The sequence below is a fragment of the Streptomyces sp. NPDC111520 genome, assembly GCF_055635295.1.
In genome coordinates this window covers 227,632-282,158 of sequence record NZ_JBVKBW010000001.1, presented here as the reverse complement: position 1 = coordinate 282,158, position 54,527 = coordinate 227,632, and the positions used below count along the sequence as shown (strand labels likewise).

The window sequence follows — 54,527 nt, the reverse complement described above, 5'->3', positions numbered from 1 at the left end:
AGGTCAGCCGGCCGTCGAGCACCCAGACGGCCACCCGCTGGAAGGCCAGGGACGCCGCCGGGTACGGCACACGGGCCCCCGGCGGCAGGCGGACCTCGGCGATGTCCGCGGGGAACCGCGGCCCGGTGATCTGGCGCCGGCGGTACCCGGTGGCCGGGTCGTGCCACTCCGTGGCGTCGGCCGTCCGGTGCACCCCGGTGGCCTCGGGCGGGGTGAGCAGGGCGGAGAGGTGCACCTGGAACGCGGCCGCCAGTTTGCCGAGGACGACGGCGGTGGGGCTGCTCTCGGCTCGCTCGATCCGGTTGATCATCGCGCGGGACACCCCTGAGGCGTCCGCGAGCTGCGCCAGGGTCCATCGGCGCTGTTCCCGTTCGCTGTGGATGCGTGCTGCGATCTGCGCGACCAGCGGATCTACTATATTGGACACAGGTTCTAGTATATAAGAAAGAGTGCCTGCCCGCGTCGCCCCCGTCGCCCGCCCGGCACGCCCGTACGCCGCGGCCCACCCGGCGGACGCCGTCCGCTGCGCGTCGTCACCGGCCGCGTCCCGGAACCGCGCACCGCACCTGTTGGAGGACCCATGGAGATCGGTCTCGCACTGCCCACCGCCGGGCCGCAGACCTCGCCGGACACGATCGTCAGGGTCGCAGTGGAGGCCGAACGCCTCGGCTACGCCGCCCTGTGGACGTTCGAGCGCCTGCTGCGCCCGATCGAGAAGGTCGTGCTGTGGACGGGGGGCGACCCCGACATGCTGCCGGAGTTCTACGGCTCGACGTACGAGCCGCTGGAGACGCTGAGCCATGTCGCCGCCGTGACCGAGCGGATCAAGCTGGGCACCGCGGTCCTGGTGGCGCCGCTGCACGTGCCCGTGATGCTCGCCCGCCGGCTCGCCACCCTGGACCGGTTCAGCGGGGGCCGGGTCATCGCCGGTCTGGGACAGGGCTGGCAGCACAACGAGTTCGAGACGGCGAACGTGCCGATCGGCCGCAAGGGCGCCCGCACGGAGGAATTCATCACGGCGCTGCGGACCTCGTGGGGCCCGGACCCGGTCCGGCACGACGGGGAGTTCTACAAGATCGCGCCCTCGGAGGTGAACCCCAAACCGGTCCAGGCCCACATCCCGGTGCTGCTGGCCGCGAACGCGCCGGCCGCCGTCAGGCGTGCCGCCCGGATCGCGGACGGCCTGATCCCGATCACGTCCTCGGCGCGGGAACTGCGCGGCATCGTCTCCGCGTTCCACGACGCCGCCCGGGAGGCGGGCCGCGACCCGGGGGACCTGACGGTGGTCAACCAGGTGCCCTGGCCGACCCCGCTCACCCGCGAACCGATCGGGGAGGGCCGGCCCTTCCTCGGCGGATCGCCCCGGCAGGTCGCCGAGGACCTCATGGCCGCCCGCGAGTGCGGCGCGACCCAGGTCTACCTGGCCGGCGGCCAGGGCCTCGGGCTCGATGTGGGCCTGCAGGCCGCCGACGTGGACGAATGGCTCGGGCTGCTCGGCGAGGTGATCGAGGAGGCCGACCGCCTCGGCGTCCGCGCGCCGTGACGAGCGGTGCGCCCGAGCGGTGGGGGTGACTCGGGAAGGGGGGCCGAGTCGGGGCCGGCGGGGTGCGAAAGAAGCGGAAGCCCGCAATCTATGACATCGGTCACAAGACCCTGCCAACCTACCGCCGCACTTAGTAGGTGCGTGTGGAAGGTATCGGCAAATTTGTCCAACTTCGCCGGAATGTGAATCCTGTCCCGCGTCCCGCGATTCCGCCCGGCCGACCCGTACGCCGACTGCACAGCGGCGTACGGGTCCTGACGTTGTGACAGTTCCTTCCTCCACCGCCGTGTGCGGACGGAGTCCCGATCACTTGCCGTGGCAAGGTCCCGGGACCTACGAGGCGACCTAGTGGCGGGGCCCGTTGCGCTCCCCGTCGGGCCGTTCTAAGAATGGCGACCCACAGGACGTCGCTGCAGGTCGGAACCGGTGTTCGCGGAGTCGGACGCGCACCGGACGCTCGGCGTCACCGAGTGAGTAGGAGACCTCCCATGAAGTCGTCCCGTACGTCCCCGAGACTCTTCGCCCTGGCTCTCGGCCTGGGTCTGGCCTCCAGCGCGCTGGGCGCGGCGGTGCCCGCGAGCGCCCACGCGCCCGCCGCCCCGTCCGCCTCCACCGGTACTTCCGCGGCGGCGCGGTACGACGGGTCGGGCGAGGAGGCCGCGAACAACCAGGCGTTCTTCAAGGCCGTCCTCACGTCGGTCGCCGCGAAGCGCGCCGCCCAGCCCAGCGCGCAGGCGGTGACCGTCCACTACGACGCCTCCCACGCACCGAGCTTCCGTTCGCAGATATCGAGCGCCGCCTCGATATGGAACAGCTCCGAGTCCAACGTCAAGCTTCAAGAGGCCTCGGGCAACGCGGACTTCTCCTACTACGAGGGCAACGACCAGCGCGGGTCCTACGCCTCCACCGACGGCCACGGAAGCGGCTACGTCTTCCTCGACTACACCCAGAACCAGCAGGACGACTCGATCCGCGTCGTCACCCACGAGACCGGGCACGTGCTGGGCCTGCCGGACAACTACAGCGGGCCGTGCAGCGAGCTGATGTCGGGCGGCGGCCCCGGCCCGTCCTGCACCAACCGCTACCCGGACGCCACCGAGCGCTCGCGTGTCGACCAGCTGTGGGCCGGCGGACTCGCACAGGCCCCGGGCACGGGAACGCAGCAGCCGGGCGGCCAGGTGAACCCCGCACCCCCGGCGCAGCAGCCCGGCGGCCAGGTCAACCCCGTACCCCCGGCGCAGCAGCCCGTGATGCCGGGCCACGGCCCGGGGCGTCCTATCCACGGTTCGCCCTGGAGGTGATCCCGTTCCCGCATGGGAAGCGGCCCGCTGTCGCGGATGGCGTCAGCCACACCCGGGCGGACCGCCCCATGCGGCACGGGTGGCTGCCCGGCTCGCTCGCCAAGCAGGGTGTGGCCGCGGGAGGATGCGCCTATGGCTCGCCCGTACGACGACCCGGAGCTGCGCGAACTCGCCCGCCGCCATGTCATGCCGGACCGGCGGTACATGAAGCTCGGTGGGGCGCTGCTTCGGCTCAACGACGCCGAACGCGCCCGCTTCGCGGAGGAGATCGGTCGAGTGGCCGCCGAGATCACGCCACAGGAGCTCTCCGTCCTGCTGGAGGGCGGCTGGCGTGAGCGCAAGACGGCGGCCTGGCTGATCGCGGTCTCCCGCCGGGAGGAATTCCGCAGCCGGATCGGCGAGCTCCTCGTCGCCAGCGAAGGGCCGTACGCCGGCGGTGCCTACTGCACCGTCCTCGCGTCCTTCTCCACCGCGGCCGACGCCGGACTCCTGGTCTCCTATCTGGACCGGTATCTGCGCAGGCCCGACCTGGACTACGACCAGGGCCTTGCGATGGGGGCGCTCTTCCACCTCGATCACGGCTCGGGCAGCGAGTACACGGGACGGTTCCTCGTGCCGGACGGCCTCTGGTGGCAGTGGCTCGCCGGCCCACCAGCCAGGACCTGCGAACCGGACGCCTACCGTCCCCTCATCGAGCAGTGGTGCGCCTTTGCCGCGGCCGCCGCGCAGGCAGGGATCCACCGCCGGTCCACCCGCCGACCGCCCGGCTGAGCTGCCGGCTGAGCAGCGTTGACGCCGCTACGACGTGGGCCCCGACCTTCGAGGCCTGCCCCGGCTCGGCGCGTGCGCTGGGTTTGCGACCCGCGGCCTAGAAGCGCGGGTCGTCGCTGCAGCCGGGCTGCTGGTCGCTGATGGAGACCGCATCACCCCACGGCGACCCCTCTTGTTCTGTCGGCCGGGGCGGACGGACGTCGGTGGGGCGCATGAGGTCTTCGTAGGGCTCGCCCCAGGCCTTGAGGCCGTCGATGGCGCTGTGCCGGTAGTACTGAGGCCGTTCGCAGGTCTCCAGGAGATCCCGTGCACGGATGGCCAGGTCAGGTCGGTGGCCTGCCAGCTCGGGGTGTTCGGAGAGGAAGACGGCCGTCATGAGGGCGGCGTGGCGCACGGCCGGCTCGGCGTCGTCCAGGAAGGGGGCGACTGCCCGGAAGAACAGCGGCCGCAGAGCCCGTACCGTCTCGATCTCCGACGAGACCTCGCCCCGCCTCCGTAGTCTGGCGTACAGCTCGTCGTCGGTGTCGTGGACCAGTGACGCCAGCCATTCGAGCAGTTCCACGCGGAGCAGGCCGTGTCGTTCCCCTCCGACTGGGCCGTTCCAGGAGTTGTAGGTCCCTTCGATCTCGGCGCTCGGCTCAGGAAGGATCGCGGCGATGACCAACGCCGCCGGCACGGTGGCTGAGTAGACGCTGCTTTGGTGACGCAGGGGCTCCAGGTCCGTGGCCATGACGCGCGCATGGGCGACGGGATCGGTACCACGTAGGGTCACCAGCGCGGCGGGCATGTCACCCGCGGGACCGCGCGCGTGTTCCAGACCGGCCCAATCGGTGCCGCGGAGGATCGTCTCCACATCGGGCAGAGACCGCATCTCCGCAGTTGTGGTGTGCTCCGACTCGCTTGTCACCAGGACAGGCTACGGAGGGCCATCAGTCGGCGTTCCGGCGACGGTTTCCAACCGCCGACATCTGCCTTGCGGCCCGGTGGTCCAGGGCGTCGAGGGTGCGCAGGTCAGAGCGGCCTTGGAGAGACCCGGGCTCCGCCCGAATGATCGCGACCGCGACGCCGCGTGCTTGGGCCAAATCGAGCCGACCCGGCCCGGAGCCGCCACGTAACGTCCGACCTGTGCGTCCGACCTGCGCCCGATGCGGCACGGCTGCGGCACGCCGGCGCGGAGGCGGTTGCGCTTCGCCGTGGGCAGCGTGAGTGACGCGGCCACGGCGGGGAGGGTTAGGGTTGCGGGCGTGATGCGTGACCTGATCGCGGCGTTCAATGCCGCCGCACGCGAGCGTATGACGGAGGCCGGCTGGCGTCGGCGCGGCCGCGGGGGCATCTTTACGCTGGACCTTGGCGACGGCTTCGAGGCCTCGGTCGGTCTCAACACAGCCACGAGGTATCACCCTCCCCAGATCAATCCGGTTGCCGGTCTCGCATACGTGCCGCTGGAGCGGCTCCTGGCTGAACTGCTGGGTGAGAAGCCCATCCCAGGAAGGGCCACCCTGAGCAGGCCGATCGGATACCTCACCCCGTACAACAGTTTCGTTCAGCTGGAGATCGCGACTCCCGAGGCCGCTGGACCCGCAGCCGAAGAGCTCGTGGACCTGGTCATCCGGTACGGGCTTCCGCACTCGCGCCGGTACGCAAGTCCGGACAGGCTGCTGGCTGCGTTGGAGGAAGGCGGCCACGTGGGCAATCCCGGGCGGGCGAGTCTTCTGATCCCGGCACTGCATCTCTTGCGGGGTGAGGCCGACCGGGCCACCTCCACTGCACAGCAGCACCTGCTTCGATACGGCAACGACCTCAGCAAGGCGAACGTCGAGGAGTACCACCGGTTCGCCCGCGCCCTCGTGGTGCGCTGCGGCCTGGATCTCGACGTGCTCGGCCACGTTTGGTAGCAGCGGTCAGGCCCTGCCCGCGGTGACGAGACTGATGGCCAGCAGTGGGAAGCCCGCGATGAGCAAAGCGACGTCAACGGCGAAGGTGCGCACCATGCGCAGCATGTAGGTCTGCCAGGGGCGGCTTCGTGACGGCGTGAGCCCCAGCCGCTCGGCCGCGCGGCGGGAGACGTCTATCCGGCCGGCTGGAGCCTGCGTGATCGCCGTTCGAATCTCCGCCTCGTGACCTTCGTCGAGGATGAGGCGGACACCGTGCGCATCCTTGATCGCGAGCTGGTCCACCGCCGGCGTATAGGGACCTTGGAGTTCAATCCGTCGCACCTTGACCAGACTGGTGAGATCGACCGTGCGTCGCCCATATTGAGTGCGTGCTGTCAACAGATGACCGTCACGCAGCTCCGGGGACCGCGCCTCAGCGGGACTCTGCCACACAGCGAAGCCCAGCAGGGGGGAGACGACGGCGAGGGCGCACCATGCGTCTCCGACCAGCCCGGACCTCACGAGCAGCGCAGGGATCACCACCAGCAGGAGAACTACCAGCAGCGCTCCCCAGCCCACCATCTGCTGATTGATGCGGCCCTGGCCCGCAGTGACGTCGTCGATGGGGGGATCAGAAGTCACCTCGCGACGATACCGGTGGCCGGTACGCGACGTACGTCGGGTGTCACGACGATTGTCCGGGCGAGGTTCGTGGGGCCCCCGCCGACGGTGTGCCGTTGCACGAGGTCGGTGGGTACGGCCCAGAGACGGCCCGGAGACGGTGCTCGACGCGTGGGCGACATCCGTTCCACGAGCGAGGTCGGCAATCACGCGCCGCGCCCGCGCGGACCTGTCCTGACCAGAGTCCGGAGGCCGTACCCTTGCGCACCCCTGATCACCGTGATGCCCCTCCTGGCTCCCCGCGTGATGCGGCACGGCTGTGGCACGCCCGCCGGCTGTTACCGTGCGCGCGTGGACGAGATATCCGGGTCGCCGCCGTGGCTTTTCCAGCGCATCCCGGCCGGGAGGCCGCTGATGAGGGACCACGGGGCGCGTATGTCGGCCGGGGCGCTGGCCGTTGCCGCGCTGCTCCTGACCGTTGCCTGTACCCCCAGTGCGCCCGCGCGAGCGCGAGAGGCGTCGGAGAACGGGAAACAGGCCGCAGGCTGCGAGTTGCGGGACACCACGCAGCAGATCACCGACCGGTTCTCAGAACTGGGCACGGTCGTCCGCACGCGGTGGTGCGCCGTCAACCTCTCCGGTGGTTCCGGTCGGGTCCCCGGGCCGACCGACTTCCGGCTCGTGGGCTACTTCGACACCACGGCGGCCGACATGAAGGCGCTCCTCGACCACCCGTACTGGACGTTCGAGCATTCACGGCCCAAGAGCATCCCCGGCCCCGTCGCCCAGGCCGCCGGGACGGCGTCGGTCTCGTCGTGGATGACGAGCACCGATCTGGAGACGACGGTCACGCGCGACCTCTACACCGCCACCTTCTACCTGGACGAGGAGTCCAACCGCATCGTCTTCGACACGGTGAACCCCATCAACCCCAAGGACAAGGCGGTCATCGTCAAAGGCTGACCCCTCCGGCACCCGCAGGGGTGGCGCTCGACGCCGTCCCCATCCTTCGTGGCGTGGCTGATGTCAGGGCTTGCAGCGCATGGGGTCGACCCTTCCCCCGGCTATCGCGGCTGGCGCGCGCAGATTGAGGAGCGGCCGAGTGCGGAGAGGCGCAGCGGTCGCCTCGTGATCGCCTGGTACCTGCGACGTGAGTCACGACCTGGGGATGCCGGCTTGTCAGTGCTCGGTCCTAGCATGCGGAGCATGAAGCGGTATGTTGACGAGGATCTGCACGGTGCCGAGTTCCGCGAGTGCGATCTGACCGGGGCACGCCTGATCGGCGTCGCCATGCAGGATGCCGTGATCGACGGGCTCGTCACCAACCTCGTGGTGAACGGTGTCGAGGTCACCGAGTACGTCGAGGCAGAGCTCGACAGGCGTCATCCGGTGCGGCTGCTGATCCGCTCCGAGGACCCGGCCGATCTGCGCGAGGCATCGCGTCAGCTCCATGCCGGCTGGGCCGCCACGATCGAGCGCATCCGCCGTAGGCCCGGCATCGAGCGCCGCAGCGTGAACGACGAGTGGTCGGCGGTGCAGACGATGCGCCATCTGGTCTTCGTCCACGACTCGTGGTTCCGCCGCTGCTGCCTGGGCTCGACGGAGCTGTTCACGCCGATGGGCATCGGGCCGACCGCCGAGCCCTACCGTGGAGCGCACGGGCTTGACCTCTCGCTCGACCCGGCCCTCGACGAGATCGTGAGCGTGCGTGACGCACAGGCCGCCGAGCTCGAGGCCTGGCTCGACGAGGTCACCGCTGTGCAGCTCGCAGCGCGGGAGCCGGTGCCCGACGACGATGTCTGGCCGCCGTACGCCCGGGGCCGCTCGGTGCGGCAGTGCCTCGGCACGGTGCTCAACGAGACCTTCGAGCACCACGGCTTCTGCGTACGCGACCTCGACCTGATCGAGGCACAGGACGCCGAGTAGGACCGGCTGCGGATTCGAGCCAACTGTGGTGTCTGCCACTGTCGGCAGTCGTCAAGCATGACCCAGCGCACGCCGCTACCGAGCTCCGGCGGGCCTCAGAGAGCGATGGGCTCGTACGCGATGTCTCGGTCGACGACCTTCTCCGCGTTCAGCGCGGGGTCGAGTTCCAAGGGGATGGTGGCTGCCGTACTCGCCATGACCGGCTGGGGGTCTCCTCAATGGCGGGCGTGGACGGTTTCGAACCGCCGACATCTGCCTCGCAAGTTCGTTCCGGGCCTGCTGCGGCGGCTTTCGTCGATTGGTGCGACGGTCGGGCAGAGGCGCTGGTGTACGCACCCGTCCAGCGTCGTTGATGTCAGCCGCTGATGTCGGCCCCCGCACGCGGTCTTTGCAGGCGTGGCGGCGCTGTTGAGCGATTGGGGCTGTCTCTGGCGTGGCGGAGAATGGTGCTCATGTGCGCTCTCATCGACCCCCCTGAGCCTCGCCGCGTCTCGCCGGGCGAGTACCCAGTGTGGGACCAGGCTCTCGCCCTTCTGAACCGGGACCTGGCGGTGACGCTTCCCCAGCTGGAACCCCTGCAGCTGGTGGCCCTTCCGTCCTACGAAGCGGATGAGCCGGAGAATGTCCACGTCGCCATGGCCAACGGCGAGTGGCACGGCAACCACTTGGACCCGAACTCACAGGACAGCCTTGCCTCTGCACTGGCGAGCGTCGCCGATGCCGCGCAGGAGACCGTCATGGAGCTTCTGCGGCAGGCGTGGCCCCTGTGTCCCGAGCATGGCCTGGGCCTGCATCCAAGGGAGGACATAGAAGAGCGACTGTCCTGGTGGTGCGCGGGAGAACGGTTGCGTCGCGGCCCGGCTCATATCCACGCGGCCGTGGGTGCACTCGACGCTTTGGGAGCGTCGATCCGTACACGGCCTTGAAAACCGTCGTGGCAGCGATGTCACCGTGGGTTCACATCCCACACTCTCCGCACAGGCCGGCGAAGGCGCTGGACAGAAGGGGTGCCCCAAGACACGGGGGCGCCCCTTCTTCGTGCTCGATGGCACCGTGGTTCCCCGCGGTTCCCGTGCGATCGGGCACGCCTGGAGCACGGGCTGGGATGGAGTGCACGTCGGCCGCGTAGGCTGTCGCCGGATGAGGTCGCCCGCACGGTAAAGGACGGGACCCGGGGTGCGGACAGGGTCGTCTGCCTCATCCATCTACGGTCGCGGTGGACAACCAGTTTGGAAGACTGAGGCTGCGGACCCTGCCTCACCTGGGCGGACGCTGACCTGCGGTAAAGCGAACCCGTCACTGCTGTGGCACGCCCGATCCCCTCGATGCGAACTATGGGCACGACGGTCGCTGAGGTCTGCCGGGGACGTCAGCCGGTCTCCTGGGGCCGGTGGCGGTCGGTTGTGGGCAGGGAGGTTGCTGTCGCTGCTGTACAGCAGCTGCCGGGCTACCCGTCAACCGGGTTGGCCTGGTGAGCGAGGCTCGCCACGGCGACGCGATGAGGGGCACCTCAGGGCTGTCATAGGGGTCTGGCACGATTCGCGAATGTGATCGATGTCGATGACCTCATTGTGAGAGTGACGGAACAGGCGAGGGTCGGCTCGGCAGCATTGCCGCCGCCCGTGCAGGTCGAACAATTGGCCGAGGCTGAGGCAGCTCTCGGCTTTCCGCTACCACCCCTGCTTGCGCGGCTGTACACGGAGATCGCGAATGGCGGCTTTGGTCCCGGCTGCCAACTGCTTCCACTCGTTGGGCAGCCGCATAGTGCGGTGGGTTCCTACCAGACCGAGCGGTCGGAATCAGAGGCGTCGGACTCGCCACACTGGCCGGCTGGCGTGCTGCCGATCCTTGACTGGGGCTGCGGGATGTACGGCGCCGTTGATTGTCAAAGCGATTCCGGCACCGTACTCATCTTCGAGCCGAACGCGGACGCTTGGGTTGAAGCCTGGTTTGTGGACGCCGAGAGCTTGACCGACTGGCTTGAGACCTGGCTCGCCGGCACTGGTTGGTACGAGCCCGATGCCCACGACGACGAAGAGGCTGTGGATCCGGAAATTTGGCAGGACGCCGCCTTGCGACTCACAAGCTGACGTCGACTTCAGAGGTCGACGTAGCGGCTTTGGGCGGGAGCTGCCATGGGGCGAGAGATCGGGGCCCGTAAGCTGCTGGCGACTCGGGCGATCTGTTGACCTGCCCGCAATGGCCCGATGTGGGCCCCGATCTTCGAGGCTCGCCCCATGGCGGCTGCCGGCGCGAACTGTGTTTGTCGAGGTCACGGTTCGAGGGGGCTCCGGACGCTCGTGCCGACTCGTGATCCGTGGAAGATCCTCCGCGACTGCCGACTGGAAGGCGACGGCGTCCACCACGCCGTTGCTGGCATCGCCCGCCTCTACAGTCAGACTCTGACCCGGTGACCCAGGGGGTCAGTCCAGTGCGGCAACGTTAGATCCAGGCGGTCTCGGGGGCCTCTGGTGACCGCACTCCAGCCGAGTTCCGTTGGCGTCAGTCACCGTGTACTCCAGGACGATCTTGGTCGGGTCGCCGTCCTCGTAGGGCCACACCGTGATGCCTCCCTCCCAGAGGATGGTGGAGAACCACACATCGATCCCCTCGGCTTCGGGCGCAACCGTGAAGACGTCCCCGGGCTTCAGATAGAAGTCCTCACCGTACGGCTCGATGAAGAGACACAGGTCCCTATCGCCCGCATTCTCCACAGGAAACCTGCTGCGTCCCACTTACCCCCCAGACTGCTACCCCGATGAACCACTCCACCGTATCCGCCCACACCCGCACCGCCGCCTTCAAGCGGCCCAGCCCTACCGGTTCTTTGTAGGACAGCCCATAGCCCCGAGTGGTGTGATGACGAAACCATTTGGTCACACTGGACCTAGAGGTGACTCTGGTGTGGGTCCTGGGGGGATCGTGGTTGAGCAGCCGGAAAGGCACGGCCATCCTGTCCCTTTCGGCGTGCGGGACATACCCGAAGAAGTGCGCACCATCGCGGGGGAATGTGAACGGCTCTGGGAGAGGGCACACAACCAAAAGGGATGTCTAGTTGACCACCTCGGCACTCAACTCAACCACGGATACCCCTGGAATGCCGAGTGCTCCAATTAGCCCTTCCGCCGCCTCCGCAGAGAAGAGTCCACTGCTCGCACTGAGGAGAAATCCGGGCGAAGGTGGAAATTGAGCCTCCCGCTGCAGGGCGAACTTTTCCCCGTTGGGCAACGAGAACGCGAAGCACAGCCATTCGGCCAGATCGTCCACTGCGACGTCGGGGCGGCCCCAATGGCGGTACAACGCTATGAGATCAACTTGTACCAGCGCCAAGTATCGGATTTCCTTTAGCACTAGCTGCTCTTCTGGAATTCTCTGGAGATCTGTAAAGCCGAGCCCCATCGGACGCCCTACCTCGCTTCCGCAATGATGATTGTATTCCTGTCATATCCCTGCCGGGTCCGCTTCTCGGTATTCATGTATGCCAGAGAGCGGGAACCCGGTGTGAAGATCGTAGAGCCTCAAATAACCAAAGCCTGACCACGTCATGCCCGCCGGAGTCGAGAATGATGTGGTCGGATTCCCCGGGGTGCGGAAGTCAGACCGATAACCCGTTTGGCCAATGATGAATTTCGACCGAGGATGCTAGGCTCGAGTCTAGCCGCAACGTGATGAAATCGTCGTCGGCAATTTCGAATGCAGCCCCAAGTGGCTCGAACGTGACCCGTGCGGGACCATCAGTCGCAGCGATTTTGATGTCCATCATCGAACGTGCCGCAGCCATCTCAGCTCCAAGCGTCGATAATTTCTCGCAGGAGTATCACTCGGTTTGCGGTCGGGTTTACAGGCGCCTGGAATTCAGTGACCTGAGGTGCGAGGCGAGGACGGCCTTGATGAGTAGGTGATGCGAGTCGCGCTCCACCGCTAGCCCCCTTGCATAGTCATGGGCTTCCTGGTGCCTGCTCACGTTTCAGGTAGTCCTCATCAGGGCAGCCGACATCAGTGTCGTCGGTCGGGCAGAGCACAGGGTCGTCCTCGTCACCGAACAGATAGGCCTCCACCTCACAGTCGCCGTTGGCAGACCGCAGCGAGAGCACGCTTCCGCGCGTGACGTCCTCGTCGGGAGTGCCGAAGCCGCCTTCCTCAGGAAAGACTTCAAACGCCCATCGGCCCGATGCAAACACCGACGGATCATCACAATGCGATGCCGCTGGCATACCGGCAGGCCTGACGCTGGCGAACGTGTGGTCCTCGCGGAACGTCAGCGATGTACCCGACCCGCTGGTCCAGCGCCCCGTGAGCTGATCCGCCCGTATCTCCGCAGCCCACACCCCCGCGGCCAATCCACTCATACATGACGTCGTGAGCATGCCTGCGGCCACCATGCCAGCACCCCAACCCCAAACCCACCGACCCACGCCACCCCTCCCCACGCGACTCCTGGGACACCATATTTGAACACGCTCAAAAAGCGCTAGTGATCAACGTCGGTACGCCCGCCGTAACGTGGCTGCGGACAGGAGCAGTTGCCGGTGGGCTGCGTGCGGGAAGAGGTGCGGCCGTGCAGCGCAGGGGTGTGATGTGCGATCGGGCGACGTTGCCGTGGCTGGCGAGCCGTGCGCGCGTTGGGGCGGCACCCGCTTTAAAAGCCGTGGAGCCGACCGCCCGAGCCACAGCGGGTTTCACCCTCATCGATCCTTCGCCTTCCGGCGGGCGGCCGGCGGCCGGTCCGGAGCGGGACGAAGGCAGGAGCGTCGGGCCGAGGCGCCGGGCCGCGCGCCGCCGCGCTGTGCGCGGCGGAAGCGCCTTGATGAAGTAGAGAAAGTCTTACCGCGTCGGGATCAGGTGCTAGTTGTCCCAGCGTTGTCCTGGTCTTGATCAGCGCCGTTCGCCGCCCGAGAGGGCCGTGGCATCCTGTGGCAGTGCTCTTGAGTGACGATGCAAACCGTATCGAGCTTCGCCCATTGCGCTATCAGTTTGCCAGGGCCCGAGGCAATCGGTACGACGACAACTGGCTGGTCATAGGTGGCAAGGTGACGACCGCTGAAGGCCAATGGGTCTTTGCCGATCCATCTCTGCTGACCCACGAGGCTCGCCAGGTCACCGCGTGGCTACGTGCGGCGGCTGAGGGGACAGTTGCCGTGACGTGCCCCGATGAGGAAGGCAATTTGTCCCCCGACACGTGGTTCAACGAGCCGGTCTTGGCCTTCAGTCTCGCCGCCCGAAGCGACGCTGAGGCAGTGATTCGCCTTCATCTGTCCCACGAGGCGGCGCCGCCGTGGCGACTGGGGGATGACAGGCCCGAGATCTACCAGTACTTCGTAGAGGTCCGGGCGGATGCCTCTTCACTGCTTCTTGCCGCGGACGAGTGGGAGCTTGCCCTGGCTTCCTTCCCGCCCCGCTGATCAAGATGAGTTCACAGACCTCTGCGTCGTCGCTCATGCCGCCGACCAGGAGACGGTGGATCAGAGGTGTACCACGACGACCCCAAGGGCCGCCGACGCAAGCAGTCGCTTCCCCTGCCGGCGATGTGCGTCGCTCCTCTGCAGTGGCAGTGGATTGCGCCAGGCAGCCGTGCGGGAGCGCGCGGGGGAGCAGTGGGCCGAGAGCGACTACGTCTTCACCACCCGCACGGGGCGGCCTGTCGAGCCGCGGAACCTGTACCGCTCGTTCACGCGCGTCGCTGGCAGCGCTGGCCTCCGGGTGATCCGGTTGCACGACGCCCGGCACGGCTGCGCCACGCTGCTCACCGCGGCCGGCGTCGCGCCCCGCGTGGTGATGGAGATCCTCGGGCACTCCCAGATCGCCGTCACGATGAACGTCTACACGCACGTTGTGCAGGACACCCAGCGTGAGGCCGTGAGCCACATGGACCGGCTGCTGCGGAGGCGTCCCGGGCGTGAGTGAGGGTGGCCGTTGATGTCAGATCTGGATGTCAAAGACCCCCAGCCATGACCGGCTGGGGGTCTTCTCACTGGTGGGCGTGGACGGTTTCGAACCGCCGACATCTGCCTTGTAAGGGCAGCGCTCTACCGCTGAGCTACACGCCCGCTGGACATGCGAAAGCACACCCTACCCTGCCATACCCGGTCGCCAGCAAACGCACGCCCGGGGTCAGGTGTAGGTCACGCGGAGTTCCTTCACGCCGTTGAGCCAGGGGGAGCGGAGGCGGCGGGGTTCGCCGGCGAGGCGGATGGCGGGGAGGGCGTCGGCGATGGCGTTGAAGATGAGGTCGATCTCGAGGCGGGCGAGGCTGGCGCCGAGGCAGAAGTGGGGGCCGCCGCCGCCGAAGCCGACGTGGGGGTTGGGGTCCCGGGTGATGTCGAAGGCCTCGGGGGCGGTGAAGACCTCGGGGTCGTGGTTGGCGGAGGCGTAGAAGATGCCGACCCGGTCGCCCTCGCGGATCTTGGCGCCGCCCAGTTCCGTGTCGTGGGTGGCGGTGCGCTGGAAGGAGGTCACGGGGGTCGCCCAGCGGACGATCTCGTCGGAGGCGGTGCGCGGGCGCTCGGCGCGGAAGAGTTCCCACTGGTCGGGGTGGGTGAGGAGGGCGTGCATGCCGTGCGTGATGGCGTTGCGCGTGGTCTCGTTCCCCGCGACGGCCAGGACCAGGACGAAGAAGCCGAACTCGTCCGTCGTGAGGTTGCCCTCGTCCTCGGCGGCGACCAGCTTGGTGACGATGTCGTGCGCGGGGCAGGCCTTGCGCTCGGTGGCCATGTTCATCGCGTAGGAGATGAGCTCGATGGAGGACTCGGTGCCGACCTCCTCGGTGATGGCCAGCTCGGGGTCGTCGTAGCCGATCATCTTGTTGGACCACTCGAAGATCTTGCTGCGGTCCTCCTGCGGGACGCCGATGAGTTCGGCGATGGCCTGGAGGGGCAGTTCGCACGCGATGTCGGTGACGAAGTCGCCGGTGCCGTGGGCGGCGGCACCCGCGACGATGTGCTCGGCGCGGCGGCGGAGGGCGTCCTCGAGGGCGCGGATGGCGCGGGGGGTGAAGCCGCGCTGGACGATTTGCCGCAGGCGGGTGTGCTCGGGCGGGTCCATGTTGAGGATGATCAGCTGCTGGGCGTCGATCCGGTCCCGCTGCATGTGTTCGTTGAAGCGGATGATCGCGGTGTTGGTGCGCGAGGAGAAGGTCTCCGGCGTGGTGGAGACCGTCCTGACGTCGCTGTGCCGGGTCACCGCCCAGTAGCCGTCGTCCCCGAAGCCGGCGACGCCGTGGGGCTGGGGGATCCAGGAGACGGGTGCCGTGCGCCGGAGGGCGGCGAACTCCGGGAGCGGTATGCGCTCCTGGTTGACGTCCGGGTCGGTGAAGTCGAAGCCGTCGGGGAGGGCGGGGCAGGAGGGGGGCGGCGGCGTGGCGGACATCGGCGGCTCCTGGTCCGGTTGGCTCCTGGTCTGGTGTTGGTGCTGGTGTTGGTGCTGGTCCGGTGGTGGTGCCGGTCGGTGGTGGTCGCGTTCTGGTGCCGGTCCGGTGGTGGTGCCGTTCTGGTGCCGGTTCGGTGGTGGTGCCGTTCTTGTGCCGGTTCGGTGGTCTTCCGGTCCGTGGTCCCGTGCGGTGGAGGGCCGGGGCCGGGTACGTCCCCGCGCACCGTCTTCTGACGGGGCATCAGATGTGCCTGTGGACGGTAGCCCCGCCCCCTTCAAGTCGCAAGGCCCGTGGCGGTGCGGATCGGCCGGCTTGGTGCACGCCCCTTGCGCCCGCGTACCGCCGGTAATCAGACTGCTGGGCAGAACTAGAACGCGTACTAGTTCTGCCGTGGGCGCCGGGACGCCCCGCGGCCGAGGAGAGGACGAGGTACATGGCCGCTGAACCCGTCATCGTCGAAGCTGTACGCACCCCCATCGGCAAGCGCGGCGGCGCGCTCGCCAATCTGCACCCCGCCTACCTACTGGGCGAGACGTACCGCGAACTGCTCGGCCGCACCGGCATCCAGCCCGACGCGGTGGAGCAGATCGTCGGCGGTACGGTCACCCACGCCGGGGAGCAGTCCATGAACCCGGCGCGCACCGCCTGGCTGGCCTGCGGGCTGCCGTACGAGACGGCGGCGACCACCGTGGACTGCCAGTGCGGCTCCTCGCAGCAGGCCAACCACATGGTCGCCAACATGATCGCGGCCGGGGTGATCGACATCGGCATCGGCTGCGGCGTCGAGGCCATGTCGCGGGTGCCGCTCGGCAGCGGCTCCAAGCACGGCCCCGGCAAGCCCTTCCCGGACGAGTGGAACGTGGACCTGCCCAACCAGTTCGAGGCCGCCGAGCGCATCGCCCGGCGCCGTGGGCTCACCCGCGAGGACGTCGACCGGCTCGGGCTGCTGTCCCAGGAGCGGGCGGCGCGGGCCTGGGCCGAGGAGCGCTTCAAGCGGGAGACCTTCGCCGTGCAGGTGCCCACGACCGAGGAGGAGCAGCTCGCCGGCCAGGGCATGTGGCGGTTGGTCGACCGTGACGAGGGGCTGCGCGACACCAGCATGGAGGCGCTGTCCGGGCTGAAGGCGATCATGCCGACGGCCGTGCACACCGCGGGCAACTCCTCGCAGATCTCGGACGGCGCGGCTGCCGTGATGTGGGCGTCCAAGCGGATGGCGCGGGCGCTGAAGCTGCGGCCGCGGGCCCGGATCGTCGCGCAGGCCCTGGTCGGCGCGGACACGCACTACCACCTGGACGGGCCGGTGGACGCGACCCGCACGGTGCTGGGCAAGGCCGGCATGACGCTGAACGACATCGACCTCGTCGAGGTCAACGAGGCCTTCGCCTCCGTGGTGCTGTCCTGGGCCCGGGTCTTCGACCAGGACCTGGAGAAGGTCAACGTGAACGGCGGCGCGATCGCCCTCGGCCACCCCGTGGGCGCCACCGGGGCCCGGCTGATCACCACGGCGCTGCACGAACTGGAGCGCGCGGACAAGGAGTTCGCGCTGATCGTGATGTGCGCCGGCGGAGCCCTCGCCACCGGCACGATCATCCAGCGGATCTGACCCGGAGGGTGCGGCCGCCTCCCGGGTACGCCCGGGGGACCACCGCATTCCGGGCGGAGGCCGTCGCGGCGGGCGGCGGCGCCTGGCACGGGCGCATGCCTGCCCACCCCACGGACCGGCGTCCTCCGCGAACGCGGCGGAGGGCGCTCGCGAGCGCCGCCACCGTCCTCGCGACGGCCGTCGCGATCGGCGCGGTCGCGGGGCCGGTGGCGGCCGTGACCGCCCCGCGTCCACCCGCCGCGACGGCCCCCGCCGGCCGCGGGCGGCTGCTCTCTGTGACCCGCCGGCGACGTACGACCGCGCCGCGTTGGTGCGCCTGCCCGGCGACACCGGCCGCTTCCGCGCGTTCCCGCGCCCGGCGCCCGAGCAGCGCACGCCGGTTCGCCGCGCCGGCCCGTCAGCGCGGCTGAGCCGGCCCGTCCGGTGCGCGCGGTCCCCCGTCCCCGAAGGCCACCGGGGCGCCGAAGGCGGCGCGCCGGGTCGCCCGGCGCAGCGCGCGCAGCACGAACGGGCCCAGGGTGAGGGCCAGCACGGCGGTCAGCACGGCACGCGGGAGGTCCCAGCCGAGGGAGGTGGCCAGGCAGTACGCGACGAAGCGGGCGAGGTTGTCCGGGAGCGGGTCGCCCGGCACGAAGGAGACCCCGGAGGACAGGCCGCCCAGGTACGGCCAGCCCTGCAGGTTCATGACCGTTCCGTACGCGATCGAGGACACCGCCCCGTACCCGGCGAGCAGGACGAGCTCGCCCCGGCCGCGCAGCTGCGCGGCGCCCGGGAGCAGGCCCGCGCCGAGCGCCACCCAGCCCATCGAGAGCATCTGGAACGGCATCCACGGCCCGACCCCGCCGGTGAGCAGGGCCGAGGCGAACATCGTCAACGCGCCCAGCGAGAAGCCGAAGCCGGGGCCGAGCACCCGGCCGGACAGCACGACGAGGAAGAACATCGGCTCGATGCCCGCCGTGCCGCCGCCGAGCGGCCGCAGGGCCGCGCCCGCCGCGGCCAGCACACCCAGCATGGCGACGGACTTGGCGCTCAGGCCCTCCTCGTCGTCCGCGATCGTCGCCATGACGACGGCGAGCAGCAGCGGCAGCAGCAGCGCGAACAGCCAGGGCGCGTCCGCGCTGTGGGCGAGCCCGGAGCCCGGGTCGGCGAGCAGCGGCCAGCCGAACGCGGCGACGCCGATCACCGAGACGAGGGTCAGCGCGACGACGGCCCGGCGGCCCAGCCGGACCGCGCGCGGCGGACGCGCGCTCACGCCGTCCCCGTCAGGGCCGCCTCGACCTGGCCGACGGTCAGCCAGGGCAGGGGACCGAGCACCTTGGCGACCTGCGGCGCGAAGGCCGGGGAGGAGACGACGACGTCGGCGGTGGGCCCGTCCGCGACGAGGTCGCCGTCGGCGAGGACGACCACGCGGTGGGCGAGTTCGGCGGCGAGTTCGACGTCGTGGGTGGCGAGGACGACGGCGTGGCCGTCCGCGCCGAGCGCGCGCAGGTGCGCGGCGAGACGGGCCTTGGCGGCGTAGTCCAGGCCGCGGGTCGGCTCGTCGAGCAGGATCAGCGGGGGCCGGGCGGTCAGCACGACGGCGAGGGCGAGCGCCAGGCGCTGGCCCTCGGACAGGTCGCGCGGGTGGGTGCCGTCGGCGACGCCCGGCAGCAGTTCGCCGACCAGGGCGCGGCAGGTGCCGGGCGTCGCGCGGGCGTCGGCGTCGGCGGCGGCGCACTCGGCGGCGACGGTGTCGGCGTACAGCAGGTCCCGGGGGTCCTGCGGGACGAGGCCCACGTGGCGGATCAGTTCGGCCGGCCTGGTGCGCGACGGCTCCAGGCCGCCGACGCGCACGCCGCCCGAGGTGGGCGCCCGCATCCCGGCGAGCGCGGACAGCAGCGTGGACTTGCCCGCGCCGTTGCGGCCCATCAGGGCCACGGTCTCGCCCGGTCGTACGGTCAGGTCCACCGCGCGCAGCGCCTCCACGCGGCCGCGGCGCACGGTCAGTCCCGTCACGACCGCGACGGGCTCGCCCGTGGCGGGCGCGGGCGGCGCGGGCGGGGTGCGGCCGGCGAGGCGCTCGCGCAGAGGGGCGGCGGCACGGCGGGCGTCGCGCACCGACAGCGGCAGCGGCGACCAGCCCGCGAGGCGCCCGAGCGCGACCACCGGCGGACGGACCGGCGAGACCGCCATGACCTCGGCGGGCGGCCCGCAGACCGGGGCGGCGCCCCCGCCGGGGAGGAGGACGACCTGGTCGGCGTAGTGCACGACCCGCTCCAGGCGGTGCTCGGCCAGCAGCACGGTCGTCCCCAGGTCGTGGACGAGCCGCTGCAGCACGGCGAGCACCTCCTCGGCGGCGGCGGGGTCGAGCGCGGACGTCGGCTCGTCCAGCACCAGCACCCGCGGGTGGACGGTGAGGACGGAGCCGATGGCGACGCGCTGCTGCTGCCCGCCGGAGAGGGTGCCGATCGGGCGGTCGCGCAGCTCGGCGAGGCCCAGCAGGTCGAGGGTCTCCTCGACGCGGCGGCGCATCACGTCGGGGGCCAGGCCGATCGACTCCATGCCGTAGGCGAGTTCGTCCTCGACGGTGTCGGTGACGAAGTGCGCGAGCGGGTCCTGGCCCACGGTGCCGACGACATGCGCGAGTTCGCGCGGCCGGTGGGTGCGCGTGTCGTGCCCGGCGACGGTGACCCGGCCGGTGAGGACGCCGCCGGTGAAGTGCGGCACGAGACCGGAGACGGCGCCCAGGAGCGTGGACTTGCCGGTGCCGGAGGGCCCGACGACCAGGCAGAGTTCGCCCTCGGGGACGGTCAGGTCGACACCGGCGACGGCGGGTTCCGCGGCGCCGTCGTACGTGACGGAGACCTGCTCGAAGCGGATCACGCGCGGGCTCCCTTCAGATGGGCGGGCAGCAGGCCCAGCAGGACGGCGGCCGCGGGCCACAGCGGCAGCGTCGGCGCGGTCAGCGGCACCACGGGCGGGTCCAGGTCGGCGGGCGAGGCACCGGCGGCCCAGATCGTCAGCGCGGCGACGGCCACGCCCGAGGCGGTGATCAGCCATGCGGTCGCGTCCCAGCGGTCGGGGCGGTAGCGGGTGCGTACGGAGCGGCGTCCGCCGAGCCGCAGCCCCGCGACGGCCGCGGCCGCACCGGCCAGCAGCAGGGGCAGGCCGTACGCGGCGCCCTCGGCGGCCAGCAGCGCGTAGGTGCCCGCGCACAGCCCGAGCAGCCCGCCGAGGGTGAGCGCGACGGTCGCCCGGCGTACGGCCGGCGGCACCTCGGCGGTGCGGCCGTAACCGCGGGCGTCCATCGCGGCCGCGAGGGCCACCGAACGCTCCAGGGCGCCCTCGAGCACGGGCAGGCCGACCTGGAGCAGCGCCCGTACGCCCCTGTCCGCGCGGCCCCGCAGCCTGCGGGCCGTCCGCAGCCGGCGGACGTCGGCGACCAGGTGCGGCGCGAACGTCATCGCGACGACCACGGCGACGCCCGCCTCGTACAGGGCGCCGGGCAGCGACTTCAGCAGCCGGGCCGGGTTGGCCAGAGCGTTCGCGGCGCCCAGGCAGGCCAGGAGGGTGGCCAGCCGCAGGCCCTCCCGGAACGCGAACCACAGCCCCTCGGCGGTGACCCGGCCGCCGAGGCGGACCCCCTGCGCCCAGTCGGGCAGGGGCACTTCGGGGAGGGTCAGCACGGTGTGCGTGCCGGGCACCGGGGAGCCCAGGACGACGGCGAACGCGAGCCGGATGGCGACGACCACCAGGCCCAGGCGGAGGAAGGCGGCGTACGACCGCGACCAGGGCGCGTCCGGCACCCGGCACACGGCGACGACGTAACCGGCGACGGCCGCGAGCAGCGCGAGCAGCGCGGGGTTCGACGTCCGCGACGCGGCCGTGGCGAGCCCCAGCGCCCACAGCCACCACGCCCCCGCGTGCGGTCCCCGCGCCCGGCCCGCGGGTGCGCCCTCCGCGCCCCCGTCCTCCGCACGGTCCGGCCGCCGCATCAGCGCCCGCAGGCGGCCGGGGCCGCCGCCTTCCGCTGCACGGCGGACGGGGTGACCGTCGCCGCCCGCGGTGGCCGAGCCGCCCCGGGTGCGCGGCCGCGGCCGGCCGGGCAGGGCGCGGGCCGTCGAATCGTCCGGGCCCTCTGCGACGGCCGGGTTCCAGCCGGGGACGGTGGCCGCCGCCATCGGCGTCGGCGTGCCGGGGTGGCGTGGCAGCGCGGCCGGGGTGACCGGGTCGTCGTGGGTGGGGACGGCTGCCCGGTGGTCGCGTGGGTGGGGCCGGCCCGGCCCGGACGAGGGGCACGATGGCGTGGCCCGTCCGTCGGAGGCGACGGCCGTGTGTGGTTTGCCGCCGATGTCGTGGGGGCTGACGGTCCGACGGGTCGGCGTTGCGGCGTCGTCCGTGCGGGCGGCCGGGGTGACGGCTGCCCTGCGGTCGCGGGGGTGCGGGCGGGCTGGCCCGGACGAGGGGGGTGATGGCGTGTCCCGTGCGGGGGTTGTGCCGAAGGTACCGGGTCCGGTGGGGGAGCCGCCGCGAGGGATGCCCGGGCGCCGGGGCCGGGTGGCCGCCCCGGTGGGGGTGCGCGGCGGTTCGGGCCGGGCGGCGGTCGTGCTGCCCGGTGTCGCCCGCGCGGTCGGGCCGGCCAGGCCGTCGCCGTCGCGTGGGCGCAGAAGCCGCAGCAGCCGAAGCAGGCCGAGGCCCCGCAGGGCACGCGGGCCGGGGAGCGGAGTGCCGCCGGTCCACGGCAGGGGTGTGCCGGCGGTCACGGGCGGTCGTTCCGGCGGCGGCGGATCTGCCAGGCGGCGGCCGCGGCGACGAGGAGGACGACGCCGGCGGCGCCGTACGTGCCGAGCGCGGGACCGGGGGAGGAGGTGGGCGCGGGGGGTGCGGCGTCGTCTGTGACCTGCTCGCCGCAGCCCTCGGCGGGGTAGCCGGCGACGGCGCACACCAGGCCCGCGGAGTTGTAGCGGAGCGGGGGCGCGACCGCGGCGAGGGCTTCGGCGGAGGTGGCGTCGACGGGGACGCGGGCGCAGGCGGCGCGGGCGGCCGGGGCGTCGGCGGCGGTGCCGAAGTCGAGCAGCAGGGCGACGCGCTTGGTGCCGGGGCGGGCCGGGGTGCCGTCGCAGACGGCGGCGAACCGGGCCGTGCCGCGGGGGCGGGCGGCCGAGTCGGCGTCGGGGCTGACGCCGAAGCGCCAGCCCTCGACGGCACCGTCGTCGGGGCGGCTGAGGGCGGGCCCGGTCGTGGCGAACGTCCAGGCCTGGCCGGCCGCGTCACGCTGCCAGAAGGACCAGTAGCGGTAGGCGGCCGCGTGCGCGGGCGTCGCGACGAGGGCGGCCACCAGGGCCAGGAGGAGTGCCGCCGCCGTGAGGGGCGGCCGCCTCACAGCCGGTGCTTCCGGCCGGCGAGCAGCACACCGATGCCGATGCCGGCGACCAGGCAGGCGCCGACGAACCACCACACCGAACTGCCGCCCGAGGAGTCGGGCTTCTGCTCCGCGACCGGGCCGAGGGCGCTGAGCCGCGTGATGTGGTCGCGCATCGGGTTGCCGGTGGCGTACGCGGCGAGGGCGAGCTGCGCGAGGGCGGTGGGGTTGTCCTTCGCCCAGGCGCCGGAGTTGGCGGCGAGCCAGTTGTACGCGCCCTTGGCGGCGTCGAGGTGGCCGCCCGCGGCGAGGGCGATGACGGCGTCGGCGGTCGTGCCGAAGTCGGGGGTCTTCTGGTCGGAGCCCGGGGTGACGGCCTCGAAGTGGCTGCCGCCGGCGGTGAGCCGGGCCGCGAGCCAGGCGGCGCCCGCGTCGGAGGCGCTGCCGCCGCACTCGGTGCGCACGGCGAGGTCGCGGTCGGGGGCCTCGACGACGAAGCCCGCGCCCTCGGCGCCGCGCACGGCGTCGGCGGTGGCCTTGGCGTTGGCCGCGAGCGCTCCGGACTTCGCGTCGGGCTGGTAGGCGAACGCGCCGCCGTCCTCCTTGCCGCAGGCCAGCTGGAGGGAGCGCAGCGCGTCGTAGGGCGACTGGCCGTCCGTGGTCACGGACTTGACGTCGGTTCCGGCGGCCTTGAGGCCGCCGATGACGACGCCGGTGGAGTCGGCGTCGGAGGCGCCGCCGGGGTTGTAGGACCAGCCGCCGTCGCGGTTCTGCACCTTGGCCAGCCACTCGGCGGCGCGCTTGACGGCGAAGTCCTGGCCGTGGACGGCGAGCGCCTGCACGGCTATGGCGGTGGCGTTGGTGTCCTCGGTCTTCGGGTCGCAGGGCGCCGTCGGGTCGGGACGGTACGAGGCGAAGCCGCCGTCCGCGCACTGCTGCTTGGCGAGCCACTCCACCGCGTTCCCGGCCGGCTCCGTGTCGGCCGCGTGCAGCGCCAGCAGCGCGTACGACTGGCGCCACACGCCGTCGTACGTCGGGTCGGCCTCCCCGTACAGCGCGGCGGGCGCGGTCGCCGGCGACGGCGAGGGCGACGCGGCTATGAGGAGCGTGCTGACGGCGGCCAGGGCGGCCGCGGCGGTGCGGCGCAGGTGCATCGGGTGGTGCCTTTCGGTGAGCGGTCGCGCAGACGGATGCGGGCGCGCGGTCACGGCACCGGGCTCCGGCTCCGTGTACCTCGACGGAAGAGCCGCTCCCGTCCGCGCGGGTGCTCCGGCTGGGCCCTCCCCGGACGGGGACGGCTCACGGTTGCGGGTCAGCGCCGGATTCGCACCGGCTTCCCCCGCTCGGACGTGATGGGACTTGGTTGTGTCGTGCACACCTTAGCCGGGACCGCGTGCCGTGCCGCCCCCGGCCGTGTGCGGTCTGCCTCACACCGGTGCCCTCACACCGCGGTGTACGCGACCGGGTCGGACCCGGGCACCGGCTCGGCGTGGCCGAGCTTGACCAGGCGGCGCAGGTGCGCCTCGGCCTCGGCGACGGCGATGTTCCGGGAGGGGAAGGGGATCTGCTCCCAGGGCCGGTTCCACTGCATGGCCACGGCGAGCTGCCACGGGGTGCGGGGGGCCTCGGCGATCAGGGCGCGCAGCGAGGCGAGGCGGGCGGTGTGGTGGTCCAGCAGTTCGCGCACGCGGGCGGCGGCGCCGGTGAAGGCGTGCTCGTGGGCGGGCAGCACCTCGGCGGGGGCGAGCCGGGCGACGCGTTCGAGGGAGTCGAGGTAGTCGCCCAGGGGGTCGCCTGCGGTCGCGTCGTCGGGGTCCTCGTACAGGCCGATGTGCGGGGAGATGCCGGGCAGCAGGTGGTCGCCGGAGAACAGGCGGCGGCCGTCCTCCTCGAAGAGGCAGACGTGGCCGGGGGTGTGGCCGGGGGTCCACACGGCGCGGACGGCGCGGCCGGCCAGCGGTACCCGCTCGCCGGGGACGATCTCGCGGTCGGGGAGGGCGGGCCGCAGTCCGGGCACGTCGGCGGCGCGGCGCTCGGCGCGCACCGCCCGCAGCGGGGCGAGGTGTTCCTCGGGGGCGCCGGCGGCGGCGAGCTTGACGGCGAGGTAGTCCAGCCACACGCCGGGCCGGGCGCCGCGGGCGCGGCGGACGACGGCGGTGTCGGCGGGGTGCATGGCGATCCAGGCGCCGGAGGCCTCGCGGACCCGGCCGGACAGGCCGTGGTGGTCGGGGTGGTGGTGGGTGACGAGGACGCCGTGGACGTCGGCGACCCGGGTGCCGAGCGCGCCGAGGCCGTCCGCGAGGGCGTCGTAGGAGGCGGGGTCGTCCCAGCCGGTGTCGACCAGGACGGGGCCGCGGTCGGTGTCGACGACGTAGACGAGCGTGTGACCCAGGGGGTTGTCGGGGATCGGGACCGGGATGCTCCAGATGCCGTCACCGTGCTCCATGAGGTCCCCTCTCCGATCCGTCACGCGCATTGCCCACCATAACTAGAACTGGTATCAGTTCTGAAGCAAAGTCACCTTCTGACGAGGCATCAGCCAAGGGCGGGACGGGACAGGCATGGACGGGAACGGGATCGTCGAACACGGAAAGCTCTACATCGGCGGGCAGTTGGCGGACCCGCTCGGCACCGGCACCATCGAGGTCGTCTCGCCCCACACCGAGCAGGTCTTCGCGCGGGTGCCGCACGCCTCCCGCGAGGACGTCGACCGGGCCGTCGCCGCGGCCCGCCGGGCCTTCGACGAGGGCCCGTGGCCGCGGGCGACCCTCGACGAACGCATCGAGGTCGTCACCCGGATCAAGGACGCGATCGCCGTACGCCACGAGGAGTTCGCCCGCGTCATCAGCGCGCAGAACGGCTCGCCCTACTCCTGGAGCGTGCTCGCCCAGGCGCTCGGCGCGATGATGGTCTGGGACGCCGCGATCACCGTCGCGCGCGGCTTCACCTGGGAGGAACGACGGGCCGGTGCGCTCGGCCCGATCCTGGTGCGCCGCGAGCCGGCCGGCGTCGTCGCCGCCGTCGTGCCCTGGAACGTCCCGCAGTTCACCGCCGCCGCCAAGCTCGCCCCCGCGCTGCTCGCCGGGTGCACGGTGGTCCTCAAGCCGTCGCCGGAGTCACCGCTCGACGCGTACCTGCTCGGCGAGATCGCCGCCGAGGCGGGACTGCCCGAGGGCGTGCTGTCGATCCTGCCCGCCGACCGCGAGGTCAGCGAGTACCTGGTCGGCCACCCCGGCGTCGACAAGGTCTCCTTCACCGGCTCGGTCGCGGCGGGCAAGCGCGTCATGGAGGTCGCCTCCCGCAACCTCACCCGCGTGACGCTGGAACTCGGCGGCAAGTCCGCCGCGCTGGTCCTGCCCGACGCCGACCTGGACACCGCCGTCCCCGGCATCGTCTCGGCCGCCTGGATGAACAACGGTCAGGCCTGCGTCGCCCAGACCCGCATCCTCGCGCCCCGATCCCGCTACGACGAGACCGCCGAGCGCCTGGCCGCGGCCGCCTCCGCCCTCGTCGTCGGCGACCCCCTCGACCCCGCGACCGAGGTGGGCCCGCTGGTCGCCCGCCGCCAGCAGCGGCGTTCCCTGGACTACATCGCCCTCGGCCAGCAGGAGGGCGCCAAGGTCCTCACCGGCGGCGGCCGCCCGCAGGCCCAGCCCACCGGCTGGTACGTCGAGCCCACCCTCTTCGGCGACGTCTCCAACTCCATGCGGATCGCCCGTGAGGAGATCTTCGGCCCGGTCGTCTGCCTGCTGCCGTACGAGGACGAGGCCGAGGCCGTCCGCATCGCCAACGACTCCGAGTACGGCCTGTCCGGCAGCGTGTGGACGGCGGACGTCGAGCACGGCATCGACGTCGCCCGCCGGGTGCGCACGGGCACGTTCAACGTCAACACCTTCAGCCTCGACATGCTCGGGCCCTTCGGCGGCTACAAGAACTCCGGGCTGGGGCGCGAGTTCGGCCCCGAGGGGCTGGGCGAGTACCTGGAGCACAAGATGGTCCACCTGCCCGCCGGCTGGGAGGGCTGACCCGGTGGGGGACCGGTGGCACATCGAGGTCGACCGAGGGGTGTGCATCGGCTCGGGCATGTGCGTGAACTCCGCCCCGGACGGCTTCACCCTCGACTCCGCCCGGCAGTCCCACGCGGCCGCCCCGGACACCGACGCGGCCGAGGCGCTGCTCGCGGCGGCGGAGGGCTGCCCGGTGGAGGCGATCAGCATCACGCTGGCCGCCTCCGGCGAGGCGGTCTTCCCGCCCGAGGAGTGAACGGTCCGCAGGGGTCAGGGCTGCGCGCGGCGCGGATCGGTGAGGTCGATCAGCCGGCACACCGTCTCGATGTCGATCTTCACCTGGGCGATCGAGGCGCGCCCGGACAGCCAGGTCACCAGGGCCGAGTGCCAGGTGTGCTCGATGACGCGCACCGCGGACAGCAGCTCGGGCCCGGGCGGCCCGTCCAGCCGCATCGCGTCCAGGACGATCGAGGTCGTCAGCCGCGACACGGCGTCCACCTCCGGGCTCACCGAACGGTCGGCGAACGTCAGCGCCCGCACCATGGCGTCCGCGAGGTGCGGCTCGCGCTGCATCGCGCGGAACGCGCGCATCAGCGTCTCCGCCACGCGGTCCGCGGGCGCGGAGGCGGTGGGCGGGCGCTTGCGCAGGGCCTCGTGGAGGTGCTCCAGCTGGTCGCGCATCGTGGCGACGAGCAGATGGATCTTGGACGGGAAGTAGCGGTAGAGGGTGCCGAGCGCGACGTTCGACTGCTCGGCGACCTCGCGCATCTGGACGGCGTCGAAGCCGCCCCGGACGGCGAGTTCGGCGCTGGTGCGCAGGATGCGGCGGCGGCGGGCTTCCTGACGTTCCGTCAGCGGCGCGGGGGGCGGCGTCGGCTGAGGAGCTGCGGTCATCTGTCCCAATCCGAATCTGTGCGCCGTGCGGAACCGTCCCCCAGCGTACTGCGGCCCTTTCTGCGGGGGGTGCGTCTGTGCGGGTCCGGTGCCGCGGGGTGCCCCGGGGTGCCCCTTGCGGCGGGTTGTTGTGTGCGGGTTGTTTGCGCCTGCGGCGGGCATCCCCCGCCCTCCCGCCCTCCCCCCAGCCTTCGGCCGGGGGGAGCACCCCGCCACACCCCCTCCGGTCGTGTGGGCGCATGACGGCCGGAGGGGGGTGATGGGGTGCGCTCCTCCCCACACCGCTGGAAACTGTCCCCAGCAGAGGGTCCCCCGGCCGCAGGACCGGACAGGGTGCCCGCACCGGTGGCGCGGCCGACCCGCCGGCATCGGGGCTGGATGGTGTGGGCGTCCGGTAAGGCGCGTGCGGCGCCCCCGGACCGCCCTCTCCCCCCACCGGCCGTCGGTCGCCGAACCGACCGAGGGGGCGGGGTCGTAGGGGTGGGCGTTCTGGACGCTGACGTGTATTTGTTGTGCGGCATCCGGGGCGGCAAGAGCGGGTGCCCGCCATGCACATAAATATGCGGTACAGAATGCCCACCCCGGAGGCCCCGACCCCGGCCCACCGCGAACCGCGCGAGGCCCGCACCAATCATCCGGGGCAATCGGGCGGGCGGGTGGGAGAACCCCCAACGGTCACCACGACGGCGTGGCGGGAATCACCTGCACCAGCCAGAACCCCCCGCACGGCTACAGGTATCTTCGTGCTCTCGGGCCAACTCCTGAGTAACCGATTCTGAAACTTGTTCTACCCGGGCACGGGCGGCTACGCTCCCGCTGAAGTGCAGTGAGAAGGGGGCCGTGAGTGACCGCAGAGGCCAGGCCGCTCCGGATCGCGCTGCTCACCTACAAGGGGAACCCGTTCTGCGGGGGCCAGGGCGTGTACGTGCGCCATCTGTCGAGGGAACTCGCCCGGCTCGGCCACAGCGTCGAAGTGATCGGTGCCCAGCCCTACCCCGTGCTCGACGCGGTCGGTGACGGGGTGCGCCTCACCGAGCTGCCGAGCCTGGACCTCTACCGTTCGCCGGACCCGTTCCGCACCCCGAAGCGCGGCGAGTACCGCGACTGGGTGGACGCGCTGGAGGTCGGCACGATGTGGACCGGCGGCTTCCCGGAGCCGCTGACGTTCAGCCTGCGGGCCCGCCGTCACCTGGCCGCCCGGCGGGGGGCCTTCGACGTCATCCACGACAACCAGACCCTCGGCTACGGCCTCCTCGGCGGCCCGGACGCCCTCGGCGCGCCGCTGGTGACGACCATCCACCACCCGATCACCGTGGACCGGCGGCTCGAACTCGACGCCGCGCAGGGGTGGAAGCGCCGGGCGTCGGTCCGCCGCTGGTACGGCTTCACACGGATGCAGCGGCGGGTCTCGCGCCGGCTGCCGTCCGTGCTCACCGTCTCGGGCAGCTCCCGTCAGGAGATCGTCGACCACCTCGGGGTGCGTGAGGACCGGGTGCACGTGGTGCACATCGGCGCCGACACGCGGCTGTTCTCGCCGGACCCGTCCGTGCCCGAGGTGCCGGGCCGGATCGTGACGACGTCCAGCGCCGACGTGCCGCTCAAGGGCCTGGTCCACCTCGTGGAGGCCCTCGCGAAGCTGCGCACCGAGCACCCCGACGCGCACCTCGTCGTCGTCGGCAAGCGGGCCGACGACGGCCCGGTGGCCGCCGCCATCGAGCGGTACGGGCTCGGCGGCGCCGTCGACTTCGTGAAGGGCATCAGCGACGAGGAGCTGGTCGACCTGGTGCGCGGCGCCCAGGTGGCGTGCGTGCCGTCGCTGTACGAGGGGTTCTCGCTGCCGGCCGCCGAGGCCATGGCCACCGGGACGCCGCTGGTCGCCACCACCGGCGGCGCCATCCCCGAGGTCGCCGGGCCCGACGGGGAGACGTGCCTGGCCGTGGCGCCGGGGGACCCGGGCGCGCTGGCCGCGGCGCTGGGCCGGCTGCTGCGCGACTCGGAGCTGCGCCGCCGCCTCGGCCGGGCCGGCCGGGAACGCGTACTGGCCCGCTTCACCTGGGAGCGGGCCGCCATCGGCACCGCCGAGCAGTACCGTGCGGCGATCGAGGCCGCCGCGGGGCCGCGGCCCACTGTCCAGTCACCGTCCCGGACGAAAGCAGACTCCACGTGCTGACCGTCGACTTCTCCCGCTTCCCGCTCGCCCCGGGCGATCGCGTGCTCGACCTGGGCTGCGGCGCGGGCCGGCACGCCTTCGAGTGCTACCGGCGCGGCGCGGACGTGGTGGCCCTGGACCGGAACGGCGACGAGATCCGCGAGGTCGCCAAGTGGTTCGCCGCGATGAGGGAGGCCGGGGAGGCTCCGGCCGGGGCGACCGCCACGGCGATGGAGGGCGACGCGCTGAGCCTGCCGTTCCCCGACGACACCTTCGACCGCGTCATCATCTCCGAGGTCATGGAGCACATCCCGGACGACAAGGGCGTGCTCGCCGAGATGGTGCGCGTCCTCAAGCCGGGCGGGCTGATCGCCGTCACCGTGCCGCGCTACTTGCCGGAGAGGATCTGCTGGGCGCTGTCCGACGCCTACCACGAGGTCGAGGGCGGCCACATCCGCATCTACCGGGCCGACGAACTGCTCGGCAGGATCCGCGAGGCGGGGCTGCGCCCGTACGGCAGCCACCACGCGCACGCGCTGCACTCCCCGTACTGGTGGATCAAGTGCGCGGTCGGCGTGGACAACGACAAGGCCCTGCCGGTGAAGCTGTACCACAAGCTGCTGGTCTGGGACATCATGAAGAAGCCGCTGGCCACCCGGCTCGCCGAGAACGCGCTCAACCCGCTGATCGGCAAGAGCTTCGTCGCCTACGCCACCAAGCCGCACACCCCGAAGGCGGGCGTCGACGCGTGAGGCGGACCGAACACCTCGTCCTGCCCGGCGTCCTGACCTCGGAGCAGGCCGCGCAGACCGTCGCCGGGATCCTCGCCGTGCAGCGGCCGGACGGCGCCGTACCGTGGTTCGAGGGCGGCCACCTCGACCCGTGGGACCACGTCGAGGCCGCCATGGCGATGGACGCCGCCGGCGAGCACGAGCACGCGGAGGCCGCCTACACCTGGCTCGCCCGCCGGCAGAACCCGGACGGTTCCTGGTACGCCGCCTACGGCTTCGCCGACGGCGCCGAGGGCGAGCCCACCGACCTGGGCCGGGAGAGCAACTTCTGCGCCTACGTCGCCGTCGGGGTGTGGCACCACTACCTCTCCACCGGCGACGACGCGTTCCTGGAGCGCATGTGGCCGGTGCTGTACGCGGCCGTCGAGTACGTCCTGGAACTGCAGCTGCCCGGCGGCCAGATCGCCTGGAAGCGCGAGGACGACGGGTCGTACCCGCAGGAGGCGCTGCTGACCGGCTGCTCGTCGATGTACCAGGCGCTGCGCTGCGCGCTGGCCGTCGCCGAGCACCGCGAGGACCCGCAGCCGGACTGGGAGCTGGCCGCCGGCGCCCTCGGGCACGCCGTCGCGCACCACCCCGAGCGGTTCCTGGACAAGGACCGCTACTCCATGGACTGGTACTACCCGATCCTCGGCGGGGTGCTGCGGGGGGAGGCCGCCCGGGAGCGCCTGCTGGCCCGCTGGGACGAGTTCGTCGTGCCCGGCCTCGGGGTCCGCTGCGTGGTGCCCAACCCGTGGGTGACCGGCGGGGAGAGCGCCGAACTCGCCCTCGCGCTGTGGGCGATGGGCGAGTCCGACCGCGCCGTGGAGGTCCTCGGCGCGATCCGGCACCTGCGTGCCGAGGACGGCATGTACTGGACCGGGTACGTCTTCGAGCCGGACGAGGAGGCCGGTACCGGCCCCGCCGTGTGGCCCCGGGAACGGACCACGTGGACGGCCGGGGCCCTGCTGCTCGCCGTCGCCGCCCTGGGAGGGGACGAGGCGACGACGGCGGTCTTCGGGGGTGAGAGGCTGCCGCTGGGGCTGGTGCCCGGGGCGGCGGGGTGCTGCGCCGGCCGGTGAGCGGGCGTCAGGCCCGGTTGACGCGACCCGCCACGGCGTGGCCGACGACCAGGTAGACCGCCGCCGGCAGGCCGTAGTTCAGCAGGGTGCGCGCCCACGCGGAGTCGGTGTCGAAGATGTCGTGGGCCCAGCCGCCGAGCCAGGACGCGACGTCGTGGATCCACTCCACGAGGTCGTTCGCCCGGTTGGCGTCGAGCATCCACAGCACGATCCACAGGACCAGGATGAAGGCCGCCACGTCCGCGGCCACCATGATGACCGTGGCGGCCAGATTGCCGCGATATCGTCTGGACATACCTGCCGTCTTGCCCCGATCGGCGGACTGAAACGTGGGGGCCGGCCCCCGCCTGACGCCCCGTACGGCCCTGTGCGGTGGCCGGTGCCGGGGGCCCGGGCGAGGATGCGATCACGCACCGCATCCCCCCGGGAGAACCGTCATGCCCTTGCGCCGTGCCCTGACCGCCCTCCTGCTCTGCGGCGTGCTGATGCTCGTCCCCGCCTGCGGCGGCGACTCGCCGCAGACCGCGAGCGTCGGCACCGCGAGCCCCACCTCCTCCGTGCAGAAGCAGAAGCTCGCCAAGACGCGCTTCGTCGCCAACGCCGGACTGGCCGCCGGCGCGACCTACCAGTGGATCGTCAAGCCCTACCGCGAGGGCAAGTTCAAGAAGGACGCCGAGGGCCGCAAGCTGGCTTTGGTGAAGGCGGGCCTGGCCGGGGCCTTCGCCTACAACCGGCTCAAGGCCGCCTCGGAGAACGCCAAGGGCGATCCGACCCTGGCCAAGCTGGTGGCCCCGCTGAACGCGGGCATCGAGTCGCTCAAGGACCTGCCGGCCAAGCTGCGCAGCGGCCAGGGCACGGACGACATCGTCGGCACCTTCCAGGACACCATCACCGGCGTCAAGTCGGCCGGCGAGGGCGCCGGCGCCAAGGTCACCGACAAGGTGCCCTCGCTGTCCCAGCTCAGCGGCGGATGAGCTCGGCCAGCACCCGCAGGGTGGCCGGGTCGGGCGCGGTGACCAGCAGGTCGGTCACCGGGCCCGACCGCCACACCTCCAGCCGTTCCGCGATCCGCTCCCGCGGGCCGACGAGCGAGATCTCGTCGGCGAAGGCGTCCGGCACCGCCGCGACCGCCTCCTCGCGCCGCCCGGCCAGGAACAGTTCCTGGACGCGCCGGGCCTCCTCCGCGTAGCCCATCCTGGCCATCAGGTCGGCGTGGAAGTTGCGGGTGGCCGCGCCCATCCCGCCGATATAGAAGCCGAGCATCGCCTTGACCGGCAGCAGCCCCTCCGCCGGGTCGTCGCACACCTGGGCGCGCGCCATCGGGGCGATCATGAAGTCCTTCGGCGCGTCCGCCAGTGACACCTCGTACACGTCCGTGCGGAACGGCGACCAGTACAGCGGCAGCCAGCCGTCGGCGATGCGGGTGGTCTGCGCGATGTTCTTCGGGCCCTCGGCGCCCAGCAGGACCGGCAGGGCGGCCCGCAGCGGATGGGTGATCGGCTTGAGCGGCCGGCCGAGGCCGGTCGCGTCGGGTCCCGCGTACGGCAGCGGGTGGAAGCGCCCGTCCATCGCCACCGGGCCCTCGCGGCGCAGCACCTGGCGCACGACGTCCACGTACTCCCGGGTCGCGGTCAGCGGACTGCGCGGGAACGGCCTGCCGTACCAGCCCTCCACCACCTGCGGCCCCGACAGGCCGAGCCCCAGCATGACCCGGCCGCCGGAGAGGTGGTCCAGGGTCAGCGCGTGCATGGCGGTGGCGGTGGGGGAGCGGGCGGCCATCTGGGCGATGCCGGTGCCGAGCCGGATCCGGCTGGTGTGCGCGGCGATCCAGGTGAGCGGGGTGAACGCGTCCGAGCCCCAGGCCTCCGCCGTCCACACCGAGTCGTAGCCGAGCCGTTCGGCCTCCTGCGCCAGGGCCAGGTGGCCGGAGGAGGGGCCGCGCCCCCAGTAGCCGAGGGCCAGTCCGAGCCGCATGCGCACGCCTCCTACCGGAGCTGACGGTACGTCAGCCGTACGGTACGGCAAGCGCCCCCGCCCCGGAAGAGCGGACAGCCGTGCCCCGGGCCGGACGGCCCGGGGCACGGCTGTCGCGTGCGTGCGCGAGTGGCGCTCCGGCGGGGATCAGCCGCGCTGGATGCCGCCGGCGTCCTGGAGGACGCCGCGGCGGCCGTCCTGGGTCTGCGCGACCAGGGCGGAACCGCGCTGCTCCACCGCCAGGTACCAGGTGCCGGGGGCCAGCTCGGCGATCTGCCGGCCCGAACCGTCTTCCGCGTACAGCGGACGCGCCACGGGCACCGCGAACCAGAAGGCCGCGAACTCCGCGGAGGGCTGCGCCTGCGGCTGCTGCTGGGGCTGCTGGGCCTGCGGCTGCTGCTGGGCCTGCGGGTAGCCGTACTGGCCGCCGCCGAAGGACGGGTCGGCCTGCGCGCCCTGACCACCGGTCTGCCCCGGGTACCCGTAGCCGCCCTGCTGCACGCCCGGGTAGGGCTGGCCCTGCTGGCCGCCGTACGGCTGCGCCTGCTGGGGCTGCTGCGGCCGCGGAGCGGGCAGCAGCGGCGCCTTCAGCACGGGCAGGCCCTGCAGGGTGAGCAGCATGGCGGCTGCGAGGGCCGCGGCGGCGACGAAGGAGAGGTACGCGCCGGCGGCCAGCTCGAAGGCCTCGCTGCCGTGGAACAGCGACCACAGCGCGTCCCAGGCGGCGGCCACGGAGAGGACCGCGCCCCAGTGCGCCAGCCCGATGCCGAGCAGCTTGCGCCCCTCGGGCTGGAACCGCGAGGCGACGAACAGGCCGGCGGCGATCAGGCCCAGGAGGTGCACCGAGGGCAGCAGCGGGAACAGCTCGCTCTTCCACGCGCTGGCTCCGCACTCGTCGGAGCTGCATCCCTTGAACGTGTAGAAGTTCAGGAACGAGGCGATCAGCAGCAGCAGCGCCGCGCCGATCACCGCGCCGTCTCCTCGGGTGAGGGAGCGGTTATTCACTAGGAGTCCTTGTCAGTCGTCTCGTTGTCGCTGTCGCCGGGCGGTTCCCCATCGTATGAGGGCCGTTGCCGCCGGGTGGGACCGGTCCGCCCCTCGGTGACACGATCGGGACCCAATGCTCACCGGCCGATCACCCGCGGTCTTCCAAGAACGCGGTGATGCCGTCCGCGATGCCCTCCGCGGCCCGCTGCCGCCAGGCCGGGCTGGTCATCAGCGCGGCGTCCCTGGGGTCGCGCATGTTGCCGCACTCGATCAACACCTTCGGCCGGCTGCTGAGGTTGAGTCCGCCGAGGTCGCTGCGGACGTCCAGGCCGGTGCCGCCGCCGATGTAGTTGGACGGCCGGGTGCCCGTCTCCTCGGCGAAGTGCCGTTTGAGGGCGGTGCCGAGCAGTTTCGACGGCCCGCTGATCTTCCGGGTGTCCGCGATGCCGCGGTGCACCGCGGCCGGCATGATCACGTGGAAGCCGCGGTTGCCGGCCGCCGAGCCGTCGCCGTGCACCGACACCACCGCGTCGGCCTTCGCCGTGTTGCCGGTCCGGGCCCGCTCGTCGATGCAGGGGCCGTAGGCGCGGTCGCCGTCGTGCGTGAACGTCACCTTCGCCCCCCGCGCTTCGAGCAGCGCCCGGGCGCGCCGGGACACGTCCAGGGTGAACGTGGCCTCGGCGTACCCCGCGTTGGTCGCGGTGCCCGTGGTGTCGCACTCCTTGCGGGCGGTGCCGATGTCGACCAGGCGGTTGATCTCGGCCGTGTGACGGCTGTTGCGCGTGTTGTGGCCCGGGTCCAGCACCACGACCTTCCCCGCGAGCGGCTTCGCGGACCCGGCGGACGGTGCCGCCGAGGACGGTCCGGAGGACGCCGCCGCCGAGCGGTGCGGACGCACGCTCTGCGGCAGGTCCCCGTTGCGTCCGGGGTCGTCCGGTCCGCCCGTGGCGTCCCACACCAGCCACGCGGCCGCGCACGCCGGGACCAGCGCGGCCACGACGACCACGGTGGAGCGGCCTTTGCTCTTGAACACGTCAGCGATGCTATCCGCCGTCCCGGACCCCGGCGCACGTACGCCGGAGGACGTGCAGTGAACCGGTCACGGACAGTTCCGTGAACGCGCCCGACTCCAGCGCCCGCCGGTAGATCCGCCAGGGTGCCTGGCCGCCGTCGGCGGGGTCCGCGAAGACGTCGTGGATGACCAGGAGGCCGTCCTGCGCGAGGTGCGGCACCCAGCCCTCGTAGTCGTTGCCCGCGTGCTCGTCGGTGTGCCCGCCGTCGATGAAGACCAGGGCCAGCGGCTTCCCCCACACCGCCGCGACCTGCGGGGAACGGCCGACGACCGCGACCACGTGCTCCTCCAGCCCGGCGGCGTGCAGGGTGCGCCGGAAGGTGGGCAGGGTGTCCATCAGGCCGACCTCGGGGTCGACCAGGGTGGTGTCGTGGTACTCCCAGCCGGGCTGCTGCTCCTCGCTGCCGCGGTGGTGGTCGACGGTGACGGCGACGGTGCCGGCCTCGCGGGCGGCGGCGGCCAGCAGGATCGTGGAGCGGCCGCAGTACGTGCCGACCTCCAGCAGCGGCAGGCCCGGGAGGCGGGCGGCGGCGTCGGCGGCGGCCGCGTGCAGGGCGAGGCCCTCATCGGTGGGCATGAAGCCCTTGGCCGCCTCGAACGCGGCCAGCGCGTCCGCGGGGACCGCTGCGGGGGGTGGCGTGCTCATGCCCCCATCGTCCCGTACGGCCGCGGTGCCCTTCGGCGGGGGTGCGCCGGCGTCGCGCCCGGCGGGTGCGAGGCCGGTCCCGGATCCGGACGTTCTGGTTCAATGGTCACGTCATGACTGATCCGCTGTGGGCCGGGGCACCGCTCGACACCGAGCTGGTGCGGGCCGCGCGGTGCGGTGACGCGGGTTCCCTGGGGCTGCTGCTCGCCAGGCACCGGGCGGCCATGCACGCGGTCGCCCTCGCCGTGCTGGGCCACGGCCCGGACGCCGAGGACGCCGTGCAGGAGGCGGCGCTCATCGCGCTGCGGCGCATCGGCGACCTCCGCGACCCGGACGCCGCCGGCCCTTGGCTGCGGATGGTGGTCCGCAACGTCTGCCGAGCCCAGCTGCGCAGGAAGTCGGCGGTCCCCGTGGCCGAGATCGAGGGATTCGTCGCCATGGACCGCTCGGGCGGCCCGCCCGACCCGGCGGACGTGCTCGACGGGCACGTGCTGCGGGACTGGATCTGGGGCGCGCTGGAGGGCCTGTCGCCCGGGCTGCGGCTGGTGACGATGCTGCGCTACTTCACCGACGTCACCTCCTACGAGGAGATCGCGCTGCTCTGCGGCATCCCCGTCGGCACCGTGCGCAGCAGGCTGAGCCAGGCGCGCGCCAACCTGTCCGCCGCGCTGGTGGCCGCCGGCGACCGGGTCCACGACGACTCCGCCTCCCTCACCGCGCGCCACCGTCGGCTGGCCGAGGAGACCATGCTGGCGGCGCACCGCGGCGAACTCGCCTCGGCGTGGGCCGGCTGGCGGTCCCCCGAGCTGGAGGTGACGTGGCCGACCGGCAAGCGCACCGACCTCGACTACCTGGGGTTCTCCTTCCGCCGCGACGTCTCCGAAGGCGTCCGCCAGAAGCTGCTGAACGTGGTGGCCAGCCGCGAGGTCGTCATCTGGGAGGCGGCCATCGTCAGCCCCCCGGATGACCCGTTCCACTGCCCGCCCGGCGTGGTCTGGGTGCACTTCCTCGACGGCGGGGGCGGGGACAGGCTGCGCCTGTACCACCCGCGGCGCCGCCGGGAAGAAGCCCGCGCGAACGATCACGGGAACTGACCGAACCTTTTCGCCGCCCGCCGCATCGTGTGGGCATGAACGTCATCCCTCACGAGGCGGAGCACCCCACACGTGCCGCCGCCGAGGTGCGGACCGTCCTCGTCGACGGCGTGCGCCAGGTCTACCGGGTCAGGGGTGCCGGGCCGGTGTGCCTCGTGCACTCCGGAGGCCCCGGTGTGCACCCGGAGTACCTGCGCGTACCCGCACTGGAACAGCACCTGACCATGGTCCACGTGGACCCCGTCGGCTCGGGCGACAGCGATCCGCTGCCGGACGGGGACTACTCCACGTCCCGCTACGCGCGCTTCGCCGCGGCCGTACTGGACGACCTCGGGGCGCCCACCGCCTACTTCCTCGGCCACTCGCACGGCGGCTTCGTCGCGCTGCAGTTCGCCCTCGACCACCCCGGCCGCCTCGACGGGCTCATCCTCTACGACACCGCGCCCGTGTACGGGCCGGAACTGATGGAGAAGGCGACCGAGGAGATGGCCGCCTTCGTCGAGCGATGGCCCGACCGGCCCGAGGCGGCCGCGGCGGGGCGGGCGTGGCGGGCCCGGGTGGCGGGGACGGCGGCGATCACCGACGACGTGTCCATGGAGCGCTACCTCGAGGCCGTCCTGCCGGCCTACTTCGCCGACTACCGCAGGACGGTGATGCGGAGCGGGTCAGTCCCCGCCCTCCGGGCCACCCACGACCCGAACCGGCGCCCCTCCGCATGGGACGTCCGCGACCGGCTGGGCACGATCGGGGCGCCGGTCCTGGTGATCGTCGGCACCCACGACTTCATCTGCCCGCCGGGCTTCGCGTACGAGCTGCAGGTCGGGATACCGCAGGCGCGGCTGTGCGAGCTGACCGCGAGCGGCCACTTCGGGCACATCGAGGAGCCGGAGAGGTTCGTGGCCGCGGTGCGCGACTTCGTCACCACCCAGGACAAGGAGAACGCAGCATGACGACCACGGTGCCGACCGGCCTGGCCGAGGAGACGGAGATCGCGGCGTACGCCGACTTCGTGACCGGAGCGCCGGCCGGCGTGCACGGGGCACTGGGCATCGGCACGCAGCGGTTCGGCGCGGTGCGCGCGCTGGCCGTCCGCGAGGACCCGAGCCGCTTCTTCAACCGGGCCGGGGGATTCGGCTCCGCCGGACCGGTCACGGCCGACGCCGTGGACGAGGTGTGCGGCTTCTTCCGGGCCCAGGGCGTGCCCGTCGGCTCGCTCATGATCGCGCCGTCGCTGCTGCCGTCCGACTGGGCCTCGATCGCCGGGAAGCGGGACCTCACCGAGGGCACCCGCTTCGCCAAGCTCGGCTGCGACGTCCCGGCGGCCCTGGCCGCGGTCGACGGGGCCACCGCGCTCGACCCGGGGCTGCGCGTCGGCCTCGTCGAGCCCCACCAGGCGCACGAGTGGGCGACCGTGATGATGACGACCTTCGGCTTCACCACGCCGGCCATGACCGACATGGCCGCGGCGTGCGTCGGCAGGCCGGACTGGCGGCAGTACGCGGTCTGGGAGGGCGAACGGATCGTCGCGGTGGGCAGCGTCTTCCTCAACGGCGACTGCGCCGGCATGTTCGGCGGGGCGACGCTGGCGGGATGGCGGGGCCGCGGCGCCCAGTCGGCCCTGCTCACGGCCCGCGTCCGGGCCGCCCACGACGCGGGCTGCCGCTGGCTCGTCGCCGAGACCGGCGCGGAGGGCCCGGGCGAGCACAACAGCTCCCTGCACAACATGCTGCGCGCCGGCTTCGAGCCGCTGTACGAGCGGGTCGCCTGGGTCTGGCGCGGATAGCCGTACGGCGCCGCCGGGCCGGCTCGCTTCGTGCGCCGGCCCGGCGGCGGGTGCTCCGGCAGCGGTGGGGCGCGGGCACAGGTGGGGTCCTTCGTCCGGTGCGGGCGGAGTGAGATGACGCGCACGGTCGCGCGGACCCGTGACGTGTGCCGATGCCGCGGGGAGGTCTCGCAACCTCCCGGCCGTGCCCGCAGTGCCGCGGCTCCGGCACCGTCGCGCCGACCCCGTGCACGGAGTGGTCCGGCGACGGCCGGATCCGGTCGCGGCGCAGGTTGACGGCGAGATCCCAGCCTGCGTCGGCCGACCGGCTGCCGGACACGGACGGGGTTCCTCTGTCCGGAGGGGGCGTGAGCGGGCCCGGAACTGCCCGGCGCCGTGGGCCGGGTCGCCGGGAGGGGTGGCCGGCCGGGACGGGCGGGTCCTCCGTTCGGTGGGGGATGTGGGTCTTGCCGGAGATCCGGGCACCGCGATGGCTGCCGGGCGCAGACGGGGCAACTTCGTCCGCCAGGAGGGGCGGTGGCCGGCGGGGCCTGGGGCCTTCGCCCGGTGCGGGGATGCGGGTCTTGCCGGAAAACCGGCCCCTGCGAGCGGCTGCCGGGCGTGGACGGGGCTCCTCCGCCCGGAGAGTGCGTGAGCGGGCCCGGAACTGCCGGGCGCCGTGGGCCGGGTCGCCGGGAGGGGCGGTGGTCGGCGGCGGCGGACGGGGTCCTTCGTCCGGTGCGGGAGTGCGGGTCTTGCCGGAGATCCGGGCACCGCGATGGCTGCCGGGCGCAGACGGGGCAACTTCGTCCGCCGGGAGGGGGTGTCCGGCGGGCCGTACACCGACGGGGGCCCCGGGGCGAGGGTCAGAGCCAGCCGTTGTGGCGGGCGGTGCGGACGGCTTCCGTCCGGTTGCGGGTGCCGGTCTTGCCGATGGCGGACGACAGGTAGTTCCGCACCGTCGACTCCGACAGGTGCACCCGCGCCGCGATGTCCGCCACCGTCGCCCCGTCCGCCGCCGCGTTGAGCACGTCCTGCTCGCGCGGCGTCAGCGGGCTGGGCCCGGTGCTGAGGGCGGCCGCGGCCAGGACGGGGTCGATCACGCGGTGACCGGCGAGGACGCGCCGGATCGCGGCGGCGAGGTCCTCTACGGGGCCGTCCTTGACCAGGAAGCCGGACGCCCCGGCCTCCATCGCGCGGCGCAGGTAGCCGGGGCGGCCGAAGGTGGTGAGGATGAGCACCTTGCAGGCCGGGAGACGCTCGCGCAGTTCCGCCGCCGCGTCGAGCCCGCTGCGGCCGGGGAGTTCGATGTCGAGCAGCGCGACGTCGGGCCGGGCCTCCAGCGCCGCGGTGACGATCCCGTCGCCCGCGGCGACCTGTGCGACGACGTCGATGTCGTCCTCCAGGTTCAGCAGCAGGGACAGCGCCCCGCGCATCATGCCCTGGTCCTCGGCCAGCAGGACCCTGATGACGCCGCTCATGCGGTCTGCTCCTCCTCCACCGGCAGTTCGGCGACGACGCGGAACCCGCCCCCGGGGCCCGGGCCCGTGCCGAGGGAGCCGCCCGCCGCGGCGAGCCGTTCGGTGAGCCCCTTCAGCCCCGAGCCGGAGCCGGAGCCGGAGCCGGAGCCCGGGCCGGATCCGGGGGCCGAGCCTACGCCGCGGCCGTCGTCGGTGATCCGCAGACGTACCCGGCCGCCGGCGCCGGCGAGCTCGATGACGCAGGTGGCGGCCCCGCTGTGCCGTACGACGTTGGTCACCCCCTCCCGCACCACCCACCCGAGCAGGGCCTCGGTCTGCGAGGGCAGCGGCGGGCCGGACTCCTTGACGACGGCCTCGATCCCCGCGGCCGCCAGGGCCGAGCGGGCGCGGTCCAGTTCGGTGGAGAGGCTGCCCTCGCGGTAGCCGGTGACGGCCTCCCGGATCTCGGTGAGCGCCTGGCGTCCCACCGCCTCGATGTCGGCGACCTGGGCGAGGGCGGCCTCCAGGTCGCGCGGGGCGAGCCGGCGGGCGGCCTCCGCCTTGACGACGACCACGGAGAGGGTGTGCCCGAGCAGGTCGTGCAGGTCGCGGGAGAAGCGCAGCCGTTCCTCGGCGACGGCGTTGCGGGCCAGTTCCTGGCGGGTGGCCCGCAGTTGGGTCACCGCGTCGAAGAGGGTGAGCATGGCGGCGGTGACCAGACCGGAGATGAGGCTGCCGTACCCGATGGAGACGCCCTCCCAGATGTCGCCGCTGCGCATCCCGGAGACGATCCCCGCGGACACCGCCAGGGCGACCAGCACGGGACCCATCCGCCGGCCGCGCACCACGATCCCGACGGCCAGCGACAGCAGCGGGAAGAACACCAGCCAGCTGCCGCCGTAGCCGATGGCGAGGGCGTAGGTGACGGCGGCCAGCGCCAGGAGGTAGCGCCGGGGCACCTTGCCGCGGGCGGTGCGCGGGTCGAAGGAGGTGAAGACGACGCCGATGTAGAGGGAGTTGAAGGCCAGCAGGCCGAGGCCGCCGAGCCAGGGGTTGGCGGCCCTGCCCTGCAGGAGGTGGGACAGGGCGCCCACGCCCATCAGCAGCCAGGGCAGGAAGGTGAACCGGGTCGGGGGCTTGAGGTCCTCGATCTCCTCGGCGAAGGGCCGGGTCACCCGCAGCTGCCGCCAGTGGTGGAGGAGCCGTGCCGGCAGCGGGCGCCGGGGTTCCGTGCTGATGGCCATGGCCGTCGCCACCTCCTCTTCCACGGTGCCGGTGGGGTTCACGGGGTGCGGGCCGAGCGGCGGTAGGCGTACACGGCGTACGCGCCGAAGACGGCCGTCCACGCGGCGAGCACGGCGACGGTACCCGTCCGCGGGACCGCGCCGTCCGCGATGCTCCAGCCGAGCTGCCCGAAGCGCTGGGACGGGGTCCACTCGGAGACCGCCCGCAGCCAGTCCGGGAAGACCGACGAGGGGATCCACAGCCCGCCGACCACCGACAGGCCCAGGTTGCAGGCCATGTTCACCACGCCGGTGGTCTGCCCGGACAGCCGGTAGCCGTTGCCGAGCCCGAGCAGGGTGAAGGGGGCGGTGCCCACCCACAGCAGCCCGCCGACGGCGGCCCACTGCCAGGGCCGCAGTTCGACGCCGTTGACGAGCCCGCCGGCCAGCAGGACGGCCAGGATGGCGGGCAGCACGGTGACCGAGCCGCTGATGCAGCGGCCGGTGACGACCAACAGCGGCGACATGGGGGTGATCCGCAGCTGGCGCAGCCAGCCGAGGCCCTTGTCCTCGGCGACGCTCGACCCGGTGGACACCGCCGAGCCCAGCGCGCCGTACGCGGCCATGCCGATCATGGCGGCCAGCGAGGCGGCCTTGTCGTCCTCCGAGCCGGAGACGCCGAGGTTGGTGAAGAGCAGGTACATCATGACGGGCATGCCGACGCCGAAGATCACGAATCCGGCGTCGCGCAGGGTGCGGCGGATCTCCAGCGAGACGTAGGCGAGCAGCATCAGACCTTCTCCTCGGCGAGGGCGGCGGTGTCCTTGGCGGTGGTGGGCGCGTCGTCCGGGGCGGGGGACTGCGCGGTGAGGGAGAGGAACGCGTCCTCCAGGCTGGCGGCGGTCACCGTCAGGCCGCGGACCATGCTGCGGTCGGCGAGGGCGACGACGGTGGCGTCGGAGTCGGCGGAGCGCAGCAGGGCGCGGTCGCCGCGGACCTCCACGGACACCACGCCGGGCAGCTGCCGCAGGCCCTCGGTGGGGGCCCCGGCCAGGTCGAAGGAGACGAGGTTGCCGCCGACGGCGCGCTTGATGCGCTCGCCGCTGTCGTCGGCGACGACCCGGCCGCGGTCGATGACCACGATGCGGTCGGCGTTCTCGTCCGCCTCCTCCAGGTAGTGGGTGGAGAACAGCACGGTGTTGCCGCGGGCCGCGTACGCGCGCATCGAGTCCCAGAAGGCGCGCCGGGCCTCGACGTCGAGGGCGGCGGTGGGCTCGTCCAGCACGATGAGCTCGGGGTTGCCGGCCAGGGCCACGGCGAAGCGGACCCGCTGCGCCTGGCCGCCGGAGAGCCGGTCGGCGCGGCGGCCGGCGACCTCGGTGAGGCCGGCCAGCTCCAGGGCCTCGGCCACGGGCAGCGGGTCGGGGTAGGTGCGTGCCACGAAGGTGATCAGCTCCCGGACGGTCACCCGGGGGATCGGCCTGCCGTCCTGCAGCATCGCGCCGACCCGGCCCGCGCGGACCGCGGTGTGCGGGGTGCCGCCGAAGAGCCGGACCTCGCCGCCGTCGGGTTCGTTGAGCCCGAGCAGCAGGCTGATCGCGGTGGACTTGCCCGCGCCGTTGCGGCCGAGCAGTGCGACGGACTCCCCCCGCCGGATCTCCAGGTCGACGCCGTCCACCGCGCGTACCGCGCCGAACGTCTTGACGGCCCTGGTGAAACTCACTGTCGTCGTCATGTCACCGACACTACGGCCAGGGCCCGCGGCGGGTCAGTGGGGAATGTACGGACCCTGGCAGGACAAATGTCACTGGTGCGAAGCCGCTCTGACGATGCGTCAGCTATTCCCAGGGCCCGGGCGATGCGTTATACATGGGCTGGCTAGAACGCGTTCTAGTACGCGCCCTGGCGGGGCCGACGGTGCGGACGGCCGCGCCAGGGCCCCCGCGCAGCGAAGGAGCCGCCGGACATGCCGATCGACGTCGCCGCCGCCACCTCGGCCGAAGCCCGCAGCGCCGAACTCGTCTGGGACCACCGGGACGTCATCCTCTACCACCTGGGCCTCGGCGCGAACGCCCTCGGCTACGCACTCGAAGGCCCCGGCCTGCAGGTCCTGCCCAGCTTCGCCACCGTCGCCGGCGGCTCCGCCGCCACCGGGGAACCACGGGGCGGGCTCTCCCTGCCCGGTATCGAGATCGACCTCGCCGCCGTCCTGCACGGCGCCCAGCGCATCGAGGTGCACCGCCCGGTCCCCGTCCGCGGCCGGGCGCGGCAGACCACGCGCGTCGTCGACGTGTACGACAAGGGCAAGGCCGCCGTCATCGTGCTGCGCCGCGAGGTCGCCGACGAGCAGGGCCCGCTGTGGACTTCCGACGCGCAGATCTTCGTCCGCGGCGAGGGCGGCTTCGGCGGCGACCGCGGGCCCTCCGCCCGCACCGAACCGCCCGGAAGGGCGCCCGACCGCACCGTGCTGCGCGCCACCCGCGAGGACCAGGCCCTGCTCTACCGGCTCTCCGGCGACTGGAACCCGCTGCACGCCGACCCCGGGTTCGCGAAGCAGGCCGGCTTCGACCGGCCGATCCTGCACGGTCTGTGCTCCTACGGCATCACGCTCAAGGCCGTCGTCGACACCCTGCTCGGTGACGACGCGAGCCGTGTGACGTCCTGCTCCACCCGCTTCGCCGGGGTCTTCTTCCCCGGCGAGACCCTGCGCATCCGGATGTGGTCGCAGCAGGGCCGCGTCCTGGCGTCGGCGACCGCCGTCGAACGCGACGACGCGCCGGTCCTCGCCGACACCGTCGTCGAGCACTCGTAAGTCCCGGAGGGGAGAGGGGAACACGCATGCGCGCAGCACTCCTGCAGGAGATCGGCCAGGACAAGCTCGAGGTCGTCGACGACGTCGAGACGGTGGGTTTCGGCCCCGGCAAGGTGCGCATCCGGCTGCGGGCGACCGGACTGTGCCACTCCGACCTGTCCGCCATGAGCGGCGTCCTGCCGCAGCCCGCGCCCTTCGTCCCCGGCCACGAGGGCGCCGGGGAGATCACCGGGACCGGCGAGGGCGTCAGCGGCCTCTCGGCCGGCGACCGCGTCCTGGTCTGCTGGCTCCCGGCCTGCGGCGCCTGCCCGGCGTGCCGGCGCGGCCAGTCCCACCTGTGCCTGGCCGGGTTCATGAACGCCGGCACCCCCAACTTCCGCCGTCCCGCCGGGGACGTGTTCGGCTTCGCCGGCACCGGGACCTTCGCCGAGGAGGTCGTGGTCCCCGCCTCGTGCGCCGTGCCCATCCCCGACGACCTGCCGTACGAGATCGCCGCCCTCATCGGCTGCGGCGTCACGACCGGCATCGGCGCCGCGCTCAACACCGCGCGGGTCACCCCCGGTTCCTCCGTCGCCGTCATCGGCTGCGGCGGCGTCGGCATCAGCGTCATCCAGGGCGCCCGCGCCTCCGGCGCCTCGGAGATCATCGCCGTCGACCCCGTGCAGACCCGCCGCGACGCGGCCCTGCGCCTCGGCGCCACCGACGCGGTCGCCCCCGAGGAACTGGCCGACGCCAAGGCCCGGATCACCGGCGGCGAGGGCTTCGACTACGTCTTCGAGGTCGTCGGCCGCAGCGCGACGGCCCGCACGGCCTACGACACCACCCGCCGCGGCGGCACCCTCTGCGTCGTCGGCGCCGGCGCGATGGACGACCTCCTGCAGGTCAACATGTTCGAGCTCTTCTTCGACGAGAAGCGCATCCTGCCCTCCCTGTACGGCGGCGGCGACGTCCTGCGCTCCTACGACCGCGTCATCCGCCTCTGGCGTGCGGGGCGCGTGGACCTGGAGGGCCTCATCACCCACCGTGTACGGCTCGACCAGATCAACGAGGCCGTCGACCAGATGCGCAGCGGCGAGGCCCTGCGCACCTGCATCGCGGTCTGACACCGGGACGGGAGGACGCATGGGCGTGCTGGACGGCAGGACCGCCGTCGTCACGGGGGCGGGACGCGGCCTCGGCCGGGCCGAGGCGCTGGAACTGGCGCGGCTGGGCGCCAACGTGGTCGTCAACGACTACGGGCAGTCCGGCCGCGACGGCTCCGGCGAGGCGTCGGCGAGCCCCGCCGACGAGGTCGTCGCCGAGATCACCGCCGCCGGCGGCCACGCGGTGGCGCACCACGGCGACGTCGCCGACCTCGACCAGGCGCAGGACCTGGTGCGGCTGGCGGTCGGCACGTACGGCGCGCTCGACGTCCTGGTCAACAACGCCGGGATCCTGCGGGACCGGATGGTGTTCTCGATGACCGAGGACGAGTGGGACTCGGTCGTCCGGGTCCACCTCAAGGGCCACTTCGCCACCACCCGGTTCGCCGCCGCCCACTGGCGCGAGCGCGCCAAGGCGACGGGCTCCCCGGTCTACGGCCGGATCGTCAACACCTCGTCCGAGGCGTTCCTCGCCGGCTCGGCCGGCCAGCCCAACTACGCGGCCGCCAAGGGCGGCATCGTCGGCCTCACCTCGTCGACGGCCGCCGCCCTCGGCAGGTACGGCGTCCGCGTCAACGCCATCTGCCCGCGGGCGCGGACCCGGATGACCGAGGACGTCTTCGCGGGCCTCGGCCGTCTCGCGGACGGGCCCGACCCGCTCGGGGTGGAGCACGTCGCCCCGCTCGTCGGCTACTTGGCCTCACCGGCGGCCGACCGGATCACCGGCCAGCTGTTCGTCGTGCACGGCGGGATGGTGGCGGTGATGGACCGCCCCCGCGTCGCGGCGAGGTTCGACACCGCCAAGGACGCGTTCACCCACGACGAGCTGGACGACCTGCTCACCCCCTACTGGGCGGTCCGTGACCCCGGTGACGGCTTCGCCGCCACCGACGTCCTGGCCCTGCGCCACGAGGGCTGAGACGGGCCCGGGCCCGTCAGATCTCCATGGCGGGGGGCCCGGAGGGACGGCGGTGGCGGCCGTGCGGCGCCTCGACCACCTGGGCGTTGTCGTCTTGGGCGGAAGCCGTACCGCGGTGGCGGCCGGCGTGCAGGCCCTCGGCGGAACCGTCCTCGAGGCGGGCCTCGGCGGCGGTGTCGTGTCGGGCATCGGACATGAGGAGACTCTCCGTCGACTAGCTTGCAGGGTGCGCGGAACGCCGCAGGAGTTTACCCATTCAAGATCCCGTGGCCATCGGCGCCTTCTGCAACGGGAGCACGGGGCTGGTCCGCGCGGCCTCCGGCAGCTCCGGAGGAGCGCCCTCCGCCGCGCTCCCCAGCGGGAACGGCACGGGCACCGCGGGCGGCGCCTCGTACTCCACCGTGCCGCACGGGCAGTGCGCGCAGGCGTACGGCAGGCGCAGCACCCCGCGGGCCGACCACAGGCCCGCCCCGGGCAGCCATCCCTCCGGCGCCGACAGCCAGGTGGCGCGGCGCTCCCCGGGCCGCCAGACCGCCAGCGACGTGCCGTGCGGGCCGTCGGCGCGCAGCGCCACCGCGCACGCCTCGGGCATCAGCACCTGCCCGGGCTGGGCCGCGAACGGGGTGAGCACCGCGTCCGGCACGCGCAGGCACTCCGCGAACCGCATGGGCCGGCGGCTGCCCAGCACGCCCCAGCCGATCCGGTCCTCGCCGGTGGCGTCGCTGCGCACTATCAGCAACCCGCTGTCCGGTTCCGCCAGCAGCAGCCGGTCGTTGCTGTCGTCGGTGATCTGCAGCAGCGGGCTCACCGCCCCGGCCCGCTCCAGGTCGACGGCGACCGTCTTGACCGCCCCGTCCGCCTCGCGGTCCAGCGCCAGCAGCCGCCCCGCCCGGTCCAGCCACGCGCCGCCCCCGCAGCGGCCCGGGACCTCCGCCAGCCGGCGCGGCCGCAGGTCCCGGTCGTCGTGCACGAGCCACACCGCCGACACCTCCCGCGCCGGGTCGTAGGTGAGCGCGTACACCTCGCCGGAGGCGACCGGAGGCAGCAGCCGCGCCCGCGCGTCCCCGCCCGGGAGCGAGCCGACGAGCAGTTCGCCGGTGCCGGGGCCGGTCGGGTAGAGCAGGGCGAGGTCGTGCCGGTCGGCGACCCGGCGCAGGATCAGCACGCGGCCGTCGGGCAGCGGCAGGACCTCGGAGCACTGTTCCTCGGGCTGGTTGCCGGGCAGCGGCACGGTGTACGGCTCCGGCCCGCCGAGCGTCCAGCGCTCGGGGTACCAGCCGTCGTCCCCGTCGGGTCCCTGGGCCAGGCAGGCGGCGTAGGAGCCGTCCGCGGCGATCGTGAACCCGGCCCGTCGCACGGTGGTGGTCTCGGTGGCGCAGGCTGTCATGGTGTGGCTCACCTCCGGGCCACGACGCTAGTTTTCGCACGCCCGGCCGCCCGACACGAGTCGGTGGTCTTCACACGTAAGGGTGGCTCTCGTCCCGTTCCGTCGGACTTCGGATGCTCGGTGTGCTCATGACCAGGCCGGGATTCCGGCCGTCCGCCACGGGCGCGGTAACCTCGACCCGTGCCGAAACTGTCCGACGTCATCGCCGCCCTCGAAGCCCTCTGGCCCCCGGCGTGGGCCGAGCAGTGGGACGCCGTCGGCCTCGTCTGCGGCGACCCGGACGCCGAGGTCGGCCGGGTGCTGTTCGCCGTCGACCCGGTCCGGGAGGTCGTCGAGGAGGCGATCACCACCGGCGCCGACCTGCTGGTCACGCACCACCCGCTCTACCTGCGCGGGACGACGACGGTCGCGGCCACCGGCTTCAAGGGCCGCGTCGTGCACAGCCTGATCAGACACGACATCGCGCTGCACGTGGCGCACACCAACGCCGACCGGGCCGACCCCGGGGTCTCCGACGCCCTCGCCGAGGCCGTCGGCCTGCGCGTCACCGGACCCCTGGTGCCCGACCCCGCCGACCCGGCCGGCCGCCGCGGCCTCGGCCGGATCGGCGAGCTGCCCGAACCGCTGACGCTGGCGGAGTTCGCCCGCCGGGCGGCGGCCGGCCTGCCGGCCACCGCGACCGGGCTGCGCGTCGCCGGCGACCCCGAGCGGCCGGTCCGTACCGTCGCGGTGTGCGGCGGCTCCGGCGACGGCCTCTTCGACGACGTGCGCAGGGCCGGGGTGGACGTCTACCTCACCGCCGACCTGCGCCACCACCCGGCGTCCGAGGCGCAGCAGGCGGGACCGCCGGCGCTCGTCGACGCCGCCCACTGGGCCACCGAGTGGCCCTGGTGCGAGCAGGCCGCGCGCCGCCTCGACGAGGTCTCCGAACGGCACGGCTGGACGCTGCGCACGTACGTGTCGCGCACCGTCACCGACCCGTGGACGGCCCACGCCCCGGCACTTCCCCTCGACGAACCCACGACCTCAGGAGCCCCCCGCTGAAAGCCGCGCCCGCAGACCAGATCCGACTGCTCGAGGTCCAGTCCCTCGACTCGCGCCTCGCGCAGCTGGACCACAAGCGCAAGAACCTTCCCGAGCACGCGGAGATCGAGCGCCTGAACTCCGACGTGACCCAGCTGCGCGACCTGCTGGTCGCCGCCCAGACCGAGGAGAGCGACACCGCCCGCGAGCAGACCAAGGCCGAGCAGGACGTGGACCAGGTGCGCAAGCGTGCCGTCCGCGACCAGGAGCGGCTGGACTCCGGTGCGGTCTCCTCCCCGAAGGACCTGGAGAACCTGCAGCGCGAGATCACCTCGCTCGCCAAGCGGCAGAGCGACCTCGAGGACGTCGTCCTGGAGGTCATGGAACGCCGCGAGGGCCTGCAGGAACGGGTCCAGGAGCTCACCGGGCGCCTGGAGTCCGTGCAGGCCAAGGCCGGCGAGTCCGGGGAGCGCCGCAACGCGGCGCTGCAGGAGATCGACGCCGAGGGCTCCACGGTCGTCAAGGAGCGCGAGATCATCGCCGGTTCGGTCCCCGCCGACCTGCTGAAGCTCTACGACAAGCTGCGCGCCCAGTCCGGCGGCGTCGGCGCCGCCCGGCTCTACCAGAAGCGCTGCGAGGGCTGCCGGCTGGAGCTGAACATCACCGAGCTCAACGAGGTGCGGGCGGCCGCCGCCGACGAGGTCGTGCGCTGCGAGAACTGCCGGCGCATCCTCGTCCGCACCCCCGAGTCGGGCCTGTAATGGCCCGTACGTTCGTGGTGGAGGCCGACGGGGGGTCCCGGGGCAACCCGGGACCGGCCGGCTACGGCGCCGTCGTCAGCGACGCCGCCACGGGCGAAGTCCTCGCCGAGGCCGCCGAGTTCATCGGCACGCACACCAACAACGTCGCCGAGTACCGGGGCCTGATCGCCGGGCTGCGCGCCGCCCACGCGATCGACCCGCAGGCCCGGGTGCGGGTGCGGATGGACTCCAAGCTGGTCGTCGAGCAGATGTCCGGCCGCTGGAAGATCAAGCACCCGGACATGCGGCCGCTGGCCGCCGAGGCGAAGACGGTCCTGCCCGCCGAGCAGGTCAGCTACGAGTGGATCCCGCGCGAGAAGAACAAGCACGCCGACCGGCTCGCCAACGAGGCGATGGACGCGGGCAAGCGCGGCAAGCAGTGGGAGCCCGGCCGGTCCGTCGCCGCGCTCGCCTCTTCCTCTGCGCCGGCCGCCGCCACGTCGGCCGCTGCGCTGGCGGACGAGCCGGTGGACGAGGCCCCCAAGGCCCCGCCCGTCGGCTGGGCGGCGGTGGCCGACCTCGGCACGCCCACCACCTTCGTCCTGCTGCGGCACGGGGAGACCCCGCTCACCGCGGAGAAGCGCTTCTCCGGCAGCGGCGGCGACGACCCGGAGCTCTCGGAGAAGGGCCGCTGGCAGGCCCAGCGTGTGGCCGACGCGCTCGCCGCCCGCGGGACCGTCCAGGCCGTCGTCACGTCGCCGCTGGCCCGCTGCCGGCAGACCGCGCAGACCGTCGCGGACCGGCTCGGGCTCGACGTACGCGTCGAGGAGGGGCTGCGCGAGACCGACTTCGGCGCCTGGGAGGGGCTGACCTTCGCCGAGGTGAAGGAACGCCATCCGGCCGAACTCGACGCCTGGCTCGGCTCCGCCAAGACCGCCCCGCCCGGCGGGGAGAGCTTCGCCGCCGTCGCCCGCCGGGTCTCCCTCGCCCGGGACAAGCTCATCGCCCGCTACGCCGGCCGCACGGTGCTGGTGGTCACCCACGTCACGCCCATCAAGACCCTCGTCCGGCTCGCCCTCGGGGCCCCGCCGGAGTCGCTGTTCCGGATGGAGCTGTCGGCGGCGGCGCTGTCGGCGGTGGCGTACTACGGGGACGGGAACGCGTCGCTGAGGCTGCTCAACGACACGTCACACCTGCGCTGACGGCGCGGTGAGCGCGGCCGCCTCGCGGGCGAGCCGCTCCACCCGGTCCCAGTCACGGTCCCGCAGGGCGTCCTGCGGGACCATCCAACTGCCGCCCACGCAGGACACGTTCGGCAGGGCGAGGTAGGCCGGCGCGCGGGCCGCGTCGATGCCGCCGGTCGGGCAGAACCGGACATGCGGCAGCGGGGCGGCCAGCGCCTTCAGGTACGCCGGGCCGCCGGCCGCCTCCGCGGGGAAGAACTTCAGCTCCGTCACGCCGCGTTCGGCAAGGGCGAGCACCTCGGAGGCGGTCGACACCCCGGGCAGGAACGGCAGCCCCGAGGCGGTCATCGCGTCGACCAGGCCGTCCGTCCACCCCGGGCTCACCAGGAACCGTGCCCCGGCCCGCACCGCCGCCCCCACCTGCTCCGCCCGCAGTACGGTCCCGGCCCCCACGACCGCTTCCGGCACGGCCCGCGTGGCCGCGGCGACGGCGTCCAGCGCGGCGGGGGTCCGCAGCGTGATCTCCACCGCGGTCAACCCGCCGCGGGCCAGCGCCCCGACGAGGGGGGGTGCGTCCGCGGGGTCCTCCAGCGTCACGACCGGGATCACGGGGGCGAGGTTCAGCACCATGCGCCGCATCGTGCCGGTCCCTTGTGCCCTCCGCAACGTGCGTTGCACGCTGCGCAACGGCTGCGCCGTGCTGCCCGGTTGTTGTGTGCGGGTCCGTTGCGCCTGCGGCGGGCTGTCTCCCACCCTCCCGCCCGATTGCCCGGCACGGTTGGTGCGGGCCTGCGCACGTTGTGTTGGGGTCGGCGCCGCGCCGGCGCACGTCCTCAACGCTCGCGGTTTGGCCCTACGTCATTCGGCGCCCGGGTCCGCCGCTCGTCGTTTCCGGGCGCACCCCGCCACACCCCCTCCGGTCGTGTGGGCGCATGACGGCCGGAGGGGGGGTGATGGGGTGAGCCCCTCCCGGCACCGCTGGGAGCTGCCCCCTGCGGGGGTCCCCTGGCCGGAGGCCGAGACGTGGTGCGCGCCGTGGTGGGGGCGTCATCCGCCCGAGCCCCCCGAGCCCCTCTGGTCCGCAGTGCGCCTGACGGTCGTGGGCGTTCAGTAGGGCGCGTGCGGCGCCCCCGGACCGCCCTCTCACCACCCACCGGCCGTTGTCGCCCGACGAAACGGAGGGGGCGGGGTCGTAGGGGTGGGCGTTCTGGACGCTGACGTGTATTTGTTGTGCGGCACAGACGGCCCGACAAGTACCGCCCGCCATGCACATGAATATGCGGTACAGAATGCCAACCCGGAGGCCCCGACCCCGGCCCACCACGAACCGCGCGAGGCCCGCACCAACCGCGCCGGGCAATCGGGAGGGCGGGCGGGCAACCCCAAACCGCAACCACAACGCACCCGCACACGACAACGGGCCGCAACCACAACCCACCCGGCACACAACTCAGTGGACGTCGGTGACCAGCACGTCGAGCCGCCCCGGCGCAGCCACCTCCACCGTGAAGCCCAGGTCCCGCAGCGCCACGACCAGCGCGCCCGGGTCCTCGGGGCGGGCCCCGGACTCCAGGAGGGCCCGCACGATCCGCCCCTTCGTCGCCTTGTTGAAGTGGCTGACGACCTTCCGCGTCTCCGCCTGCACCACCCGCACCGTCGCCGTCCGCCCCGCCAGCGCACTGCGCGGCGCCGGCTTCCACGCCGCCCCGTACGCCGACGACCGCAGGTCGAGCAGCAGGCCGCCGCCCGCGGCCTCCGCGGCGTCCGGGAGGGCCTCGGCGAGGTGCGTGCGCCAGTACGTCGCGAGGGCCCCGAGCGCCGGCAGCCGCACGCCCATCGAGCAGCGGTACGCCGGGATCGCGTCCCGGATGCCGACCGCGCCCCACAGCCCGGAGAAGACCAGCAGGGACCGGGCGGCGCGGCGCCGGGCGGCGGCGCCCAGGGTGTCCAGGCCGAGCGCGTCGTAGAGCACGCCGGTGTAGATCTCGCCGGCCGGCCGGGTCCGTGCCTCGCGCAGCCCCGCGTTGCGGGCGATCTCGCCGCGCAGCCCGGGGCTGAGCCCGAGGACTTCCGCGGCCTTGTCCTCGTCGCCGCCCGCGCAGAGGCCGACCAGTTCGTCCAGCACCGTCGCGCGGGCCGTGGTGAGCCCGGGCAGGGAGAGGGAGCCCAGGTCGACGGCGGGGCCGGTGCCGTCGGTGGCCTTGCCCTCGGACGGCGGTAGCAGGACGAGCACAGTTGTTCTCCTTCACGTTTCCCCGGTGCAGTGCAGCCTACGACCGTGCGACTTAGGCTCACCCCATGCCTCGTCGTCCCCTGCGCGTCACCACCGCCGACGGAGTCCGGTTGCGGTCCGCGCTGGACGCGCTCCGCGCCGATCTGCACGTGCGGCGGGACTTCCCGGCGGCGGTGCTCGCGGAGGCCGCGGAGGCCGCGCGCGATCCCCGGCTGCCCGCCTACGACGCCACCGATGTGCCGTTCTTCACCGTCGACCCGCCCGGGTCCCTCGACCTGGACCAGGCGATGCACATCGCCGCCCGGGAGGGCGGCCGCGGCTACCGGGTGTCGTACGCGATCGCGGACGCCGCCGCATTCGTCGCGCCCGGCGGGGCGCTGGACGCCGAGGCGCACCGGCGGGTGCAGACCCTGTACTTCCCCGACGTCCGGGTGCCGCTGCACCCGGACGTGCTCGGTGAGGGGGCGGCCAGTCTGCTGGCCGGGCAGGACCGGCCCGCCGTGCTCTGGCGGATCGACCTCGACGCCGACGGCACGGTGACCGACGTCGACGTGCGCCGCGCGCTCGTCCGCAGCCGCGCCCGGCTCGACTACGCGGGCGTGCAGCACGCGATCGACGCCGGCACCGCGGAGGAGCCCGTGGCGCTGCTGCGCACCGTGGGACGGCTGCGCGAGGAGCAGGAGCGGGCCCGCGGCGGCATCTCCCTCAACGTGCCCGAGCAGGAGGTCGTGGAGCTCGACGGGGGCTACGCGCTGCGGTACCGGGCGCCGCTGCCCGTCGACGCCTGGAACGCCCAGATCTCCCTGCTGACGGGCATGGTCGCGGCCGGCGTGATGCTGCGCTCCGGCACGGGCATCCTCCGTACGCTCCCGGTCGCCCCGCAGGGGGAGGTGGCGCGGCTGCGCAGGGTCGCGGCGGCGCTGCGCATCGACTGGCCGCACATGACCTCGTACGCGGAGCTCGTCCGCACCCTGGACCCGGAGCGCACCACCCACGCGGCCTTCCTGCACGAGGCCACCAGCCTGTTCCGCGGCGCCGACTACACGCCCTTCTGGCCCGGCCACCCCGCCGAGCCGGCCGTGCACGCCGCCGTGGCGGACGCGTACACGCACTGCACCGCGCCCCTGCGGCGGCTCGTCGACCGCTACGCCGCCGAGTTCTGCCTCGCCGCGGTGGCCGGCCAGGAGCCGCCGGAGTGGGTCGAGGCGGCCTTCCGCGACCTGCCCCGCGACATGCGCGGCGGCTCGCACTTCGCGGGCACCATCGAGAGCGCCTCCGTCGACCTGGTCGAGGCCGCCCTGCTCAAGGACCGGGTCGGCGAGGTCTTCGACGCCTACGTCATCGACGTCAAGGACTCCGACCCGACCGCCGGCACCGTGCACCTGCGCGACCCGGCCGTCGTGGGCCGCGTCCGCGGCGGCGCCGCCCCCCTCCCGCTCGGCGAACCGCTCCCCGTCCGCCTCACCCAGGCCGACCCGGGCCGCCACACGGTGCTTTTCACGCCGGCGTAGCTCCGTGTGCCACGATCGGGTGAGAGGCCTCCGTACGGATCTGCGACCACCCCCCGGATCCCTACGCTCGCTGCCGGACCAGGAAGGGGCGCGATGACCGCTATGCCGCA

53 protein-coding genes, 1 tRNA gene, 3 pseudogenes and 1 riboswitch (2 of these 58 only partly in view) are annotated in these 54,527 nt (G+C 73.0%); of the genes and pseudogenes, 29 read left to right on the top strand and 28 right to left on the bottom strand.

Going from position 1 to position 54,527, the window contains the following annotated elements; genetic code table 11:
• Positions 1-427, bottom strand: partial view of a helix-turn-helix domain-containing protein gene (locus tag ACZ7MY_RS01265; RefSeq protein ID WP_499598554.1) — the 5' portion only. Its footprint begins 140 nt before the window's first position; the window shows 427 of its 567 coding nt (coding positions 1-427); it begins with the start codon at positions 425-427; its stop codon lies beyond the left edge, outside the window.
• 153 nt (positions 428-580) lie between these two features.
• On the opposite strand from ACZ7MY_RS01265, the gene ACZ7MY_RS01260 reads away from it, so the two are divergent.
• From ACZ7MY_RS01260 to ACZ7MY_RS01250, 3 genes and pseudogenes are all read left to right on the top strand, one after another.
• Positions 581-1,543 (top strand): TIGR03619 family F420-dependent LLM class oxidoreductase, encoded by a 963-nt coding sequence (locus tag ACZ7MY_RS01260; protein WP_499598550.1) that lies wholly within the window; start codon positions 581-583, stop codon positions 1,541-1,543.
• A gap of 488 nt (positions 1,544-2,031) precedes the next feature.
• A pseudogene (gene snpA, locus ACZ7MY_RS01255) lies at positions 2,032-2,688 on the top strand (snapalysin); the annotation flags it as partial.
• A gap of 288 nt (positions 2,689-2,976) precedes the next feature.
• The gene (locus tag ACZ7MY_RS01250; protein ID WP_499598548.1) at positions 2,977-3,615 is read left to right on the top strand and encodes a DUF6000 family protein; all 639 of its coding nucleotides are present in this window, start codon (positions 2,977-2,979) and stop codon (positions 3,613-3,615) included.
• Between the two features lie 97 nt (positions 3,616-3,712).
• On the opposite strand, the gene ACZ7MY_RS01245 is transcribed toward ACZ7MY_RS01250, so the two are convergent.
• A complete protein-coding gene (locus tag ACZ7MY_RS01245; protein WP_499598546.1) occupies positions 3,713-4,522 on the bottom strand; it encodes a hypothetical protein in 810 nt (269 codons plus the stop codon).
• 337 nt (positions 4,523-4,859) lie between these two features.
• On the opposite strand from ACZ7MY_RS01245, the gene ACZ7MY_RS01240 reads away from it, so the two are divergent.
• Positions 4,860-5,510, top strand: a complete 651-nt coding sequence (locus ACZ7MY_RS01240; protein WP_499598544.1) for a hypothetical protein — start codon at positions 4,860-4,862, stop codon at positions 5,508-5,510.
• Between the two features lie 6 nt (positions 5,511-5,516).
• On the opposite strand, the gene ACZ7MY_RS01235 is transcribed toward ACZ7MY_RS01240, so the two are convergent.
• The gene (locus tag ACZ7MY_RS01235; protein WP_499598542.1) at positions 5,517-6,131 is read right to left on the bottom strand and encodes a hypothetical protein; all 615 of its coding nucleotides are present in this window, start codon (positions 6,129-6,131) and stop codon (positions 5,517-5,519) included.
• 330 nt (positions 6,132-6,461) lie between these two features.
• Here ACZ7MY_RS01235 and ACZ7MY_RS01230 point away from each other — a divergent pair, with 330 nt between their 5' ends.
• From ACZ7MY_RS01230 to ACZ7MY_RS01210, 5 genes and pseudogenes are all read left to right on the top strand, one after another.
• A complete protein-coding gene (locus tag ACZ7MY_RS01230; protein WP_499598539.1) occupies positions 6,462-7,073 on the top strand; it encodes a hypothetical protein in 612 nt (203 codons plus the stop codon).
• 243 nt (positions 7,074-7,316) lie between these two features.
• A complete protein-coding gene (locus ACZ7MY_RS01225) occupies positions 7,317-8,036 on the top strand; it encodes a DinB family protein (protein ID WP_499598537.1) in 720 nt (239 codons plus the stop codon).
• A gap of 452 nt (positions 8,037-8,488) precedes the next feature.
• A complete protein-coding gene (locus ACZ7MY_RS01220; protein WP_499598535.1) occupies positions 8,489-8,962 on the top strand; it encodes a hypothetical protein in 474 nt (157 codons plus the stop codon).
• A 621-nt stretch (positions 8,963-9,583) separates the two neighbouring features.
• A complete protein-coding gene (locus ACZ7MY_RS01215) occupies positions 9,584-10,126 on the top strand; it encodes an SMI1/KNR4 family protein (RefSeq protein WP_499598533.1) in 543 nt (180 codons plus the stop codon).
• Between the two features lie 228 nt (positions 10,127-10,354).
• Positions 10,355-10,450: pseudogene (locus ACZ7MY_RS01210) on the top strand (IS5/IS1182 family transposase); the annotation flags it as partial.
• A 9-nt stretch (positions 10,451-10,459) separates the two neighbouring features.
• Here the strand turns inward: ACZ7MY_RS01210 and ACZ7MY_RS01205 are convergent.
• The 3 genes from ACZ7MY_RS01205 to ACZ7MY_RS01195 form a co-directional block, all read right to left on the bottom strand.
• Positions 10,460-10,750: a hypothetical protein gene (locus ACZ7MY_RS01205; protein WP_499598532.1), complete on the bottom strand. Its 291-nt coding sequence runs from the start codon at positions 10,748-10,750 to the stop codon at positions 10,460-10,462.
• A 337-nt stretch (positions 10,751-11,087) separates the two neighbouring features.
• Positions 11,088-11,366 carry a hypothetical protein gene (locus tag ACZ7MY_RS01200; RefSeq protein WP_499598531.1) on the bottom strand — a complete coding sequence of 93 codons (279 nt, stop codon included), beginning with the start codon at positions 11,364-11,366 and terminating at the stop codon, positions 11,088-11,090.
• 608 nt (positions 11,367-11,974) lie between these two features.
• Entirely contained in the window at positions 11,975-12,418 is a 444-nt protein-coding gene (locus tag ACZ7MY_RS01195) for a hypothetical protein (protein ID WP_499598529.1), read from the bottom strand.
• A 537-nt stretch (positions 12,419-12,955) separates the two neighbouring features.
• Here ACZ7MY_RS01195 and ACZ7MY_RS01190 point away from each other — a divergent pair.
• Positions 12,956-13,438, top strand: a complete 483-nt coding sequence (locus ACZ7MY_RS01190) for a WapI family immunity protein (RefSeq protein ID WP_499598527.1) — start codon at positions 12,956-12,958, stop codon at positions 13,436-13,438.
• 69 nt (positions 13,439-13,507) lie between these two features.
• Positions 13,508-13,940, top strand: a pseudogene (locus ACZ7MY_RS01185) (tyrosine-type recombinase/integrase); the annotation flags it as partial.
• Between the two features lie 68 nt (positions 13,941-14,008).
• Here the strand turns inward: ACZ7MY_RS01185 and ACZ7MY_RS01180 are convergent.
• Positions 14,009-14,083, bottom strand: a tRNA-Val gene (locus ACZ7MY_RS01180).
• Positions 14,084-14,147: 64 nt separating this feature from the next.
• Positions 14,148-15,401, bottom strand: coding sequence for a cytochrome P450 (locus ACZ7MY_RS01175; protein WP_499598525.1), 1,254 nt, complete (start codon positions 15,399-15,401; stop codon positions 14,148-14,150).
• Between the two features lie 434 nt (positions 15,402-15,835).
• Between ACZ7MY_RS01175 and ACZ7MY_RS01170 the strand changes: the two genes are divergently transcribed.
• Positions 15,836-17,005 carry a steroid 3-ketoacyl-CoA thiolase gene (locus tag ACZ7MY_RS01170; RefSeq protein ID WP_499598524.1) on the top strand — a complete coding sequence of 390 codons (1,170 nt, stop codon included), beginning with the start codon at positions 15,836-15,838 and terminating at the stop codon, positions 17,003-17,005.
• Positions 17,006-17,402: 397 nt separating this feature from the next.
• Here ACZ7MY_RS01170 and ACZ7MY_RS01165 read toward each other — a convergent pair whose 3' ends face one another.
• From ACZ7MY_RS01165 to ACZ7MY_RS01140, 6 genes are all read right to left on the bottom strand, one after another.
• On the bottom strand, positions 17,403-18,302 hold the full coding sequence (locus ACZ7MY_RS01165; protein ID WP_499599323.1) for an ECF transporter S component: 900 nt from the start codon (positions 18,300-18,302) through the stop codon (positions 17,403-17,405).
• Complete coding sequence (locus tag ACZ7MY_RS01160) at positions 18,254-19,867, bottom strand: ABC transporter ATP-binding protein (RefSeq protein WP_499598522.1); 1,614 nt, start codon at positions 19,865-19,867, stop codon at positions 18,254-18,256. Before ACZ7MY_RS01160 ends, ACZ7MY_RS01165 begins: the two co-directional genes overlap by 49 nt.
• Positions 19,864-20,979, bottom strand: coding sequence for a CbiQ family ECF transporter T component (locus tag ACZ7MY_RS01155; RefSeq protein ID WP_499599321.1), 1,116 nt, complete (start codon positions 20,977-20,979; stop codon positions 19,864-19,866). Before ACZ7MY_RS01155 ends, ACZ7MY_RS01160 begins: the two co-directional genes overlap by 4 nt.
• Before the next feature lie 764 nt (positions 20,980-21,743).
• Entirely contained in the window at positions 21,744-22,367 is a 624-nt protein-coding gene (locus ACZ7MY_RS01150; protein WP_499598519.1) for an SCO2322 family protein, read from the bottom strand.
• Positions 22,364-23,500, bottom strand: a complete 1,137-nt coding sequence (locus ACZ7MY_RS01145) for an SCO2321 family membrane protein (protein ID WP_499598517.1) — start codon at positions 23,498-23,500, stop codon at positions 22,364-22,366. The genes ACZ7MY_RS01150 and ACZ7MY_RS01145 overlap by 4 nt, the downstream gene beginning before the upstream one ends.
• A gap of 108 nt (positions 23,501-23,608) precedes the next feature.
• Positions 23,609-23,686: riboswitch (cobalamin riboswitch) on the bottom strand.
• Positions 23,687-23,787: 101 nt separating this feature from the next.
• Positions 23,788-24,792 carry a Strvi_7410 family MBL fold metallo-hydrolase gene (locus tag ACZ7MY_RS01140; RefSeq protein WP_499599320.1) on the bottom strand — a complete coding sequence of 335 codons (1,005 nt, stop codon included), beginning with the start codon at positions 24,790-24,792 and terminating at the stop codon, positions 23,788-23,790.
• A gap of 115 nt (positions 24,793-24,907) precedes the next feature.
• Between ACZ7MY_RS01140 and ACZ7MY_RS01135 the strand changes: the two genes are divergently transcribed.
• Both ACZ7MY_RS01135 and ACZ7MY_RS01130 read left to right on the top strand, forming a co-directional pair.
• Positions 24,908-26,371 carry an aldehyde dehydrogenase gene (locus ACZ7MY_RS01135; protein ID WP_499598514.1) on the top strand — a complete coding sequence of 488 codons (1,464 nt, stop codon included), beginning with the start codon at positions 24,908-24,910 and terminating at the stop codon, positions 26,369-26,371.
• 4 nt (positions 26,372-26,375) lie between these two features.
• Complete coding sequence (locus ACZ7MY_RS01130) at positions 26,376-26,609, top strand: ferredoxin (protein ID WP_499598511.1); 234 nt, start codon at positions 26,376-26,378, stop codon at positions 26,607-26,609.
• Between the two features lie 14 nt (positions 26,610-26,623).
• On the opposite strand, the gene ACZ7MY_RS01125 is transcribed toward ACZ7MY_RS01130, so the two are convergent.
• Positions 26,624-27,247 carry a TetR family transcriptional regulator gene (locus ACZ7MY_RS01125; protein WP_499598508.1) on the bottom strand — a complete coding sequence of 208 codons (624 nt, stop codon included), beginning with the start codon at positions 27,245-27,247 and terminating at the stop codon, positions 26,624-26,626.
• A gap of 844 nt (positions 27,248-28,091) precedes the next feature.
• On the opposite strand from ACZ7MY_RS01125, the gene ACZ7MY_RS01120 reads away from it, so the two are divergent.
• The 3 genes from ACZ7MY_RS01120 to ACZ7MY_RS01110 are packed head-to-tail and all read left to right on the top strand — an operon-like array spanning position 28,092 to position 31,248.
• Positions 28,092-29,417, top strand: coding sequence for a glycosyltransferase family 4 protein (locus ACZ7MY_RS01120; protein WP_499598505.1), 1,326 nt, complete (start codon positions 28,092-28,094; stop codon positions 29,415-29,417).
• Complete coding sequence (locus ACZ7MY_RS01115) at positions 29,411-30,148, top strand: class I SAM-dependent methyltransferase (RefSeq protein WP_499598503.1); 738 nt, start codon at positions 29,411-29,413, stop codon at positions 30,146-30,148. The genes ACZ7MY_RS01120 and ACZ7MY_RS01115 overlap by 7 nt, the downstream gene beginning before the upstream one ends.
• Positions 30,145-31,248, top strand: coding sequence for a prenyltransferase/squalene oxidase repeat-containing protein (locus ACZ7MY_RS01110; protein ID WP_499598501.1), 1,104 nt, complete (start codon positions 30,145-30,147; stop codon positions 31,246-31,248). The genes ACZ7MY_RS01115 and ACZ7MY_RS01110 overlap by 4 nt, the downstream gene beginning before the upstream one ends.
• Positions 31,249-31,255: 7 nt before the next feature.
• Here the strand turns inward: ACZ7MY_RS01110 and ACZ7MY_RS01105 are convergent, their stop codons facing one another.
• The gene (locus tag ACZ7MY_RS01105; RefSeq protein ID WP_499598499.1) at positions 31,256-31,543 is read right to left on the bottom strand and encodes a hypothetical protein; all 288 of its coding nucleotides are present in this window, start codon (positions 31,541-31,543) and stop codon (positions 31,256-31,258) included.
• 142 nt (positions 31,544-31,685) lie between these two features.
• Here ACZ7MY_RS01105 and ACZ7MY_RS01100 point away from each other — a divergent pair, with 142 nt between their 5' ends.
• On the top strand, positions 31,686-32,222 hold the full coding sequence (locus ACZ7MY_RS01100) for a hypothetical protein (RefSeq protein ID WP_499598497.1): 537 nt from the start codon (positions 31,686-31,688) through the stop codon (positions 32,220-32,222).
• Here the strand turns inward: ACZ7MY_RS01100 and ACZ7MY_RS01095 are convergent.
• From ACZ7MY_RS01095 to ACZ7MY_RS01080, 4 genes are all read right to left on the bottom strand, one after another.
• Positions 32,209-33,222, bottom strand: a complete 1,014-nt coding sequence (locus tag ACZ7MY_RS01095) for an LLM class F420-dependent oxidoreductase (RefSeq protein WP_499598495.1) — start codon at positions 33,220-33,222, stop codon at positions 32,209-32,211. The genes ACZ7MY_RS01100 and ACZ7MY_RS01095 overlap by 14 nt on opposite strands.
• A gap of 147 nt (positions 33,223-33,369) precedes the next feature.
• A complete protein-coding gene (locus tag ACZ7MY_RS01090) occupies positions 33,370-34,227 on the bottom strand; it encodes a DUF5336 domain-containing protein (protein ID WP_499598492.1) in 858 nt (285 codons plus the stop codon).
• Positions 34,228-34,357: 130 nt separating this feature from the next.
• A complete protein-coding gene (locus ACZ7MY_RS01085) occupies positions 34,358-35,242 on the bottom strand; it encodes an N-acetylmuramoyl-L-alanine amidase (protein ID WP_499598489.1) in 885 nt (294 codons plus the stop codon).
• A 10-nt stretch (positions 35,243-35,252) separates the two neighbouring features.
• Positions 35,253-35,927, bottom strand: coding sequence for a class I SAM-dependent methyltransferase (locus tag ACZ7MY_RS01080; protein ID WP_499598487.1), 675 nt, complete (start codon positions 35,925-35,927; stop codon positions 35,253-35,255).
• 113 nt (positions 35,928-36,040) lie between these two features.
• On the opposite strand from ACZ7MY_RS01080, the gene ACZ7MY_RS01075 reads away from it, so the two are divergent.
• The 3 genes from ACZ7MY_RS01075 to ACZ7MY_RS01065 are packed head-to-tail and all read left to right on the top strand — an operon-like array spanning position 36,041 to position 38,804.
• Positions 36,041-37,021: an RNA polymerase sigma factor gene (locus ACZ7MY_RS01075; RefSeq protein ID WP_499598484.1), complete on the top strand. Its 981-nt coding sequence runs from the start codon at positions 36,041-36,043 to the stop codon at positions 37,019-37,021.
• 35 nt (positions 37,022-37,056) lie between these two features.
• Entirely contained in the window at positions 37,057-37,971 is a 915-nt protein-coding gene (locus ACZ7MY_RS01070; RefSeq protein WP_499598482.1) for an alpha/beta fold hydrolase, read from the top strand.
• On the top strand, positions 37,968-38,804 hold the full coding sequence (locus tag ACZ7MY_RS01065; RefSeq protein ID WP_499598479.1) for a GNAT family N-acetyltransferase: 837 nt from the start codon (positions 37,968-37,970) through the stop codon (positions 38,802-38,804). The genes ACZ7MY_RS01070 and ACZ7MY_RS01065 overlap by 4 nt, the downstream gene beginning before the upstream one ends.
• 845 nt (positions 38,805-39,649) lie before the next feature.
• Here the strand turns inward: ACZ7MY_RS01065 and ACZ7MY_RS01060 are convergent.
• The 4 genes from ACZ7MY_RS01060 to ACZ7MY_RS01045 are packed head-to-tail and all read right to left on the bottom strand — an operon-like array spanning position 39,650 to position 43,189.
• Positions 39,650-40,264 (bottom strand): response regulator, encoded by a 615-nt coding sequence (locus ACZ7MY_RS01060; RefSeq protein ID WP_499598476.1) that lies wholly within the window; start codon positions 40,262-40,264, stop codon positions 39,650-39,652.
• Complete coding sequence (locus ACZ7MY_RS01055) at positions 40,261-41,487, bottom strand: sensor histidine kinase (RefSeq protein ID WP_499598474.1); 1,227 nt, start codon at positions 41,485-41,487, stop codon at positions 40,261-40,263. The genes ACZ7MY_RS01060 and ACZ7MY_RS01055 overlap by 4 nt, the downstream gene beginning before the upstream one ends.
• 38 nt (positions 41,488-41,525) lie before the next feature.
• Positions 41,526-42,257 (bottom strand): ABC transporter permease, encoded by a 732-nt coding sequence (locus tag ACZ7MY_RS01050; protein WP_499598471.1) that lies wholly within the window; start codon positions 42,255-42,257, stop codon positions 41,526-41,528.
• Entirely contained in the window at positions 42,257-43,189 is a 933-nt protein-coding gene (locus ACZ7MY_RS01045; RefSeq protein ID WP_499599318.1) for an ABC transporter ATP-binding protein, read from the bottom strand. Before ACZ7MY_RS01045 ends, ACZ7MY_RS01050 begins: the two co-directional genes overlap by 1 nt.
• Before the next feature lie 243 nt (positions 43,190-43,432).
• Here ACZ7MY_RS01045 and ACZ7MY_RS01040 point away from each other — a divergent pair, with 243 nt between their 5' ends.
• Genes ACZ7MY_RS01040 through ACZ7MY_RS01030 form a run of 3 tightly spaced genes read left to right on the top strand, consistent with a single transcriptional unit; the run spans position 43,433 to position 46,339 of the window.
• Complete coding sequence (locus tag ACZ7MY_RS01040) at positions 43,433-44,278, top strand: MaoC/PaaZ C-terminal domain-containing protein (protein WP_499598468.1); 846 nt, start codon at positions 43,433-43,435, stop codon at positions 44,276-44,278.
• A 26-nt stretch (positions 44,279-44,304) separates the two neighbouring features.
• Positions 44,305-45,381: a Zn-dependent alcohol dehydrogenase gene (locus ACZ7MY_RS01035; protein WP_499598466.1), complete on the top strand. Its 1,077-nt coding sequence runs from the start codon at positions 44,305-44,307 to the stop codon at positions 45,379-45,381.
• A 19-nt stretch (positions 45,382-45,400) separates the two neighbouring features.
• Positions 45,401-46,339: a 3-oxoacyl-ACP reductase gene (locus ACZ7MY_RS01030; RefSeq protein WP_499598463.1), complete on the top strand. Its 939-nt coding sequence runs from the start codon at positions 45,401-45,403 to the stop codon at positions 46,337-46,339.
• Between the two features lie 16 nt (positions 46,340-46,355).
• On the opposite strand, the gene ACZ7MY_RS01025 is transcribed toward ACZ7MY_RS01030, so the two are convergent.
• Together ACZ7MY_RS01025 and ACZ7MY_RS01020 are read right to left on the bottom strand one after the other, a co-directional pair.
• A complete protein-coding gene (locus ACZ7MY_RS01025; RefSeq protein WP_499598460.1) occupies positions 46,356-46,535 on the bottom strand; it encodes a hypothetical protein in 180 nt (59 codons plus the stop codon).
• Between the two features lie 60 nt (positions 46,536-46,595).
• The gene (locus tag ACZ7MY_RS01020; protein WP_499598458.1) at positions 46,596-47,726 is read right to left on the bottom strand and encodes a hypothetical protein; all 1,131 of its coding nucleotides are present in this window, start codon (positions 47,724-47,726) and stop codon (positions 46,596-46,598) included.
• A gap of 180 nt (positions 47,727-47,906) precedes the next feature.
• Between ACZ7MY_RS01020 and ACZ7MY_RS01015 the strand changes: the two genes are divergently transcribed.
• From ACZ7MY_RS01015 to ACZ7MY_RS01005, 3 genes are read left to right on the top strand one after another with little or no spacing between them, the layout of a single operon-like run.
• Entirely contained in the window at positions 47,907-48,770 is an 864-nt protein-coding gene (locus tag ACZ7MY_RS01015) for a Nif3-like dinuclear metal center hexameric protein (protein WP_499598455.1), read from the top strand.
• Positions 48,767-49,510: a zinc ribbon domain-containing protein gene (locus ACZ7MY_RS01010; protein WP_499599316.1), complete on the top strand. Its 744-nt coding sequence runs from the start codon at positions 48,767-48,769 to the stop codon at positions 49,508-49,510. Before ACZ7MY_RS01015 ends, ACZ7MY_RS01010 begins: the two co-directional genes overlap by 4 nt.
• A complete protein-coding gene (locus tag ACZ7MY_RS01005; RefSeq protein ID WP_499598452.1) occupies positions 49,510-50,691 on the top strand; it encodes a bifunctional RNase H/acid phosphatase in 1,182 nt (393 codons plus the stop codon). The genes ACZ7MY_RS01010 and ACZ7MY_RS01005 overlap by 1 nt, the downstream gene beginning before the upstream one ends.
• On the opposite strand, the gene eda is transcribed toward ACZ7MY_RS01005, so the two are convergent.
• Positions 50,677-51,312 (bottom strand): bifunctional 4-hydroxy-2-oxoglutarate aldolase/2-dehydro-3-deoxy-phosphogluconate aldolase, encoded by a 636-nt coding sequence (gene eda, locus ACZ7MY_RS01000; RefSeq protein ID WP_499598449.1) that lies wholly within the window; start codon positions 51,310-51,312, stop codon positions 50,677-50,679. The two genes, ACZ7MY_RS01005 and eda, sit on opposite strands and share 15 nt — an antisense overlap.
• Positions 51,313-52,123: 811 nt before the next feature.
• A complete protein-coding gene (yaaA, locus tag ACZ7MY_RS00995) occupies positions 52,124-52,906 on the bottom strand; it encodes a peroxide stress protein YaaA (RefSeq protein WP_499598446.1) in 783 nt (260 codons plus the stop codon).
• 65 nt (positions 52,907-52,971) lie between these two features.
• On the opposite strand from yaaA, the gene ACZ7MY_RS00990 reads away from it, so the two are divergent.
• Together ACZ7MY_RS00990 and ACZ7MY_RS00985 are read left to right on the top strand one after the other, a co-directional pair.
• Positions 52,972-54,417 carry an RNB domain-containing ribonuclease gene (locus tag ACZ7MY_RS00990; RefSeq protein WP_499598443.1) on the top strand — a complete coding sequence of 482 codons (1,446 nt, stop codon included), beginning with the start codon at positions 52,972-52,974 and terminating at the stop codon, positions 54,415-54,417.
• A gap of 102 nt (positions 54,418-54,519) precedes the next feature.
• Positions 54,520-54,527, top strand: the 5' portion of a protein-coding gene (locus ACZ7MY_RS00985; RefSeq protein WP_499599314.1) for a Uma2 family endonuclease. It continues 562 nt past the right edge of the window; only the first 8 of its 570 coding nucleotides appear in the window; it begins with the start codon at positions 54,520-54,522; its stop codon lies beyond the right edge, outside the window.

Excerpts from the sequence above, each read along its gene's own strand:
- ACZ7MY_RS01125 (WP_499598508.1), bottom strand. The coding sequence starts at position 27,247 with ATGACCGCAGCTCCTCAGCCGACGCCGCCCCCCGCGCCGCTGACGGAA.
- ACZ7MY_RS01220 (WP_499598535.1), top strand. The coding sequence starts at position 8,489 with ATGTGCGCTCTCATCGACCCCCCTGAGCCTCGCCGCGTCTCGCCGGGC.
- ACZ7MY_RS01075 (WP_499598484.1), top strand. The coding sequence starts at position 36,041 with ATGACTGATCCGCTGTGGGCCGGGGCACCGCTCGACACCGAGCTGGTG.
- ACZ7MY_RS01095 (WP_499598495.1), bottom strand. The coding sequence starts at position 33,222 with ATGCGGCTCGGACTGGCCCTCGGCTACTGGGGGCGCGGCCCCTCCTCC.
- ACZ7MY_RS01080 (WP_499598487.1), bottom strand. The coding sequence starts at position 35,927 with ATGAGCACGCCACCCCCCGCAGCGGTCCCCGCGGACGCGCTGGCCGCG.
- ACZ7MY_RS01195 (WP_499598529.1), bottom strand. The coding sequence starts at position 12,418 with ATGGTGGCCGCAGGCATGCTCACGACGTCATGTATGAGTGGATTGGCC.
- ACZ7MY_RS01170 (WP_499598524.1), top strand. The coding sequence starts at position 15,836 with ATGGCCGCTGAACCCGTCATCGTCGAAGCTGTACGCACCCCCATCGGC.
- ACZ7MY_RS01250 (WP_499598548.1), top strand. The coding sequence starts at position 2,977 with ATGGCTCGCCCGTACGACGACCCGGAGCTGCGCGAACTCGCCCGCCGC.
- ACZ7MY_RS01020 (WP_499598458.1), bottom strand. The coding sequence starts at position 47,726 with ATGACAGCCTGCGCCACCGAGACCACCACCGTGCGACGGGCCGGGTTC.
- ACZ7MY_RS01040 (WP_499598468.1), top strand. The coding sequence starts at position 43,433 with ATGCCGATCGACGTCGCCGCCGCCACCTCGGCCGAAGCCCGCAGCGCC.
- ACZ7MY_RS01050 (WP_499598471.1), bottom strand. The coding sequence starts at position 42,257 with ATGCTGCTCGCCTACGTCTCGCTGGAGATCCGCCGCACCCTGCGCGAC.
- ACZ7MY_RS01060 (WP_499598476.1), bottom strand. The coding sequence starts at position 40,264 with ATGAGCGGCGTCATCAGGGTCCTGCTGGCCGAGGACCAGGGCATGATG.
- ACZ7MY_RS01105 (WP_499598499.1), bottom strand. The coding sequence starts at position 31,543 with ATGTCCAGACGATATCGCGGCAATCTGGCCGCCACGGTCATCATGGTG.
- ACZ7MY_RS01025 (WP_499598460.1), bottom strand. The coding sequence starts at position 46,535 with ATGTCCGATGCCCGACACGACACCGCCGCCGAGGCCCGCCTCGAGGAC.
- ACZ7MY_RS01055 (WP_499598474.1), bottom strand. The coding sequence starts at position 41,487 with ATGGCCATCAGCACGGAACCCCGGCGCCCGCTGCCGGCACGGCTCCTC.
- ACZ7MY_RS01030 (WP_499598463.1), top strand. The coding sequence starts at position 45,401 with ATGGGCGTGCTGGACGGCAGGACCGCCGTCGTCACGGGGGCGGGACGC.
- ACZ7MY_RS01135 (WP_499598514.1), top strand. The coding sequence starts at position 24,908 with ATGGACGGGAACGGGATCGTCGAACACGGAAAGCTCTACATCGGCGGG.
- ACZ7MY_RS01175 (WP_499598525.1), bottom strand. The coding sequence starts at position 15,401 with ATGTCCGCCACGCCGCCGCCCCCCTCCTGCCCCGCCCTCCCCGACGGC.
- ACZ7MY_RS01140 (WP_499599320.1), bottom strand. The coding sequence starts at position 24,792 with ATGGAGCACGGTGACGGCATCTGGAGCATCCCGGTCCCGATCCCCGAC.
- ACZ7MY_RS01145 (WP_499598517.1), bottom strand. The coding sequence starts at position 23,500 with ATGCACCTGCGCCGCACCGCCGCGGCCGCCCTGGCCGCCGTCAGCACG.
- ACZ7MY_RS01065 (WP_499598479.1), top strand. The coding sequence starts at position 37,968 with ATGACGACCACGGTGCCGACCGGCCTGGCCGAGGAGACGGAGATCGCG.
- ACZ7MY_RS01070 (WP_499598482.1), top strand. The coding sequence starts at position 37,057 with ATGAACGTCATCCCTCACGAGGCGGAGCACCCCACACGTGCCGCCGCC.
- ACZ7MY_RS01005 (WP_499598452.1), top strand. The coding sequence starts at position 49,510 with ATGGCCCGTACGTTCGTGGTGGAGGCCGACGGGGGGTCCCGGGGCAAC.
- ACZ7MY_RS01155 (WP_499599321.1), bottom strand. The coding sequence starts at position 20,979 with ATGCGGCGGCCGGACCGTGCGGAGGACGGGGGCGCGGAGGGCGCACCC.
- ACZ7MY_RS00990 (WP_499598443.1), top strand. The coding sequence starts at position 52,972 with ATGCCTCGTCGTCCCCTGCGCGTCACCACCGCCGACGGAGTCCGGTTG.
- ACZ7MY_RS01225 (WP_499598537.1), top strand. The coding sequence starts at position 7,317 with ATGAAGCGGTATGTTGACGAGGATCTGCACGGTGCCGAGTTCCGCGAG.
- eda (WP_499598449.1), bottom strand. The coding sequence starts at position 51,312 with ATGCGGCGCATGGTGCTGAACCTCGCCCCCGTGATCCCGGTCGTGACG.
- ACZ7MY_RS01260 (WP_499598550.1), top strand. The coding sequence starts at position 581 with ATGGAGATCGGTCTCGCACTGCCCACCGCCGGGCCGCAGACCTCGCCG.
- ACZ7MY_RS01100 (WP_499598497.1), top strand. The coding sequence starts at position 31,686 with ATGCCCTTGCGCCGTGCCCTGACCGCCCTCCTGCTCTGCGGCGTGCTG.
- ACZ7MY_RS01035 (WP_499598466.1), top strand. The coding sequence starts at position 44,305 with ATGCGCGCAGCACTCCTGCAGGAGATCGGCCAGGACAAGCTCGAGGTC.